General features: G+C 69.8%; 57 protein-coding genes and 1 pseudogene (1 of these 58 running past the window's edge). 27 read left to right on the top strand and 31 right to left on the bottom strand.

The window, feature by feature from the left end; all coding sequences use genetic code 11:
• From ACTWPT_RS15200 to ACTWPT_RS15190, 3 genes are all read left to right on the top strand, one after another.
• The coding region (locus tag ACTWPT_RS15200) for a glycoside hydrolase family 6 protein (protein ID WP_443177991.1) at positions 1-1,450 on the top strand (1,450 nt) is incomplete at its 5' end.
• A 471-nt stretch (positions 1,451-1,921) separates the two neighbouring features.
• Positions 1,922-2,647 carry a Mut7-C RNAse domain-containing protein gene (locus tag ACTWPT_RS15195; protein ID WP_443177990.1) on the top strand — a complete coding sequence of 242 codons (726 nt, stop codon included), beginning with the start codon at positions 1,922-1,924 and terminating at the stop codon, positions 2,645-2,647.
• 408 nt (positions 2,648-3,055) lie between these two features.
• Positions 3,056-3,517, top strand: a complete 462-nt coding sequence (locus ACTWPT_RS15190) for a hypothetical protein (RefSeq protein WP_443177989.1) — start codon at positions 3,056-3,058, stop codon at positions 3,515-3,517.
• A 145-nt stretch (positions 3,518-3,662) separates the two neighbouring features.
• On the opposite strand, the gene urtE is transcribed toward ACTWPT_RS15190, so the two are convergent.
• Genes urtE through urtA form a run of 5 tightly spaced genes read right to left on the bottom strand, consistent with a single transcriptional unit; the run spans position 3,663 to position 8,138 of the window.
• Positions 3,663-4,352: an urea ABC transporter ATP-binding subunit UrtE gene (gene urtE / locus ACTWPT_RS15185; protein WP_443177988.1), complete on the bottom strand. Its 690-nt coding sequence runs from the start codon at positions 4,350-4,352 to the stop codon at positions 3,663-3,665.
• Positions 4,330-5,079 carry an urea ABC transporter ATP-binding protein UrtD gene (urtD, locus tag ACTWPT_RS15180; RefSeq protein WP_443177987.1) on the bottom strand — a complete coding sequence of 250 codons (750 nt, stop codon included), beginning with the start codon at positions 5,077-5,079 and terminating at the stop codon, positions 4,330-4,332. The genes urtE and urtD overlap by 23 nt, the downstream gene beginning before the upstream one ends.
• Complete coding sequence (urtC, locus tag ACTWPT_RS15175) at positions 5,063-6,085, bottom strand: urea ABC transporter permease subunit UrtC (protein ID WP_443177986.1); 1,023 nt, start codon at positions 6,083-6,085, stop codon at positions 5,063-5,065. The genes urtD and urtC overlap by 17 nt, the downstream gene beginning before the upstream one ends.
• The gene (gene urtB / locus ACTWPT_RS15170) at positions 6,082-6,930 is read right to left on the bottom strand and encodes an urea ABC transporter permease subunit UrtB (protein ID WP_443178003.1); all 849 of its coding nucleotides are present in this window, start codon (positions 6,928-6,930) and stop codon (positions 6,082-6,084) included. The genes urtC and urtB overlap by 4 nt, the downstream gene beginning before the upstream one ends.
• Positions 6,930-8,138 (bottom strand): urea ABC transporter substrate-binding protein, encoded by a 1,209-nt coding sequence (gene urtA, locus ACTWPT_RS15165; RefSeq protein ID WP_443177985.1) that lies wholly within the window; start codon positions 8,136-8,138, stop codon positions 6,930-6,932. The genes urtB and urtA overlap by 1 nt, the downstream gene beginning before the upstream one ends.
• 198 nt (positions 8,139-8,336) lie before the next feature.
• On the opposite strand from urtA, the gene ACTWPT_RS15160 reads away from it, so the two are divergent.
• The 7 genes from ACTWPT_RS15160 to ACTWPT_RS15130 are packed head-to-tail and all read left to right on the top strand — an operon-like array spanning position 8,337 to position 13,588.
• The gene (locus ACTWPT_RS15160) at positions 8,337-8,639 is read left to right on the top strand and encodes an urease subunit gamma (protein WP_138710073.1); all 303 of its coding nucleotides are present in this window, start codon (positions 8,337-8,339) and stop codon (positions 8,637-8,639) included.
• Complete coding sequence (locus ACTWPT_RS15155; protein WP_443177984.1) at positions 8,636-8,947, top strand: urease subunit beta; 312 nt, start codon at positions 8,636-8,638, stop codon at positions 8,945-8,947. Before ACTWPT_RS15160 ends, ACTWPT_RS15155 begins: the two co-directional genes overlap by 4 nt.
• The gene (locus ACTWPT_RS15150) at positions 8,940-10,658 is read left to right on the top strand and encodes an urease subunit alpha (RefSeq protein ID WP_443177983.1); all 1,719 of its coding nucleotides are present in this window, start codon (positions 8,940-8,942) and stop codon (positions 10,656-10,658) included. The genes ACTWPT_RS15155 and ACTWPT_RS15150 overlap by 8 nt, the downstream gene beginning before the upstream one ends.
• A 27-nt stretch (positions 10,659-10,685) precedes the next feature.
• Entirely contained in the window at positions 10,686-11,588 is a 903-nt protein-coding gene (locus tag ACTWPT_RS15145; RefSeq protein WP_443177982.1) for an urease accessory protein UreF, read from the top strand.
• A 14-nt stretch (positions 11,589-11,602) separates the two neighbouring features.
• Entirely contained in the window at positions 11,603-12,277 is a 675-nt protein-coding gene (gene ureG / locus ACTWPT_RS15140; protein WP_443177981.1) for an urease accessory protein UreG, read from the top strand.
• Positions 12,277-13,110, top strand: coding sequence for an urease accessory protein UreD (locus ACTWPT_RS15135; protein WP_443177980.1), 834 nt, complete (start codon positions 12,277-12,279; stop codon positions 13,108-13,110). The genes ureG and ACTWPT_RS15135 overlap by 1 nt, the downstream gene beginning before the upstream one ends.
• 4 nt (positions 13,111-13,114) lie before the next feature.
• Complete coding sequence (locus tag ACTWPT_RS15130; protein ID WP_443177979.1) at positions 13,115-13,588, top strand: hypothetical protein; 474 nt, start codon at positions 13,115-13,117, stop codon at positions 13,586-13,588.
• 51 nt (positions 13,589-13,639) lie between these two features.
• On the opposite strand, the gene era is transcribed toward ACTWPT_RS15130, so the two are convergent.
• The 8 genes from era to ACTWPT_RS15090 all read right to left on the bottom strand — a co-directional run bounded on the left by era (position 13,640) and on the right by ACTWPT_RS15090 (position 19,691).
• A complete protein-coding gene (gene era, locus ACTWPT_RS15125) occupies positions 13,640-14,548 on the bottom strand; it encodes a GTPase Era (RefSeq protein WP_443177978.1) in 909 nt (302 codons plus the stop codon).
• Between the two features lie 18 nt (positions 14,549-14,566).
• Positions 14,567-15,037, bottom strand: a complete 471-nt coding sequence (locus ACTWPT_RS15120) for an NUDIX domain-containing protein (RefSeq protein WP_443177977.1) — start codon at positions 15,035-15,037, stop codon at positions 14,567-14,569.
• 7 nt (positions 15,038-15,044) lie between these two features.
• Positions 15,045-15,362 carry a cytidine deaminase gene (locus ACTWPT_RS15115; RefSeq protein WP_443177976.1) on the bottom strand — a complete coding sequence of 106 codons (318 nt, stop codon included), beginning with the start codon at positions 15,360-15,362 and terminating at the stop codon, positions 15,045-15,047.
• 10 nt (positions 15,363-15,372) lie between these two features.
• A complete protein-coding gene (locus ACTWPT_RS15110) occupies positions 15,373-16,005 on the bottom strand; it encodes a hypothetical protein (protein ID WP_443177975.1) in 633 nt (210 codons plus the stop codon).
• A 444-nt stretch (positions 16,006-16,449) separates the two neighbouring features.
• Complete coding sequence (locus tag ACTWPT_RS15105) at positions 16,450-17,745, bottom strand: hemolysin family protein (protein ID WP_443177974.1); 1,296 nt, start codon at positions 17,743-17,745, stop codon at positions 16,450-16,452.
• Positions 17,742-18,218 (bottom strand): rRNA maturation RNase YbeY, encoded by a 477-nt coding sequence (ybeY, locus tag ACTWPT_RS15100; protein ID WP_443177973.1) that lies wholly within the window; start codon positions 18,216-18,218, stop codon positions 17,742-17,744. The genes ACTWPT_RS15105 and ybeY overlap by 4 nt, the downstream gene beginning before the upstream one ends.
• On the bottom strand, positions 18,215-19,255 hold the full coding sequence (locus ACTWPT_RS15095) for a PhoH family protein (RefSeq protein ID WP_443177972.1): 1,041 nt from the start codon (positions 19,253-19,255) through the stop codon (positions 18,215-18,217). Before ACTWPT_RS15095 ends, ybeY begins: the two co-directional genes overlap by 4 nt.
• Before the next feature lie 91 nt (positions 19,256-19,346).
• Complete coding sequence (locus tag ACTWPT_RS15090) at positions 19,347-19,691, bottom strand: histidine triad nucleotide-binding protein (RefSeq protein WP_443177971.1); 345 nt, start codon at positions 19,689-19,691, stop codon at positions 19,347-19,349.
• A 279-nt stretch (positions 19,692-19,970) separates the two neighbouring features.
• Here ACTWPT_RS15090 and ACTWPT_RS15085 point away from each other — a divergent pair, with 279 nt between their 5' ends.
• A complete protein-coding gene (locus tag ACTWPT_RS15085; RefSeq protein ID WP_443178002.1) occupies positions 19,971-20,483 on the top strand; it encodes a SigE family RNA polymerase sigma factor in 513 nt (170 codons plus the stop codon).
• Positions 20,480-21,103: a hypothetical protein gene (locus ACTWPT_RS15080; RefSeq protein WP_443177970.1), complete on the top strand. Its 624-nt coding sequence runs from the start codon at positions 20,480-20,482 to the stop codon at positions 21,101-21,103. The genes ACTWPT_RS15085 and ACTWPT_RS15080 overlap by 4 nt, the downstream gene beginning before the upstream one ends.
• 39 nt (positions 21,104-21,142) lie before the next feature.
• On the opposite strand, the gene ACTWPT_RS15075 is transcribed toward ACTWPT_RS15080, so the two are convergent.
• Genes ACTWPT_RS15075 through hrcA form a run of 3 tightly spaced genes read right to left on the bottom strand, consistent with a single transcriptional unit; the run spans position 21,143 to position 24,029 of the window.
• Complete coding sequence (locus ACTWPT_RS15075) at positions 21,143-21,868, bottom strand: 16S rRNA (uracil(1498)-N(3))-methyltransferase (RefSeq protein WP_443177969.1); 726 nt, start codon at positions 21,866-21,868, stop codon at positions 21,143-21,145.
• Positions 21,865-23,004 carry a molecular chaperone DnaJ gene (gene dnaJ, locus ACTWPT_RS15070; protein ID WP_443177968.1) on the bottom strand — a complete coding sequence of 380 codons (1,140 nt, stop codon included), beginning with the start codon at positions 23,002-23,004 and terminating at the stop codon, positions 21,865-21,867. The genes ACTWPT_RS15075 and dnaJ overlap by 4 nt, the downstream gene beginning before the upstream one ends.
• Before the next feature lie 11 nt (positions 23,005-23,015).
• A complete protein-coding gene (hrcA, locus tag ACTWPT_RS15065; RefSeq protein ID WP_443177967.1) occupies positions 23,016-24,029 on the bottom strand; it encodes a heat-inducible transcriptional repressor HrcA in 1,014 nt (337 codons plus the stop codon).
• Positions 24,030-24,541: 512 nt separating this feature from the next.
• Between hrcA and ACTWPT_RS15060 the strand changes: the two genes are divergently transcribed.
• From ACTWPT_RS15060 to ACTWPT_RS15050, 3 genes are read left to right on the top strand one after another with little or no spacing between them, the layout of a single operon-like run.
• Positions 24,542-25,018, top strand: coding sequence for a hypothetical protein (locus ACTWPT_RS15060; protein ID WP_443177966.1), 477 nt, complete (start codon positions 24,542-24,544; stop codon positions 25,016-25,018).
• A 17-nt stretch (positions 25,019-25,035) separates the two neighbouring features.
• Complete coding sequence (locus ACTWPT_RS15055) at positions 25,036-25,842, top strand: DUF3097 domain-containing protein (protein WP_443177965.1); 807 nt, start codon at positions 25,036-25,038, stop codon at positions 25,840-25,842.
• Complete coding sequence (locus tag ACTWPT_RS15050) at positions 25,839-26,597, top strand: DUF4870 domain-containing protein (protein ID WP_443177964.1); 759 nt, start codon at positions 25,839-25,841, stop codon at positions 26,595-26,597. The genes ACTWPT_RS15055 and ACTWPT_RS15050 overlap by 4 nt, the downstream gene beginning before the upstream one ends.
• On the opposite strand, the gene hemW is transcribed toward ACTWPT_RS15050, so the two are convergent.
• Positions 26,594-27,814, bottom strand: a complete 1,221-nt coding sequence (gene hemW / locus ACTWPT_RS15045) for a radical SAM family heme chaperone HemW (protein ID WP_443177963.1) — start codon at positions 27,812-27,814, stop codon at positions 26,594-26,596. The two genes, ACTWPT_RS15050 and hemW, sit on opposite strands and share 4 nt — an antisense overlap.
• 459 nt (positions 27,815-28,273) lie before the next feature.
• On the opposite strand from hemW, the gene ACTWPT_RS15040 reads away from it, so the two are divergent.
• Positions 28,274-29,518, top strand: coding sequence for a glycoside hydrolase family 18 protein (locus ACTWPT_RS15040; RefSeq protein ID WP_443177962.1), 1,245 nt, complete (start codon positions 28,274-28,276; stop codon positions 29,516-29,518).
• A 22-nt stretch (positions 29,519-29,540) separates the two neighbouring features.
• On the opposite strand, the gene ACTWPT_RS15035 is transcribed toward ACTWPT_RS15040, so the two are convergent.
• On the bottom strand, positions 29,541-30,167 hold the full coding sequence (locus ACTWPT_RS15035) for an MOSC domain-containing protein (protein WP_443177961.1): 627 nt from the start codon (positions 30,165-30,167) through the stop codon (positions 29,541-29,543).
• A 41-nt stretch (positions 30,168-30,208) separates the two neighbouring features.
• Positions 30,209-30,517 (bottom strand): hypothetical protein, encoded by a 309-nt coding sequence (locus tag ACTWPT_RS15030; protein WP_443177960.1) that lies wholly within the window; start codon positions 30,515-30,517, stop codon positions 30,209-30,211.
• 131 nt (positions 30,518-30,648) lie between these two features.
• On the opposite strand from ACTWPT_RS15030, the gene ACTWPT_RS15025 reads away from it, so the two are divergent.
• Positions 30,649-30,861 carry a hypothetical protein gene (locus ACTWPT_RS15025; protein ID WP_443177959.1) on the top strand — a complete coding sequence of 71 codons (213 nt, stop codon included), beginning with the start codon at positions 30,649-30,651 and terminating at the stop codon, positions 30,859-30,861.
• 7 nt (positions 30,862-30,868) lie between these two features.
• On the opposite strand, the gene ACTWPT_RS15020 is transcribed toward ACTWPT_RS15025, so the two are convergent.
• Complete coding sequence (locus ACTWPT_RS15020; protein ID WP_443177958.1) at positions 30,869-31,360, bottom strand: GNAT family N-acetyltransferase; 492 nt, start codon at positions 31,358-31,360, stop codon at positions 30,869-30,871.
• A 59-nt stretch (positions 31,361-31,419) separates the two neighbouring features.
• Between ACTWPT_RS15020 and ACTWPT_RS15015 the strand changes: the two genes are divergently transcribed.
• Together ACTWPT_RS15015 and ACTWPT_RS15010 are read left to right on the top strand one after the other, a co-directional pair.
• On the top strand, positions 31,420-31,713 hold the full coding sequence (locus tag ACTWPT_RS15015) for a hypothetical protein (protein WP_443177957.1): 294 nt from the start codon (positions 31,420-31,422) through the stop codon (positions 31,711-31,713).
• Positions 31,710-32,126 carry an acyl-CoA thioesterase gene (locus tag ACTWPT_RS15010; protein ID WP_443177956.1) on the top strand — a complete coding sequence of 139 codons (417 nt, stop codon included), beginning with the start codon at positions 31,710-31,712 and terminating at the stop codon, positions 32,124-32,126. Before ACTWPT_RS15015 ends, ACTWPT_RS15010 begins: the two co-directional genes overlap by 4 nt.
• A 3-nt stretch (positions 32,127-32,129) precedes the next feature.
• Here ACTWPT_RS15010 and lepA read toward each other — a convergent pair whose 3' ends face one another.
• Positions 32,130-33,959 (bottom strand): translation elongation factor 4, encoded by a 1,830-nt coding sequence (gene lepA / locus ACTWPT_RS15005; RefSeq protein ID WP_443177955.1) that lies wholly within the window; start codon positions 33,957-33,959, stop codon positions 32,130-32,132.
• A 55-nt stretch (positions 33,960-34,014) separates the two neighbouring features.
• Here lepA and ACTWPT_RS15000 point away from each other — a divergent pair, with 55 nt between their 5' ends.
• The 6 genes from ACTWPT_RS15000 (at position 34,015) to ACTWPT_RS14975 (ending at position 42,743) form a co-directional block, all read left to right on the top strand.
• Complete coding sequence (locus tag ACTWPT_RS15000; RefSeq protein WP_443177954.1) at positions 34,015-35,001, top strand: hypothetical protein; 987 nt, start codon at positions 34,015-34,017, stop codon at positions 34,999-35,001.
• Positions 35,002-35,109: 108 nt separating this feature from the next.
• Positions 35,110-35,379 (top strand): 30S ribosomal protein S20, encoded by a 270-nt coding sequence (gene rpsT, locus ACTWPT_RS14995; protein ID WP_138667971.1) that lies wholly within the window; start codon positions 35,110-35,112, stop codon positions 35,377-35,379.
• 159 nt (positions 35,380-35,538) lie between these two features.
• On the top strand, positions 35,539-38,571 hold the full coding sequence (locus ACTWPT_RS14990; RefSeq protein ID WP_443177953.1) for an FtsX-like permease family protein: 3,033 nt from the start codon (positions 35,539-35,541) through the stop codon (positions 38,569-38,571).
• A complete protein-coding gene (locus ACTWPT_RS14985; RefSeq protein WP_443177952.1) occupies positions 38,568-41,141 on the top strand; it encodes an FtsX-like permease family protein in 2,574 nt (857 codons plus the stop codon). Before ACTWPT_RS14990 ends, ACTWPT_RS14985 begins: the two co-directional genes overlap by 4 nt.
• The gene (locus ACTWPT_RS14980; protein WP_443177951.1) at positions 41,138-42,058 is read left to right on the top strand and encodes an ABC transporter ATP-binding protein; all 921 of its coding nucleotides are present in this window, start codon (positions 41,138-41,140) and stop codon (positions 42,056-42,058) included. The genes ACTWPT_RS14985 and ACTWPT_RS14980 overlap by 4 nt, the downstream gene beginning before the upstream one ends.
• Complete coding sequence (locus ACTWPT_RS14975; protein ID WP_443177950.1) at positions 42,051-42,743, top strand: ABC transporter ATP-binding protein; 693 nt, start codon at positions 42,051-42,053, stop codon at positions 42,741-42,743. The genes ACTWPT_RS14980 and ACTWPT_RS14975 overlap by 8 nt, the downstream gene beginning before the upstream one ends.
• Positions 42,744-42,845: 102 nt before the next feature.
• Here the strand turns inward: ACTWPT_RS14975 and ACTWPT_RS14970 are convergent, their stop codons facing one another.
• A complete protein-coding gene (locus ACTWPT_RS14970) occupies positions 42,846-43,835 on the bottom strand; it encodes a quinone oxidoreductase family protein (protein ID WP_443177949.1) in 990 nt (329 codons plus the stop codon).
• A gap of 86 nt (positions 43,836-43,921) precedes the next feature.
• Between ACTWPT_RS14970 and ACTWPT_RS14965 the strand changes: the two genes are divergently transcribed.
• The gene (locus ACTWPT_RS14965) at positions 43,922-44,512 is read left to right on the top strand and encodes a CGNR zinc finger domain-containing protein (RefSeq protein WP_443177948.1); all 591 of its coding nucleotides are present in this window, start codon (positions 43,922-43,924) and stop codon (positions 44,510-44,512) included.
• Positions 44,513-44,554: 42 nt separating this feature from the next.
• On the opposite strand, the gene holA is transcribed toward ACTWPT_RS14965, so the two are convergent.
• The 3 genes and pseudogenes from holA to ACTWPT_RS14950 all read right to left on the bottom strand — a co-directional run.
• Positions 44,555-45,538, bottom strand: coding sequence for a DNA polymerase III subunit delta (holA, locus tag ACTWPT_RS14960; protein ID WP_443177947.1), 984 nt, complete (start codon positions 45,536-45,538; stop codon positions 44,555-44,557).
• Between the two features lie 110 nt (positions 45,539-45,648).
• The gene (locus tag ACTWPT_RS14955; RefSeq protein ID WP_443178001.1) at positions 45,649-45,882 is read right to left on the bottom strand and encodes a zinc-binding dehydrogenase; all 234 of its coding nucleotides are present in this window, start codon (positions 45,880-45,882) and stop codon (positions 45,649-45,651) included.
• Between the two features lie 5 nt (positions 45,883-45,887).
• Positions 45,888-46,220: pseudogene (locus ACTWPT_RS14950) on the bottom strand (zinc-binding dehydrogenase); the annotation flags it as partial.
• Between the two features lie 143 nt (positions 46,221-46,363).
• Between ACTWPT_RS14950 and ACTWPT_RS14945 the strand changes: the two are divergent.
• Positions 46,364-47,203: an alpha/beta fold hydrolase gene (locus tag ACTWPT_RS14945; protein ID WP_443177946.1), complete on the top strand. Its 840-nt coding sequence runs from the start codon at positions 46,364-46,366 to the stop codon at positions 47,201-47,203.
• A 305-nt stretch (positions 47,204-47,508) separates the two neighbouring features.
• Here ACTWPT_RS14945 and ACTWPT_RS14940 read toward each other — a convergent pair whose 3' ends face one another.
• From ACTWPT_RS14940 to ACTWPT_RS14915, 6 genes are all read right to left on the bottom strand, one after another.
• Positions 47,509-50,067 (bottom strand): ComEC/Rec2 family competence protein, encoded by a 2,559-nt coding sequence (locus ACTWPT_RS14940; RefSeq protein WP_443177945.1) that lies wholly within the window; start codon positions 50,065-50,067, stop codon positions 47,509-47,511.
• A gap of 196 nt (positions 50,068-50,263) precedes the next feature.
• Positions 50,264-50,806: a ComEA family DNA-binding protein gene (locus tag ACTWPT_RS14935; protein ID WP_443177944.1), complete on the bottom strand. Its 543-nt coding sequence runs from the start codon at positions 50,804-50,806 to the stop codon at positions 50,264-50,266.
• Between the two features lie 733 nt (positions 50,807-51,539).
• Positions 51,540-52,352 (bottom strand): DegV family protein, encoded by an 813-nt coding sequence (locus ACTWPT_RS14930; protein ID WP_443177943.1) that lies wholly within the window; start codon positions 52,350-52,352, stop codon positions 51,540-51,542.
• Positions 52,353-52,459: 107 nt separating this feature from the next.
• Positions 52,460-53,668, bottom strand: a complete 1,209-nt coding sequence (gene hutI / locus ACTWPT_RS14925) for an imidazolonepropionase (RefSeq protein ID WP_443177942.1) — start codon at positions 53,666-53,668, stop codon at positions 52,460-52,462.
• A gap of 523 nt (positions 53,669-54,191) precedes the next feature.
• The gene (gene hflX, locus ACTWPT_RS14920) at positions 54,192-55,595 is read right to left on the bottom strand and encodes a GTPase HflX (RefSeq protein ID WP_443177941.1); all 1,404 of its coding nucleotides are present in this window, start codon (positions 55,593-55,595) and stop codon (positions 54,192-54,194) included.
• 84 nt (positions 55,596-55,679) lie between these two features.
• Positions 55,680-56,269, bottom strand: the 3' portion of a protein-coding gene (locus tag ACTWPT_RS14915; RefSeq protein ID WP_443177940.1) for a DUF4097 family beta strand repeat-containing protein. It continues 103 nt past the right edge of the window; only the last 590 of its 693 coding nucleotides appear in the window; its start codon lies beyond the right edge, outside the window; it ends in the stop codon at positions 55,680-55,682.

Raw genomic sequence — 56,269 nt, 5'->3', positions numbered from 1 at the left:
GGCGGACACGGACGCGGCGTCGCCAGGTGCGACGGGTCCGGGTGGCGGGGCGCGCCATGGCGCCACAGACTTGGGCGCGACCGGCCCGGGAGAGGCGAGCCATGGCGCGACGGCCCCGGGACTGACGGGCACGGGTGCGGCGGGTCCCGGCGCGACGGGCCCAGGCCAGGCGATCTCAGGCGCGGCGGAGAGCGCGGCGACGCCCGCCGCAGTACGACGGAGAAGGCTGCTGGCGGCGGCGGCTGCGGTGGTCGTGGCGGTCGCCGGGACGTCGGCGGCACTCCTGTGGCGCGGTCAGGGCGGTGCGGTCGGCGTTCAGGACCAGAAGGGCCGCGGCGACGGCACGGCTCAGACTGGGAACGGCGATGGTGGTAGCAGTCACGCGACGACATCGACCGCGAGTACTACGGCGAGCGGAGGCGATCAGGCCGCCGCCCAGAACCCGCTCAGAGCCCAGGACAACGTACGCTTCTACGCCCCCGCCGAGCCGGCCGCCAGCCGCCAGGCCGACCAGTGGGCTGAGGACCGCCCGCTGGACGCCGAGCTCATGCGCAAGCTGGCCGCCGTTCCCTACGCCATTCGCCTGGGCGAGCCCGAGGTCAGAGCAAAGATCGACAACGTGATCTCGGGGGCAGAGCAGGCGGGCGGCGTCCCGGTGTTCCTGATCAACTACATGCCCGGTAGCGACTGCAAGCCCGCCACCCCGGCCGAGCTGGCCGCGTACCAGGAGTGGATCAAGGGCATAGCCGGCCAGATCGGGAGCGCCAAGGCCGTGGTGATCCTGGAGCCCGGCAGCCTGGTCAAGATCTCCGGCGCGAAGGACTGCGACCCGCAGGGCTCCCCCGACCAGCGGTACCAGGACCTCGGGAAGGCCGCTCAGACCCTCAAGGCCAACCCCGGCACGGCCGTCTACCTCGACGGCAGCCAAGATCTCTACCCGGGCAAAGAAATCATGGCCGAGCGCCTGATCGGGGCGGGCATCGACAAGGTGGACGGGTTCTTCCTCAACACGGCCGGCTACCAGCGCACGGCCAAGGCCGTCGCGTACGGCGAGAGCCTGTCGGCCTGCATCAGCATCCGGCTGGCCACCGGCGATAAGGCCTGCCCGTCCTACACCACGGTGGACCCGTCCACGATGCCGCACTTCGTCGTCGACACCGCCAGGAGCGGTCACGGATCATGGGCCCCGGCAGAGCACTACAAGGATCCGCAGACGTGGTGCAACCCTCCAGGCAGGGGCGTCGGTGACCGCCCCACCACGGCCACGGGCGAGGAACTGGTGGACGCCTACCTGTGGATCACCAAGGCGGGCGCGTCCAGCGGCCGGTGCCGGCGCGGCACCGATGGCGAGAAGGACCCGGCCCGCGGCGTGGTGGCGCCGGAGGCGGGCGAGTGGTGGGGCGAGATGGCGCTCGAAAGGGCGAAATTGGCCAATCCGCCGTTGCGCTGAGGTTACGTCCGTAAAGACATCCCGACGTTAAGCACAGCAGGGCCCATTCCTGGTGGCGCGCCGGTTGGCGTGGGCGCTGGCGACCCGGGGGATCACCTGCGCGCGTAGCCCGGCGGACTGCGCGCACCGAATGGGGGCAGCCGGTGCGGCTCCAGCGCAGTGAAAGTGCACTGCTGCGAGGGCAGGCGGGAGACGAAGCAGGCCGCCTGCTTGCACAACAGCACCACAACCAGTAGGGCGTCGGCCTGGGCTGGGGTGCGTGAGCCGCAGCTGCATCATCGAGGCAAGCCTTGCTGCTTAACGGTGGAGCACGAACAACCATCGCACACCTCCTGTAACTGCGACCTCACCCAACGCTTATGTTGCTGACTATTCTTGACCTTTTCCATACCGTTTTCGAATAAGAGGGTGGCGCTCGTCTCCCAAACACGAAGAACGGGGTCTCCACGCCATGAGGCAGATGAACACAGAATGGACAACGTGACCGCAAGCCTGCGCATCGCCCCAGAGCTGAGGATGTTCCTGCCCATGAGCCGCCGCCAGGAATGGCAGGAGGTGACCCCGGACGGCACGTCCACGCTGGGCCATCACGTGGAGTCTGTCGGCATCCCGCTGACCGAGGTGGGCCCGATGATCGTGAACGGCCGCGGAGTGTCCCCCTCCTACCAGCTCGCCTCCGGCGACGTGGCGGAGGTGCATCCCGTGCCCCGGCCACAACCCCTGCCCGAGGAGCCGCGTTTCCTGCTGGACGTGCACCTGGGCACGCTGGCGCGGCGGCTGCGCCTGCTCGGCATCGATGCCGCCTACCACAACGACATGGACGACCCGGCGCTCGTGGCGCAGGCCAACGAGGAGCGCCGGGTGCTGCTCACACAGGACCGCGGCCTGCTGCGCCGCCGCGCGCTGTGGTTGGGCGCGTACGTGCGCGGCTCCCGCCCCACCGACCAGCTACGCGACCTCCTCGAACGCTTCTCGCCGCCGCTGCGCCCGTGGACGCGCTGCACGGCCTGCAACGGCCGGCTGGAGCCGGTCGCCAAGCATGAGGTCGCGCCGCTTCTGGAGGCCGGGACGCGGCGCAACTACGACGTGTACGGCCGGTGCCGGGAATGCGGCCAGATCTACTGGCACGGCGCACACAGCGGCCGGCTGGAGGAAATCGTGCAGTCGGCACGTGCGTGGACTAATAGCGCATATTAGCGACTCTCCACACAAGTGGTAACGCAGCTTTCCCGATCTTCCGCTTCTAGAATGCACTTCGAGTTGATCTCAAAAATGGCTATCCACCAGCGCGTTCACCAGCAAAATCACCTTTAGCCCGTTACTCACATAATACGCCGTAACCGGTGTATGCTTGGCGACCAAGGGCACTCCAGAACAACTTTCACAGTTTGGCGTTAACGCACTTGAGCGCTAACGCCATCTTGGCGTACCCAAAAGCAGCCAGAATCCCCCAGTGCCCCTTATTGCCCGAACTTATTCTGATTAGGAGGTTTGCGCCATATGTCCGACAAATCGCCGCCCGCCGACGACGCCGGGCTCCCCTCACCGAGGCGGGGACACAGATGGAAGCAGGCGACCGCCGTCATTGCTACGGCCACGGCGCTGGTGGGCCTCGCCACCGCCGTGGTCTCTCTCACCCGGGTCAGCGCCGACAGCGACTCCCCCGCCATCACCATCACCGCACCGGAGACGGGAGCCGGCGCGACCGCCTCAGCCTGTCCCGTGGTCCGAGGCACGGCCAAGGTCACCGAGGGGCTGACCTTGATCGTCGCGGTACGTCGCACGACAGGCATGCCGCGCGCGAAAACGCAGTTCTACCGCGTCGACACCGTCCGCCCAACGGGGCAATGGAACGTGACGGTGTCCCTTGAAGCGGACGACCCCAAGTCGGCAGGCCAGTGGTATACGATCACGGCCTTCACCATGTCAGCCGCCTGGGCCAATTTCCTGGAAAAACTGGACGGCACCGCAGACGGCCCGTTGATGGTCGCGTCCACGATGCCGCCGCACGAAGGCGAGACACCTTCAATCGATGTTCAGCGGGAAGCCGGGCAGGGCTCCTGCTGAGTGCCGCCACTGTTTGCCTGGTCATGGAGGTCACCGCCACACCCAGGCAAACAGAGGTAGTGGTGAGGATAAACCACTCCTCTGTATAACCGTTCTTCTTCTTCCGCTGTTACCGACTGATTCTTCGTTGGAGTGGCGGGCGAGACTAGACCGCCAGTAGCCGGCGCACGTCGTCGCGCTGCAGTTCCTCGGCCTCCCCGGTACGTACGACATGCCCCGCGTCGAGGATGAGGAACCGGTCGGCCAGCCGCAGCGCGATGTCCAGGTACTGCTCGACGAGCAGCACGGCCATCCCGGAGGCGTGCAGTTGCTCGATGGCCGCCTCGATCTCGAGGATGATCGACGGCTGGATGCCCTCGGTCGGCTCGTCGAGGATGAGCATCCTCGGCCTGGTCACCAGCGCGCGGGCCATGGCGAGCTGTTGTTGCTGCCCGCCCGACAGGTGCCCAGCGCTGCGTTTGAGCATGGGCTTGAGCGCGGGGAAGAGGTCCAGCGCCTCGTCGATGGCCCGCTTGGGCTGCTTGGCGGCCTCCACGGTCACCAGCAGATTGCCCAGGACGGACAGCTGGGGGAAGCATTGGTGGCCCTGAGGGACGTACCCCATGCCGAGCCGCACCCGCTCGTGCGGCTTCAGCTTGGTGACGTCCCGCCCGTCGAACATGACGGTGCCCGCCGTCGCGGGCAGCACGCCCATGATGGTGTTGAGCAGGGTGGTCTTGCCGACGCCGTTGCGTCCCATGACGCACACGAGGCGGCCGGGATCGACCTCCAGAGAGACTCCGAACAGTACGCGTGCCCTCCCGTAACCTGCTTCAAGAGTGGTTACCGATAGCATCCTTGGGCCTCCTCCCCAGGTAGACCTCCTGAACCCGCGGGTCGGCGCTGACCTGCTCGACCGACCCCTCCACGAGGATCTTTCCCTCGTGCAGCACGGTCACCTTCGAGGCGTGCCGCCGCAGGAATTCCATGTCGTGCTCCACCACGATCACCGTGTGGTCGTCGGCGATCTCGGTGAGCAGTTTGCCGGTGCGCTCGCGTTCGTCGCTGGACATGCCGGCGACCGGCTCGTCCAGGAGCAGCAGCCGGGGCCGCTGCGCGAGCAGCATCCCGATCTCCAGCCACTGGCGCTGGCCGTGCGAGAGAACACCGGCTGAACGCTCGGCGAGCTCTTCGAGTCCCGTCCTGGCCAGGGCCTCCTCGACGGCGTCCGACACGCCTTTGCGGCGTCTGGCCAGCGACCACAGCGGCTTGCGGAAGCTGGCGGCCAGATCGAGGTTCTCGACCACGGTGAGCTCCTCGAACACGACCGAGGTCTGGAACGTGCGGCCGACGCCCAGCCGGACGATGTGGTGCTCCTTCTTGCCGACGAGGTCGTGGCCGCCGAACCGCACGGCGCCCGACGCGGGCTTCGTCAGGCCGGTGATCACGTCGATCAGGGTGGTCTTGCCGGCGCCGTTGGGGCCGATGAGGAAACGCAGCTCGCCGTCGGGCACGGTGAGGTCGACGCCGTCGAGCGCGCGGTAGCCGTCGAACACCACGTGCACGTCACGTAGCTCGAGCACTTCGCAACCTCCCCAGGATGCCCATGATCCCCTTCGGGGCGAACGTCATGACCAGGATGAACAGCGCGCCCTGCAGGTAGAGCCAGCCGTCGGCGAACTGCTCGCTGAACGCCGTCTTGGCGTAGCCCATGACCACGGCGCCGAGCACCGCCCCGGCCAGCGCGTGCCGCCCGCCGACCGCCACCGCGACGACCAGCTCCAGCGACGGCACCACGCCCAGCAGCGCGGGCGAGATGATGCCCACGACCGGCACGAACAACGCGCCCGCCAACCCCGCCATGCCGGCCGAGACGGCGAAGGTGACGGTCTTGACCAGGGCCGGGTCGTAGCCGAGGAACCGCACCCGGTCCTCGCCGTCCCTGACCGCGACGAGCAGCCGGCCGTACCTGCTGTTCACCAGCTGCCGGGTGGCGAGGTAGAGCACTCCCAGCACGCCGGCGACGACCAGATAGAGACCCCGCTGGGTGGAGTCCTGGGCGAGGTCCTGCCCGAACAGCTCGAAGAAGTTGGTCATGCCGTTGGTGCCGCCGGTCAGCCCCTGCTGGCCGACCAGCAGGATGACCAGCGCGGCGGCCAGCGCCTGGGTGAGGATCGCGAAGTACGCCCCGCGCACCCGCTGCCGGAACACCAGCGTGCCCAGGATCACCGCGAGCACCATCGGCCCGGCCACCGCCGTGCCGAGCGCGAACACGGGATTGGCGAAGGGAAGCCACAAAGCGGGCAGGTCCTCCACCCCGCTCCACACCATGAAGTCCGGCAGCCCGCCCTGCCCCGCCTCGGTGAGCTTGAGGTACATCGCCATCGAGTAGCCGCCGAGCCCGAAGAACACGCCCTGCCCCAGCGCGAGCATGCCGCCCTGGCCCCACGCCAGCCCGATCCCGAGCGCGACGATCGCGTAGCACAGGTACTTGGCGAGCAGCCCCAGCCGGAACGGCTCCAGCAGCAGCGGCGCCGCGACCAGCGCCACCACCGCGATGGCGGCGAACGGCAGGTTCCGTTTGATCATGTGAGCACCCTCGACCTGAGCACGAACATCCCCTGGGGCCGTACCTGTAGGAACGCGATGATGACCGCGAAGACGATCACCTTCGCCAGCGAGGCGTCCGACCAGAACTCGGCGTAGGAGTTCAGCAGTCCCAGCCCGACGGCCGCGAGCACCGCCCCACGCAGCTGCCCGAGCCCGCCCGCGACCACGACGAGGAACGCGTCGACGATGTAGTACGTGCCGAGCGCCGGCCCGACCGGCCCGATGAGCGTCAGCGCCACCCCGGCCACGCCCGCGAGGCCTGACCCGATGAAGAACGTCAGCATGTCCACCCGCCCGGCGTCGATCCCGCTGGTGGCGGCCAGCTGCCGGTTCTGCACCACGGCCTGCGTGCGCCGCCCCAAGCCGGTCCTGTTGAGGTAGACCCAGACCCCGACCACGCCAGTGATCGCAAGGGCCATGATGAACAGCCGGTTGTACGGCAGGATGCCCACCCCGCCCGCCAGCCACGAGGGGGCGGGCACCTGCACGTTCGGCGCCCCAAACAGGTCGCGGGCGAGCTGCTGCAGCACCAGGCTCACGCCCCAGGTGAGCAGCAGCGTGTCCAGCGGCCGGCCGTAGAAGTGCCTGATGGCGCCCCGCTCCAGGATCAGCCCCATGACCCCGGCCACCACGAACGCCGCCGGCAGCGCGAGCACCATGTCCTGCAGCAGGAACGCGGTGTACGCGCCCGCCATGATGAACTCGCCGTGGGCCATGTTGATCACACCCATCTGCCCGAACGTGAACGTCAGCCCGAGCGCGATGAGCAGGAGCACCGCCCCGATCGACAACCCGATCGGCAACTGGTTGACGAAAGCCGACATCAGGAGGCCGCCAGGCCGGACGCCCACGGGTAACCCTTGAGGTACGGGTCCGGCTTGATCGGCTTACCGGAGTCCCACACCTGCTTGATCAGGCCGTCGGGCTGGATGATGCCGATGCGGGCGGTCTTGTACATGTGCTGGTTCTCGCCGTCGATGGTGACCAGGCCTTCAGGGCGTTCGAGCGCGATGCCGGGCGCGGCCTTCTTGACGGCCTCGACCTCGGTCGTGCCGGCCTTCTTGACCGCCTCGGCCCACAGATAGACGGCGTTGTAGCCGGCCTCCATGGGGTCGCTGGTGACCTTGTTCGCCCCGTACTTGGCCTTGAACGCCTTGACGAAGGCCTCGTTGGCCGAGGTTTCCGTGGTCTGGTAGTAGTTCCAGGCGACCGGGTGGCCGACGATGTTGTCCACGCCGATGCCGGTGACCTCCTCCTCGGCGATGCTCACCGACAGCACCGGCATGGACTCCGAGGTCGCCCCGGCGCTCTTGAGCTGCTTGAAGAACGCGACGTTGCTGTCGCCGTTGAGGGTGTTGAACACCGCGTCCGGCTTGGCCTGCATGACCTTGTTGACGAGCGTGGAGTACTCGGTGTGGCCGAGCGGGGTGTACTCCTCGCCGAGGATCTCCATCCCGTTCGCGGCCGCGTACGCCTTGATGATCTTGTTGGCGGTACGCGGGAAAACGTAGTCGCTGCCGACCAGGAAGATCTTCTTCTTGCCCTGCTCCTTCAGGTAGTCCAGGCCGGGGATGATCTGCTGGTTGGTGGTGGCGCCGGTGTAGAAGATGTACGGCGAGCTCTCCAGGCCCTCGTACTGCACCGGATACCACAGCAGCGCCTTGTACCGTTCGAAGACCGGCAGCATGGCCTTCCTGCTGGCCGAGGTCCAGCCGCCGAAGACGGTGGCGACCTTGTCCTGCCTGATCAGCTTGGTGGCCTTCTCGGCGAACGTCGGCCAGTCGGAGGCTCCGTCCTCCGCCACAGGAACGAGCTTCTTGCCGAGCACGCCCCCAGCCTTGTTGATCTCCTCGATCGCGAGCAGCTCGGCGTCGCGCACAGTGACCTCGCTGATGGCCATCGTGCCGCTGAGCGAGTGCAGGAGACCGACCTTGATCTCGTTGGACTGAGCGGCGGGTTCGGCGTCGGATCCGCAGGCCGCGAGGGTGAAGAGGACGAGCGCGGAGACGACGATTGCGCGAGATGTGCGCACAGCGGTTCCTTCCTGCCGGGCGTTCCTGCCAGAAAGGTGACTCCGCGAGATTTCCCAGGTAGATCCCAGGCGTTAAGACGCCATTGCCGGGCGTTCACAAATGCACTTAATCCGATATGAGGGACTCATCCGCAGGGCGAAACCAACACGACATCACCCGGCAACAGTCAGGAAACGGCCGGTTCCTATGGTCCGGCCATGCGGCTTACCTCACACGAGCAGGAGCGGCTGCTCATCCACGTCGCCGCCGGGGTGGCGCGCGAGCGGCAGGCCAGAGGCCTGCGGCTCAACCATCCCGAGGCTACCGCCATCATCGCGTCCTTCCTCATGGAGGGCGCCAGGGACGGGCGCACCGTGGCCGACCTCATGGAGGCGGGACGTTCCGTGCTCGGCCGGGCCGACGTCATGGAGGGGGTGCCGGAGATGCTGGAGAGCGTGCAGATCGAGGCCACGTTCCCGGACGGCACGAAGCTGGTGACCGTGCACAGGCCGATCCCGTGATCCCCGGCGAGTACGTGCACCCCGACGGCTTCCTCGCGCTCAACCCCGGGCGAGAGCGGGTGACCCTGCGGGTGGTCAACACGGCGGACCGGCCGGTCCAGGTGGGCTCGCACTACCACTTCGCGGCCGCCAATCCGGGGCTGGACTTCGATAGGAAGGCGGCATGGGGGATGCGGCTGGACGTGCCTGCGGGCACCGCCATCAGGTTCGAGCCCGGCGTTGAGCGGGACGTGACGCTGGTGCCGCTGGCCGGCAACCGGGTGGTGCCGGGGCTGCGGCCGGAGTGGGCGGGGCCGCTCGATGACTGACGGAGCTCGGATCTCACGCGCCCGCTATGCGGCGCTCTACGGCCCCACCACCGGCGACCAGATCAGGCTGGCCGACACCGACCTGTTCATCGAGGTCACCGAGGACCTGTCGATGGGGCCCGCCGGTCCCGGCGACGAAGCTGTCTTCGGCGGCGGCAAGGTGATCCGCGAATCCATGGGACAGGCCAGGACCACCCGCGCCGAGGGCGCGGTCGACCTGGTCATCACCGGCGTCGTGATCCTCGACCACTGGGGCGTGGTCAAGGCCGACGTCGGCATCCGCGACGGCCGCATCCACGCCATCGGCAAGGCCGGCAACCCCGACACGATGGACGGCGTGGACCTGGTCATCGGGCCGTCCACGGAGGTGCTGGCGGGCAACGGCAAGATCCTCACTGCCGGGGCCGTCGACTCGCACGTCCACCTGATCTGCCCGCAGCTGCTCGACGAGGCCATCGGGTCCGGTGTCACCACGATCGTCGGGGGCGGCACCGGCCCCGTCGAGGGCACCAAGGCCACGACCGTCACCGGGGCCTGGTATCTCGGCCGGATGCTGGAGTCGCTGGACGCGTACCCGCTGAACTTCGCGCTGCTCGGCAAGGGCAACACGGTCAGCTCCGACGGGCTGGTCGAGCAGCTCAGGGCCGGGGCCTCGGGCTTCAAGCTGCACGAGGACTGGGGGACCACGCCGGCCGCCATCGACGCCTGCCTGAGCGTGGCGGACGCCTCCGGCGTGCAGGTGACGATCCACACCGACACGCTGAACGAGGCCGGGTTCGTCGAGTCGACGCTCAAGGCCATCGGCGATCGGATGATCCACGCGTACCACACCGAAGGGGCGGGCGGCGGGCACGCGCCCGACATCATCCGCGTCGCCGCCTACCCCAACGTGCTGCCCTCCTCCACCAACCCCACCAGGCCGCACACCGTCAACACGCTCGACGAGCACCTCGACATGCTGATGGTCTGCCACCACCTCAACCCGTCGATCCCGGAGGACCTGGCCTTCGCCGAGTCGCGCATCCGGCCGACGACGATGGCCGCCGAGGACGTGCTGCACGACATGGGCGCGATCTCGATGATCGGCTCGGACTCGCAAGCCATGGGGCGGATCGGGGAGACGATCATCCGTACGTGGCAGACTGCTCACGTGATGAAGGGGCGGCGCGGCTCGCTGGGCTCTGGACCGGCGGACAATCTACGAGCGCGCCGATATGTAGCGAAATATACGATATGTCCAGCTATCGCCCACGGGCTGGACGCCGAGGTCGGCTCCGTCGAACGCGGCAAGCTCGCCGACCTCGTCCTGTGGGACCCCGCCTTCTTCGGCGTCAAGCCGGACCTGGTGCTCAAGGGCGGCGTGGTGGCCTGGGCCCAGATGGGCGACGCCAACGCCTCCATCCCGACGCCGCAGCCGGTGCTGCCCCGGCCCATGTTCGGCGCCTCGCCGGTCACCGCCGCGGCCACCTCACTCCACTTCGTCGCGCCACTCGCCCTGGAGTCGGAGCTCGCCGACCGGCTGGCCGTGCGCCGGCGGCTGGTCCCGGTCGCGGACGTACGCCGGCGCGGCAAGTCCTCGATGCCCCTCAACGACGCTCTGCCGAGGATCGAGGTGGCGCCCGACACGTTCGAGGTCCGCATCGACGGCGACCTCATCGAGCCGGCCCCCGCCGCCAGCCTGCCCATGGCACAGCGTTACTTCCTGTTCTGACCAGCGAGATGTGATGTATACGATCTGATGAACCCGGCTCTGCTCCTGATCGCCGACTCCCGCCTGCCGGCCGGCGGCCACGCCCACTCGGGCGGCGCCGAACGCGCCATCGCCTCGGGGGCGGTGCACGACGTGCCGTCGCTGGCCCGCTTCCTTCGGGGGCGCCTGCACACGGCCGGCACGCTCGCCGCCGCCCTCACGGCCGCCGCCGCCCTCCAAGCCTCCTGTACGCCCACCCGCCCGGCCCCGGTCGGGGCCGGCACCGCAGCCGAGGCCGGGGCACATGCCGTGGCCGGGGCACATGCCGTGGCCGGGGCACACGGGGTGGCCGAGGGTCGGCACGTCACCGGAGGCCGGCACACCGTCGGAGCCGGGCGCGACGGTGTGGATGAGCCGCCTTGGGTGCGGGTCGACGACGGCGAGGGTGGCGGCGACGTGTCGCCCTGGGTGCGGCTCGATGACGAGGTGGACGCGCGGACCGCCTCCCCCGCCCAGCGGGACGCCTCCAGGACCCAGGGCAGGCTGCTCCTCCGGGTCGCCCGACGCGTGTGGCCGTCCGACGTGCTGGACGACCTGGCGCAGGCCGTTCCAAACCCGCACCACCCGATCGCGCTGGGCGTGGCGGCCCACGCGGCGGGGGCCACGCCCGAAGAGGCGGCCATGGCGGCGGCGTACCACGCGATCAGCGGCCCCGCCACGGCGGCGGTCCGGCTGCTGGGCCTGGACCCGGTCGCCGTGCACGCGCTGCTGGCCAACTTCACCCCCGATCTCACCGCCGTGGCCGCCCAAGGCCACTTGGCCGCCACGAACGCGCACCCGGCCCCCCACCTCGCCCCCCGCTGGGAGGCGTTGCCCGCGTACTCAGCACCAGCACTGGATCTCCTGGCTGAGCAGCACGCGCAGGCCGAGATCAGGCTGTTCGTCTCCTAAGGAAGGACCCTTACATGGGAGCCAATCACGACGACCATCACCACGCACCCGACGGCCGCGGCCGGGCGCTGCGGCTCGGCGTGGGCGGCCCGGTGGGCAGCGGCAAGACGGCCCTGGTGGCCGCGCTGTGCCGGACGCTGGGGCCGTCGCTGTCCCTGGGCGTGGTGACCAACGACATCTACACCACCGAGGACGCCGACTTCCTGCGCCGGGCCGGCGTGCTCGACGCCGAGCGCATCCTGGCCGTCGAGACCGGCTGCTGCCCGCACACCGCGATCCGCGACGACATCGCCGCGAACCTCGACGCCGTCGAGACCCTGGAGCACCGGTTCGGCCCGCTGGACCTGGTGATCGTGGAGAGCGGCGGCGACAACCTGACGGCGACGTTCAGCCGGGGGCTGGCGGACGAGCAGATCTTCGTGCTGGACGTCTCGGGTGGTGACAAGGTGCCCCGCAAGGGCGGTCCCGGGGTCACGACGGCGGACCTGCTGGTGATCAACAAGACCGACCTGGCCCCGATGGTAGGCGCCGATCTGGGGGTGATGGCCCGCGACGCGGCGAAGGTACGCGGGGAGCGGCCGGTGCTGTTCACGTCGATCAGGCAGGAACCCACTGCCGCCGCCGTCGCCGACTGGGTCTCCGAACGGGTGACGGCCTGGTCCCACGCCCACGCGTCCGCCGTCTCGTAATGCTTTCCCCACCCACCGGCACCACCGAGGCCGCCGCCGATCGAGCGCGAGCAGGACGTGGGCGGCGCCGGGCGATGCGGGCCAGTGCCGCCGTCGCGACCGTGCCGGCGGCGGACGGCCGGACAATGATCAGCCGGATGGCCTCGGATCCGCCGCTGACGCTGCGCCAGACCGGCCCGTGCACCGTCCACCTCGTCTCGACGGCGGCCGGGCCGCTCGGCGGCGACCGGCTGGCGCTGGACGTGGACGTCGCGCCCCGTACCACTCTGGAGCTGGGCTCGGTGGCGAGCACGCTGGTCCTGCCCGGCGAGGGCGAGTCCGAGATGCTGATCACCGCACGGGTGGGCGCGGGCGCGACCCTCCGCTTCACCCCCGAGCCGACGGTGCTCGCCGCAGGCTGCGAGCACCGCCTGATCGTACGGCTGGCGCTGGAGCCGGACGCGAGCGTCCTGTGGCGCGAGGAGATCGTCTTCGGCCGGTACGGCGAGGAGCCCGGCCGCTGCCACGCCCGTTTCGACGCCACCTGCGCCGGCCGCCCGCTGCTCAGGCAGGAGTTCACCGTCGGGGACCCGGCGCTCGACACCTCACCGGCCGTCTTCGGCGGGGCCCGCTGCGTCGGCACCACATTCCTTACGACGACCGCCAAGGAACCGCTCGTGGCCGACGGGATCGTGGTCCTACCCCTGGCGGCGTCAGGGACGCTGGTATCGGCTCTGGCCGGCGATGCGGTGGAGCTGCGTTCGCGCCTGGAATGGGGGGAAAAAGCGGCTTGCGCCGATGGTGATGACTCCGTTGCGTACGATGGCCGGACGGGCGGCCCCGGCATACAGTGATCGTGTGGCCGAAGACCTCAAGCCCGCACCGCCCGGCACCCGTCGCGGCCACGCGCTGGCCGTCGCCGTCGCCGGGGCGCTCCTGGTGTTCTGCGCGGTCCTGCCCTGGGCGGGCCTGGAGGCGAAGATCGGCCTGATCGGCGGCGGGGTGACCGCCGACGTGCGCGGCATCGACGACGCATTCGGCGTCTACGCGCTGGTGGCAGGGCTGGTGGCGCTGGTGTGCGGCCTGGCCGGGCTCCTCGCCCATCCGAGGCTCGCCGCCCTGGCCCTCATCCCTGGCGCGGTGGCCGTGCTGGCGGTGGTGATGTTCGTGACCGAGGGGAGCGGCGTGCAGGACCGGATCTCCATCGACCTGGGCCTGCTGTCGGTCGCACCGGTGATCAGATTCGGCTGGTTCGCGGCGCTGGCGTGCTCGCTCGGGGTCGTGGTGCTCTCGGTCCTGGCGTTGTTCCGCCGCGCGCGGGCCGATCGTTGACCGCGCCACAGACCCGCCGCGCGCGGGCCGATCGTTGACGCCCGCCCCCTGTCAGTCGTAGAAGCCCAGCCGCCGCAGCTGCTTGGGGTCGCGCTGCCAGTCCTTGAGCACGCTGATCCGCAGGTCCAGATAGACCCGCATGCCCAGCAGCGCCTCGATCTGCTTGCGGGCCGTGGTGCCCACCTCGCGCAGCCGCTCCCCCTTGTGCCCGATGACGATCGCCTTCTGCGACGGCCGCTCCACGAACAGGTGAGCGTAGATGTCCAGCAGGTCGTCACGCCCCTCGCGGGGCAGCATCTCGTCGACGACCACAGCGATGGAGTGCGGCAGCTCGTCGCGCACACCCTCCAGTGCGGCCTCCCTGATCAGCTCCCCGACCAGCACCTGTTCCGGCTCGTCGGTGAGCTGCCCGCCCTCGTAGAGCGGCGGCGACTCCGGCAGGTGCTCGATCAGCACGTCCCCCAGCACGTCGAGCTGGTCGCCCGCCTGCGCGGACACCGGCACGATCGCCGCGAACTCCGCCACCTGCGACACCGCCAGCAGCTGCTCGGCGACCCGTTCCTTGGACGCCAGGTCGCACTTGGTCACCACGGCCACGACCGGCGTCTTCTTCACCGCGGACAGCTTGTCGGCGATGAACCGGTCACCCTTGCCGATCGGCTCGTTCGCCGGCACACAGAAGCCGATCACGTCCACCTCGGTGAGCGTCGACAACACCAGGCTGTCGAGCCGCTCGCCGAGCAGCGTGCGCGGCCGGTGCAGGCCCGGCGTGTCCACGATGACGAGCTGGGCGTCGGGGCGGTGCACGATGCCCCTGATGGCCCGCCTGGTGGTCTGCGGCTTGGACGAGGTGATCGCGATCTTGGTCCCGACCAGGGCGTTCATCAGCGTGGACTTGCCGACGTTCGGCCTCCCCACGAAGCAGGCGAATCCGGCGCGATGGTTGTCTGGCGAAGTCACATTCTGCATTGTGTCCCATCAACGAGCGTGTTCACGCCACCAGGTGAACGCCTCGGGCGCCACCTGCGGCGTCCAGGGGGTTGTGCGGAGCTCGGCCAGCTCCTCCTCCGTCACCCACCGGTAGCCGGTGATCTCCACGCCGTCGGGCTCCGGGACGCCCGAGACCAGGGCGCAGCCGTAGCAGGCGTTGACGTAGCCGACCTGGTGGCCGTTCGGGTAGACGGTGCGGAACTCCGGGCCGCCGTACACGCCGATCAGTCCGCGTACCTCGATCTCGATGCCGAGCTCCTCGTGCAGCTCCCTGACCACGGCGTCCTGCGGGCGCTCGTCGGGGTCGATGCCGCCGCCCGGCGCCGCCCAGAGTCCGACGTCGCCGTGGCGGGCCACCAGCAGCCGGCCAGCGTCGTCGAACACGAACCCGGCCGCCGACGGCAGCATGAGCAACTCAGAGCCGATCTTCTCCCGCAACCTGGCCAGAAACGGCGACATCGGCATGTCAGCCCCGCAGCATGCCGTCGGGACCGGCCACGAGCAGCGACTTGACGCCCAGCTCCGCGGCCACGGCCGCGTCGTCGGGGCCCGGCTCGCCGTCGGTCACGAGCGCGACCGCCTCCAGGGAATGCGCGCCGCTGGAGATCGCCATGGCCACCGCCACCTGCACCGCCGACAGTGTGAGCGAGGCAAGGGCCACGTTGGTCGCCGAGTACGTGCGTCCGGTCTCATCGCGTACGGCTGCCCCTTCGGCGGTGCCGTTACGTGCCCTGGCCGCCCGCGCCAACGTGATGATCTTGTTGTCTTCAGGATCGAGAGTCACGCGCACTAGGTTATGCGCCGGCCATCGCCAAGGCCGCGGCGACCACCTTGCGGGTGCGGGCGCTGTCCACGTCGTTCATGCCGGTGTGGACCACCGACACGAGCGTGTCGCCCACCCGGGAGAGCACGACGTCGAGCGCGTACGGGTAGCCGTGCAACCGGCCCTGCAGCCGCGCCCCCACCGCCTCGTCACCGGCGCCCTCGACCGGCAGCTCGCTCAGCCGCAGGTCGGTGCCGGAGGAGGTGCGTACCGCCCGGCACGACTGCCGTGCCCTGGCCAGCGCGTCGAGGTGCTCTTCTGCCTCCTCGCCCGCGTACCTGGCCAGACCGACCCCGGCCTGCTCGCCCAGCCCGTCGCCCTGGTAGCTGACCGCCGCCTGGGCGGTCAGCGCGTGCGCGGGCGCACGCCCGCCGGCCGGCTCGAGCAGCGCCCGGCAGTTCGGGTCCGCGGGGCCGAACGGCATCCGCCACGCCTGCTCCGGCCGGGCCGTGAAACCGTCAGGCAGCCGCGGCTCCTTGCGGACCACCTCGCGCAGCTGGGCCATGGCGCTCGGGTCGATGAAGCTCTCCGCACCCTCGCCGCCGCATCCCGCCAGGATGCAAGCGAGCAGGCCGCAGGCGATGATCCCCTGTCTTCGTCTCATGATCCCCCCTGGCGCGAAGCATGCCCATCGACTAATGCGGCAATCCATCGGAGTTCCCAGCAACACGCAAAAAGGGTGCCCTCATCCGGTTTTCTGGATGAGAACACCCTTTACGCCGATCAGCGTCTCAGCCGGCTACCCGACCGGGACGCTGTCGTCCCCCTGGATCCATCCTCTCGCCGCGAACCCCACCCGGCGATCGGATGCTTCCCCTCTGACACCCACCGCACTGGATGTCGTGATTAGAGAGTGCCGGAGGTCGCTTGCAGAAGACTTGTAGAACGCTTGCCGCATCCATCCGCATTTGTCCCCCGGGCCGTCCCCACTCAGATCAGCCCACGTCACCACCGGTCCGTCCCTGTCCGGCACGTGCCCACCGCGCCTCTCAGGGGAGGAGGAGGTTGCGCCGACGGACGTCCGGACCGGCGGAGCGAAGGCGAAGGGCTAGTCGCGTTCGGCGGCGGCGGAGACCGCCTCATCCGCAGGAGGCGTGACGCGGCACACCACCACGGTGCTGATGCGGTTGCGGCGGCCCGCCAAGGTCTCCGCGGTCAGCGACAGGCCGGCCACCTCCGCGTGGGACCCGGCGATCGGCACCCGGCCGAGCGCGTGGGCCAGCAACCCTCCCACGGTCTCCACGTCGTCCACGTCGATCTCGACCTCGAACAGCTCGCCCAGCTCGTCGACCGGCATCCTGGCCGTCACCCGCAGGCCGCCACCGGGCACCCGCTCGACGCGTGGCGCCTCCTGGTCGTACTCGTCGGTGATCTCACCGACGATCTCCTCCAGCACGTCCTCGATCGTGACCAGGCCGGCGGTGCCGCCGTATTCGTCGATGACGATGGCGATGTGGATCTGCCTGGCCTGCATCTCGCGCATGAGCTGGTCGATGGGCTTGCTCTCGGGCACGTACGCGGCCGACCGCATGATCGACTCGACCGGCTCCTTGCCGCCGCCCTCGCCCGACTCGTGGATCTTGCGCGCGATGTCCTTGAGATAGGCGATGCCGACGACGTCGTCCTCGTTCTCGCCCACGACCGGCATGCGGGAGAAGCCGCTGCGCAGCGCCAGTGACAACGCCTGGCTGATGCTCTTGCCGCGCTCGATGTAGACCATGTCGGTGCGGGGCACCATGACCTCGCGAACCAGCGTGTCACCCAGCTCGAAGACCGAGTGGATCATCTCGCGCTCGTCGGGCTCGATCACCCGGCGCTCCTCCGCCAGGTCCACCAGGTCACGCAGCTCGGCCTCGGAGGTGAACGGGCCGTCGCGGAACCCCTTGCCGGGCGTCAACGCGTTACCCAGCAGGATCAGCAGCTTGGGAAGGGGACCGAAGATGCGCGTCAGGCCGTACACGATGGGGGCGCTGGCCAGCGCGACCGGCTCGGCGTGCTGGCGGCCCAGCGTACGGGGCATGACACCGACCACCACGTAGCTGACCACGATCATCACGGCCGCGGCCCACACGTAGGCCCAGCCCTGGTCGTGCATGATGTCGATGAACAGCAGCGTCGCGATGACCGTCGCGATCAGCTCGCAGCTCAGCCGCAGCAGCAGCAGCAGGTTGAGGTAACGCGGCGGGTCGGTCTCGATGGCCTGCAGCCGCACCGCGCCCCGCTTGCCGTCCCGCACGAACTCCTCGGCGCGCACCCTGGAGATGCGCGTCAGCGCCGTTTCCGCACTGGCGATCAAGCCACCGATGATCACCAGGCCGATGGCTAGCAGCAACCAGCCGTTCACCGCGGGTTGCGCACCTCCTGCCACGACTCCAGGAGCTGCGCCTGGAGCCCGAACATCTCCTTGTGCTCCTCCGGCTCCGCGTGGTCGTAGCCGAGCAGGTGCAGAATGCCGTGCGTGCACAGCAACTCGAGCTCGTCGACCGTGCTGTGCCCGGCCTCCTTCGCCTGCCTGGCGGCCACCTGCGGGCAGAGCACGACGTCCCCGAGGAGCGCGGGGTCCGTCGGACTGTCCGAGTCGCCACGCGCGCCGCCGCCGGGGCGCAGCTCGTCCATCGGGAAGGACAGCACGTCGGTCGGGCCGGGCTCGCCCATCCACTTCTCGTGCAGCTCGGTCATAGCGTGCTCGTCGACTACCACGATGGACAGCTCGGCGAGCGGGTTGATGCCCATCTCGCCGAGCACGTGAGCGGCCAGCGCGACGAGGCCCTCCTCGTCGACCCCGACGCCGGACTCGTTGTTGATCTCGATGCTCACGGTCGCCGCTTCCCCCGATGCTGGAACTGCTTCGGCTCCTGGGCGGCCACTGTGGCGTCATAGCGCCCGTAGGCGTCCACGATCTCGCTCACCAGCTTGTGGCGGACCACGTCGGCGCTGGTCAGCCGGGAGAAGTGGATGTCCTCGATGCCGTCCAGGATCTCCTGGACCACCCGCAGCCCGCTCACCGTGCCCGCCGGCAGGTCCACCTGCGTCACGTCACCGGTGACCACGATCTTGGAGTTGAAGCCCAGCCGGGTGAGGAACATCTTCATCTGCTCGGCCGAGGAGTTCTGCGCCTCGTCGAGGATGATAAATGCGTCATTAAGCGTACGGCCACGCATATATGCGAGCGGCGCGACCTCGATCGTGCCATTGGCCATCAGCTTGGGGATCGAGTCAGGGTCGAGCATGTCGTGCAGCGCGTCGTAGAGCGGCCGCAGGTAGGGGTCGATCTTCTCGTAGAGCGTGCCGGGCAGGAAGCCCAGCCGCTCCCCCGCCTCGACGGCGGGACGGGTGAGGATGATCCGGTTGACCCGCTTCTCCTGCAGCGCCCGCACGGCCTTGGCCATGGCGAGATAGGTCTTGCCGGTGCCGGCCGGGCCGATGCTGAACACGACCGTGTGCTGGTCGATGGCGTCGACGTAGCGCTTCTGGTTGACGGTCTTCGGCCTGATCGTGCGCCCGCGCGAGGACAGGATGTCCAGGGAGAGCACTTCGGCGGGGCGGTCGGAGGTCATGCGGAGCATGGCGATGCTGCGCTCGACCGCATCGGGGGTGAGCTCGCCGCCGCTGCGCAGCACCTCGACGAGCTCTTCGAAGAGCCGCACCACGGTGCCGCTCTCATCGGGGCTGCCGGTGACGGTGATCTCGTTGCCCCGTACGTGGATGTCGGCCCTGAAGGCACCCTCGATGACGCGTAGCAGCTCGTCGCGGGAGCCGAGGAGGCTGACCATCGGATATTCGTCCGGAATCAGCACCTTGGCTTGAGTGCGCGAGGGAGGTGCCGTTCGTCGGGATTCGTGTAGTTCGGACATGGGCAGGCCAGCGGCCTGATGCCTCCCGGTCTCTTTCGGTGTGCTTCTCCGCCCATGGTATCCGGGGCCCGGCGGATTGCTCTCCTCAATATCACCCTGGAGGCCAGGTCAGGTCGCGCCCGCCCAGGACGTGGGCGTGCACGTGGAAAATGGTCTGGCCGGCGCCCGGGCCGGTGTTGAAGACGACCCGGTAACCGCTGTCGGCCACGCCCTCCTGCACGGCCACCGCGTGGGCGGTCTTCAGCACGTCGTCGGCCAGCCCATCGTCCGCGTCGGCCAGCATCGCCGCGTTGGCGTGGTGTCCCTTGGGGATCACCAGCACGTGTGTGGGAGCCTGCGGATTGGTGTCGCGGAACGCCAGTGTCCTGCCGCTTTCGTAGATGATCTCGGCGGGAATCTCCTTGGCGACGATTTTGCAGAAGAGGCACTCGTTCACAGCAGCACCCTATCGAGCCCCCTCCCGTTAGCGAGTCCGTTGCGAATCGGTAATCGTCAGTGTCGTGCGTGAGAAGATCCGCGCGGTTAGGGTGTGTGTGCGACACTTCAGAACAAAAGACGATTCAGGGTCGGGCGAGCGCCACCTGGCGAGGACACGACTGGCGTAATGCACCCTAAGGAACCGGGGAAACCTCAAGAACCGGAAGAGCGTAAACCCTCTGGGAAGGCCGCGCGTCCCACTGATGTGACCACCGAAACCCTTCTGGCCGACAGGTCGATGGGGGCGGTGCCAGTCGGGTGGGATGCCGACGTGGCCGTTACCGCGCTGTACAGTGCGCATTTTCGGTCATTGGTGCGTCTCGCTGTGTTGCTCGTGCGCGACATAGCAACCGCTGAGGAGGTCGTGCAGGATGCGTTCGTCGCCATCCATGGCGCCTGGCGTAGGCTGCGTGACCCCGACAAAGCACTCGCCTACCTCCGTCAATCCGTCGTCAACCGGTCCCGTTCCGTGCTGCGTCACCGCGCGGTCGTCGAGAAGTACGCCCCCAAGGGCCTGCCGGACGCTCCGAGCGCCGAGAACGGCGCGATCGGCGAGCTGGAACGCTCCGCCGTCATCGAGGCGTTACGGGCCCTGCCGACCCGACAGAGAGAAGCACTGGTCCTGCGGTATTACGGTGATCTGTCCGAAGCTGAGATCGCCCACGCCATGGGCATCAGCAAGGGCGCGGTCAAGAGCCACACCGCACGTGGCATGGCCGCCTTGCGATCCGTCCTGGAGAAAATGTCATGACCCAGCCCCCCGACGAGCACGGCGACCTCCTGCGCCGTGCGCTCCGTGCGGAGGCGGACGCGGTCGTGCCCTCGCCGGACGGACTGGAGATCATCCGCGCCCGGATCGAGCGGCGCGGCGTACGTAACCTCTTCTGGTGGCGTGCGGGAGCGGCCGCCGCCAGTGCCGTGCTGGTGGCGGGGACGATCGTGATGGCCGTCCCCCAACTGCGCTCGAAGGTCATCTATGAGGGTCCCATCGGGGTGGTGAACGACGAGACGTCGTCCAAGGTCCCGTCCAACTCCTCCACCACACGCTCCCAGCAGCCGCCGCCCCCGGAGCCGACCGCCGACCGGAACCCTGTCGTGGTGCCCGAGGAGTCTCCGTCTCCGCGGCCGGCCAAGACGGCGAACTCGACCAGCAGGCCGTCACGGACCCCCAAGCCCACGTCCACGCCGTGCCCCTCCGAGCCGGAGACGGCCGAGGACTGCCCGACGGCCTCCCCCACGCCGACGCCATCGGACGTGGAATCGACTCCACTGCCTTCGGCGTGCCCGCCGGAGGAGTGCCCGCCCGACGAGACGACCAACGGGCCCACCGATCTGGCCAGCCCACTCCTGGACGCCTCTCAGACGCCCTGAGACGTCACCAGCCGTACCAGTACCGGTCGTCCTGAGTCGTCACCAGCGTCCGGTACGCGCGAGCAGCACGGCCGCCGCCGCCACCCCCGCCGTTGAGGTCCGCAGGACAGTGGGCCCGAGCAGCACGGGCACGGCCTTGGCCGCCTGGAACCTGGCCAGCTCCTCCTCCGAGACGCCCCCCTCTGGCCCCACGACCATCACGATGTCGCCCCCCGCGGGCAGCTCCACGCCGGACAGCGGCTCGGCCGCCTCCTCGTGCAACACCACCCCCAGTGCCGCGCCGGCCAGCAGCGCCTCGACCCCCGCGGTGGAAGCGAGCTCGGTCACCTCGGGCAAATGAAACCTGCGTGCCTGCTTGCCCGCCTCGCGGGCGGTGGAGCGCCACCGGGCGAGCCCTTTGGCGACCTTGTCGCCCTTCCACTGGGTGATGCTGCGGGCGGCCGCCCATGGCACGATCACATCCACGCCCGCCTCGGTCATCATCTCGACCGCCAGCTCGCCCCGGTCGCCCTTGGGCAGCCCCTGGACGACGACGAGCCGCGGCTGGGGCGCCTCGACCCGGTAGCGGGCCAGCACGTCGAGCCTGAGCGCGTCCTTGAGCACCTCGCGTACGACGCATTCGGCGACGGTGCCGGCTCCGTCGGTGAGGTCGACGCGCTCACCGGCCCGCAGGCGGCGCACAGAGGCCGCGTGCCGCCCCTCCGGGCCGCCGAGCGTCAGCTCGGGCCCGTCGAGCTCCTCCGAGAGGAAGACGGGTACGGTCACCGGCCGTTGAACGCGTCGCGCAGCCGCGAGAAGAAGCCCTGCTGCCCCGGCGCGAACTTGCCCGGCGGCCGCTCCTCGCCCCGCTGCTTGGCCAGCTCCTTCAGCAGGTCCTCCTGCGCGGTGTCGAGCCGGGTCGGGGTCTCGACGTTGACGTGGATCAGCAGGTCGCCCCTGGTGGACTCGTTGAGCCGCTGCACGCCGCGCCCGTACATGGTGATGACCTGGCCGGACTGGGTGCCGGGGCGGACGTCGATCTCCTCGGAGCCGTCGAGCGTCTCGACCACGAGGATGGTGCCGAGCGCGGCGGCCGTCATCGGGATCTGGACGGTGCAGTGGAGGTCGTCACCGCGCCGTTCGAAGATCTCGTGGGCCCGCTCGACGATCTCCAGGAACAGGTCTCCGGGCGGGCCGCCGCCGGGGCCGACCTCGCCCTCGCCGGCGAGCTGGATGTGGGTGCCGTCCTCGACGCCCGCGGGGATGCGGACCTTGATCGTACGGCGGGTCCGCACCCGGCCGTCGCCCGAGCACTCCTGGCAAGGGTGGCGGATGATGGTGCCGAAGCCGCCGCACTGCGGGCACGGCCGCGACGTCATGACCTGGCCCAGGAACGAGCGGGTGACCTGGGAGATCTCGCCGCGCCCGTTGCACATGTCGCACGTGTCGGGGTGCGTGCCCGGCGCGGCGCCGGCCCCGTGGCAGACCTCGCAGAGCACGGCCGTGTCGACGACCAGCTCGCGGGTGGTGCCGAACGCCGTCTCGCGCAGGTCGAGCTCGACGCGGATGGTGGCGTTGCGGCCCCTGCGTGCCCGCGAGCGCGGCCCGCGGGCACCGGCCGCCGTGCCGAAGAAGGCGTCCATGATGTCGCTGAAGGGGAAGCCCGCTCCGAAGCCCCCGGCGCCCGCGCCTGCTGCCGCGCCGGCGAAGGGGTCGCCGCCCAGGTCGTACATCTGGCGCTTGTTCGGGTCCGACAGCACCTCGTAGGCCTGCGTGATCTCCTTGAACCGCTCCTGGGTCTCAGGGTCGGGGTTCACGTCGGGGTGCAGCTCGCGCGCGAGCCGGCGATACGCCTTCTTGATCTCGTCCTGACTGGCGTCACGGCGCACCCCGAGGGTGGCGTAGTAGTCGCTGTTTGCCACTTATCGACCTCTTATGATGCAGCCAGGATCTGGCTGACGTAGCGAGCAACCGCACGCACGGCGCCCATCGTCACGGGATAGTCCATCCTGGTGGGCCCCAGCACACCGAGCCGAGCCAGTTGGTTGTCGCCAGAACCGTATCCGGTCGCGACGACGGATGTGCCGCGTAGGTAGGGGTTTTCCGAACCGATGCGAACGGTAAGCGCGGAGGGGATGTCCGAGGACGTCTCGCCGAGCAGCCGCATGAGCACGACCTGCTCCTCCAGCGCCTCGAGCACGTCACGCAGGCCGATGGAGAAGTCGGCGCCGGCCAGGTTGGCCGCTCCGGCGAACACGATCTTCTCGTCGTGGCGCTCCACCAGGGTCTCGAGCAGCACCGACAGGATCGTCGCCACCGCGGGCCGGTCCTCGACGGGCAGGCGCTCCGGCAGGTCGGCGACCAGCTCGGGCACGTTGCTCAGGCCACATCCGTCGAGGCAGGCGTTGAGCACCGCGCGCAGGTGCGCGATGCGGGTGTCCTCCACCACCTCGGGCAGCTCGATCACGCGCTGCTCAACGCGGCCGGTGTTGGTGATCAGCACGAGCATGACCCGCCGGTCGTTGAGCGGCACCAGCTCGACGTGCCGGACCGTCGAGCGCGTCAGCGTCGGGTATTGCACGACCGCCACCTGCCTGGTCAGCTGCGCGAGCAGCCGCACCGTGCGGGTGACCACGTCGTCGAGGTCCACCGCGCCGGCAAGGAACGTCTCGATCGCCCTGCGCTCGGCACCCGACAGCGGCTTGATCTGCGAGAGCCGGTCGACGAACAGGCGGTATCCCTTGTCCGTCGGCACGCGTCCCGCGCTGGTGTGCGGCTGCGTGATGTAGCCCTCCTCCTCCAGCGCGGCCATGTCGTTCCTGACCGTCGCGGGGGAGACCTTCAGGTTGTGGCGCTCGGCCAGCGCCTTGGAGCCCACCGGTTCGTTGGTGGACACGTAGTCTTCGACAATGGCGCGGAGCACTGCCAATTTCCGATCGTCGAGCACGTGCTCACCTCCTGCCCTTTGCTTCCAGGAACGAAGTGTCTAGCACTCTGTGTTCCCGAGTGCCAAGTGTACGGCTCTCGCCCACAAGGTGCGATAACACCGCCTCCCATCCTGTTGCTAGCGGCTTACAAGCGACAGGGCCCACACTTGCCGACATGTCGGACAATTCTCAACCCCCGTCGTACGGACCGCCTCCAGGGCAGGACCCCTACCACGGCCAGCCACAATCACCGCAGCCCGGCTACGGACCTCAGCCCGGCTCTCAGCCCGGCTACGGACCTCAGCCTGGCTCTCAGCCCGGCTACGGGCAGCCGCCGCAGTACGGCGCGCCCCCACCACCGCCACAGCAGTACGGGAGCCCGCCGGCCCAGTACGGCCCACCGCCTCAGTACGGACAATACGGCCAACAGCCCCAATTCCCCCCACAAATCGATCGCAAAGCCATAAAGCCCAGCCTGTGGTGGGTCGCGGCGGCCTGGGGCCTGGCTGTGGTCTGCGGGATCGTCGGCGTCGTGATCTTCGTCGGCGGGGTGCTCGGCAGCGTGGGCGACCTGGCCCCGACCAAGACGTTCTCGTCGGGCGAGAGCATCACGGTGACCGTCGACCCGGCCGACAAGCCGGCCGTCTACGTGGCCACCAACTCGCGGATCAACTATGAGTGCGAGATCTCCGGCGGTTCCGGCCAGGCCAAGCTCGCCGAGACCAGCGGCAGCCAGACGCTCACCGTCGGCAGCGTGACCTGGGAGCAGATCCTCGTGATCAACGCGCCGAGCAAGGGCGACTACAAGCTGACCTGCACCAACCAGGAGACGGCGAACGTCAAGTACGGCGTGGGCAAGCCGGTGACCTCCGCCGCGGGCGGGATCGTCGGCGGTGCCGCCGCGCTCTTCCTGATCCCCGGCGCGGGAATCCTCGTCGCGATCGTCGCCACCATCGTTGTCCTGATGCGCCGAAGCTCTGCGCGCAAGCGCCTTGCGGTCGGCGGGTGATTTGCTACGGTCCCCGTGTGTACGAGGGCGATGTGCTGGCGGGCAATTGGCGGCGGCCGGGCAAGGGCAAGATCCCCAAGGTGCCCGCCGAGCAGGACCTCGTCGTGGAGGACGCCGACAGCGGCTTCTGCGGCGCGGTGGTGGCCTGCGACAAGGAGGCCGTTACGCTGGAGGACCGGTTCGGCAAGCGGCGGCTGTTCCCGCTGGCGCCGGCCGCGTTCCTGCTGGACGGCAAGCCCGTGACCCTCGTGCGGCCCACGGCCGCTCCCGCCGGACCCAGGCGCAGCGCCTCGGGCTCCATCGCCGTGGAGGGGCTGCGGGCCCGGGTGGCCAGGGAGAGCCGGATCTACGTGGAAGGCGTGCACGACGCCGCCCTCGTCGAGAAGATCTGGGGCCATGACCTGCGCGTCGAGGGGGTCGTGGTCGAATACCTGGAGGGCGTGAACGATCTGCCGGCCATCGTGGCCGAGTTCGACCCCGGGCCGGGACGCAAGCTGGGTGTGCTGGTCGACCATCTCGTGCCCGGCTCCAAGGAGAGCAGGATCGCCGCCGAGATCACTTCGCCGGACGTGCTCGTGGTGGGGCATCCGTTCGTCGACATCTGGCAGGCGGTCAAGCCGTCGGTGCTGCGCATTCCGGCCTGGCCGGACGTGCCGCGGGGCGTGCCGTGGAAGGAAGGCGTGATCGCGGCCCTGGGCTGGCGTTTGGAGCCCGCGGACGCGTGGCGGCGCATTCTCGGCGCCGTCTCGACCTATACCGACCTGGAGCCGGAGTTGCTCGGCCGGGTCGAGGAACTGATCGACTTCGTTACGGAGGCACCATGAGCCAGGACCCGTCGCAACCGCCGCCGCCCGACGACGACGCCACCCGACGGGTGTCCCCTTCGGACATCCCGCAGGACCAGGGCTCCGGCCCACAACAACCGGGCTATGGGTACGGCCAGCAGCCCGGCTCCCAGCCTGGCTACGGCTATGGCCAGCAGCCCAGTTCCGAGCCAGGTTACGGCTATGGACAGCAGCCCAGCTCGCAGCCGGGATATGGCCAGTCGCCGGGCCACGGCCAACCGCCGAACTACGGCCAACCGCCGAACTACGGCCAACCGCCCGCCTATGGGCAGCAGCCGCCCGGCTACGGTCAGCCGCAGTCCGGCGGCTACGGACCCCAGCCGGGTTACGGGCCCACGTCTCAACAACCGCCCGGCCACGGCTACGCCCAGGCCCCCGGCGAGCCGTACATCCCCGGCAGGTTCGGCCCCCGTCCCGGCACCGACGACACCACGATGGCCATGCTGGCGCACCTGCTCGGCCTGCTCGCCTCCTGGCTCGGCCCGCTGATCATCTACCTGATGAAGAAGGACGAGTCCCCCTACGTCAGGGACCAGGCGGCCGAGGCGCTCAACTTCCAGATCACGATGTTCATCGGCTATGTCATCTCGGGCATCCTGGTGATCGTCTTCATCGGCGCCCTCCTGCTGCCGGTGGTCTGGATCCTGTCCCTGATCTTCCACATCCAGGCCGCCATGGCGACGAACAAGGGCCAGAACTACCGCTACCCGTTCGCCATCCGCCTGATCAGCTAAACGAGCAGGTCCCTGATGAGGGCGTCGGCCAGCAGGCGCCCTCGTTGAGTGAGCACCATCAGGCCCAACTTGAACGGTTCGGGCTCGAGCAGCCCGCGTGCCAGCGCCCCGGCCACGACCGTACGCGCGCCCGGTGCGACCTCGGCGAGCGGGTAGCCGGACGCCAGCCGCAGCTCCAGCATGAGCCGCTCGGCGGCGCGGGCTTCGTCGTCGAGCACCTCGCGGGCGTGCGCGGGCGAGGTGTGCGCGGCCAGCCGCTGGGCGTAGGCGGCCGGGTGCTTGACGTTCCACCAGCGGGTGCCGCCGACGTGGCTGTGCGCGCCTGGACCGGCCGCCCACCAGTCGCCGCCGGTCCAGTAGAGCAGGTTGTGCCGGCAGCGCGCCTCGTCGGACGTGGCCCAATTGGACACCTCGTACCAGCGGAAGCCGGCCTCGGCCAGCATCTGGTCGGCGATCAGGTAGCGGTCGGCGGCCACGTCGTCGTCGGGCATCGGCAGCTCGCCGCGCCTGATCCTGGCGGCGAGCCTGGTGCCCTCCTCGACGATCAGCGAGTACGCCGACACGTGGTCGGGCCTTGCCTCGATCGCCGCGGCCAGGGAGGCCCGCCAGTCGTCGTCGGACTCGCCGGGCGTGCTGTAGATCAGATCCAGGTTGACGTGCTCGAACCCGGCCTCCCTCGCCTCCCGCACGGCCGCGGCCGCCCGGCCCGGCGTGTGCCTGCGGTCGAGGACCTGGAGCACGTGCTCGCGCGCGCTCTGCATGCCGAAGCTGATCCGGTTGAACCCGCCGTGGCGGAGCTTCTCCAGTGAGGATGGGTCCACGGACTCGGGGTTGGCCTCCGTGGTGACCTCGGCCCCTGGCCGCAGCCCGAACTCGGAGTCGATCGCGGCCAGGATCCTGGCCAGGTCCTCGGGAGGCAGCAGGGTGGGCGTGCCACCGCCGAAGAACACGGTCTCGACCGGCAGCTCCGCATCGCCCAGGACGCGGCGCGCGAAACGCACCTCCTCGACGGCAGTGTCCGCGTAGTCCCGGTGGGAGGCGCCCGGTCCCAGCTCGGCGGCGGTGTAGGTGTTGAAGTCGCAGTAGCCGCAGCGGGTCACGCAGAACGGCACGTGGACGTAGAAGCCGAACGGACGCTCGCCGAGGCCGCTCAGGGCGCTCTCGGGCAGCTCGCCCGAGGTGGGCGCGGGATCGCCGTCAGGCAGGGTGGATGGCACGTACTCCAGTTTGCCGGGCCGTTAAGAGTGCTCCAAGCCGATCACAGGTTGCGACTAAGAGTAATCGGACGGTAATGTTCTGTCACAGCCGGGTGCCTGACTGGCGCCCGGTTCCCGCCCCCGATTGGTGCCCACACCAACGGGATAGCGTCCGGCGGGGCGGTGGCCCAAGAGCCGCACTCCCTCCAGGAATGCGGAGCCAGGCCCCGACAACGCGGTTCTCAGCCACGGTCCGCCCGGCTCGCCGGACGGACGCGGCATCGGCTTCCACCGGATCGCATCCCGGCCTGGGCCGGCAGGCGACGAGGCTACGCCGATGTCCGTTTTACTCAGGTAAACACAGCGAGCCGAAGACGCTTCCGGGAGACGCTCGTTGACGCCCTGGCGTGAGCGCTCTACGATCGCCTCAACTTATTAGGAAAGTTTCCTATAAGTTGAGGCGCTTCCGGGAGACGCTCGGTGAACAAGGTCCTGATCACGCTCTCGCTCTTGCTGGGGCTCTCGGCGGTCTCCGTGCCCGCCGAGGCCCAAACCGGTTTCAAGCGGGTCGCGTACTTCATCCAATGGGGCATCTACGGCCGCAACTACCACGTCAAGGACGTGGACGCCACGGGCGCGGCGGCCAAGCTCACACACCTCAACTACGCGTTCGGGTTCGTCAACGCCGAGGGCGCCTGCTACTCGGCCGACCCATGGGCCGACTGGCAGCGGCCGGTGCCGGCCGAGCAGAGCGTGGACGGCGTGGCCGACGCGCCGGGACAGGCCGTGAACGGCAACCTGAACCAGCTCCGCAAGCTCAAGGCCAAGCACCCGGGGCTCAAGGCGCTGATCTCGCTGGGCGGCTGGACCGGCTCGAAGCACTTCTCCGACGCCGTGCTCACCGCCGAGTCGCGCGCCAAGCTGGCGCGCTCCTGCATCGACCTGTGGCTGCGCGGCGACCTGCCGGGGCTGGAGCCGGGTGCGGGGGCCGGCGTGTTCGACGGGATCGACCTGGACTGGGAGTGGCCGGGCTCGTCCGGGGCCGAGGGGAACGTCATCCGTCCCGAGGACAAGCAGAACTTCACGTTGTTCGTGCAGGAGCTGCGCTCGCAGCTCAAGGCCTACTCGAGCGGCGCGCAACTCACCGCCTTCCTGCCGGCCGCCGCCGCCAAGATCGACGCCGGCTTCGAGGTACGGCGCGTCTTCAGCCAGCTCGACTTCGCCACCATCCAGGGATACGACCTGCACGGCACCTGGGAGCCGCAGACCGGGCACAACGGCAACCTGTTCACCGACCGGCGGGATCCGAACCCGGTGAAGTACAGCGTCGACCAGACCGTCCGCGACTACCTTTCCCGTGGGGCGCCCGCACGCAAGATCGTGGTCGGGGTGCCCGCCTACGGCCAGGGCTGGACCGGCGTCACCGGAGGCGGCGACGGCCTCTACAAGCCCGCCACCGGACCCGCTCCCGGCAAGTGGGCCCCGGGCAGCGAGGACTACAAGGACCTGGTGAACAAGCCGGGCAAGCGTTACCGGGACCTGCGCACCGGGGCGATGTGGCTCTACGACGGGAACGAGTTCTGGTCGTACGACGATCCGGCGATGATGCTGCAGAAGGCGGCCTACATCCGGCTCAAGGGGCTGGGCGGGTCGATGATGTGGTCGATCGACCAGGACGACGCACGCGCCTCCCTCACGTCGGCGTTGTACACGGTCCTGCGCTGAGAAACCCTGGCCGGGTAGGGCTCTACCCGGCCAGCACCTTTTCCGCCATCTCGTCCCATCGGCTGTCATGTCCGGGAACGGCAAGGATGCGGCGCAGCGCGTCCTTGTCCCCGTGGCGGGCCCGGAACCAGTCGGCCACCGTCACCCCGACCTCGGGACGCGAGACGACCTCCACCTCGTCGCCGGTGCCCAGCTCGCCGAGCTGGACCACCCTCAGGTAGGCCCCGGGCCGCACCGCGTCGGTGAAGCGCTTGACCCAGCCGGGCTCGTCCATCCAGTTGCGGAACACCACGCACGGCACCCGGGGCCCGGTCACCTCGAGCTCGGCGCTGCCCACCCGCCACCGCTCGCCGACCATGGCCCCGTTGACGTCGAGGCCGGAGGTGGTGAGGTTTTCTCCGAATCGCCCGTCACGCACCTCCCGCCCCAGCTCGGCCTCCCACCAGTCGTAGTCCTCTCTGGCGTAGGAATAGACGGCATGGTCGGGCGATCCGTGGTGCACTTTGTCGGCCCGCTCGTCGCCGGACAGCCCGTTGGCGAGGACCTCGACCCGGTGCGTGACGGCCCGCTTGTCGATGGCCGTGCGCCCCATCTTCCCGGCCCATTCAGCCTCAACCGTTGTGCCCACGTTGACAGAGAGAATGCGCATAACAGGACGGTAACCGAGGGGCACTTCGATCGGCGAACCCTTTACCGGCCACCCAGCTCGCCCCAGTTGAGCTGCGACTCGGCGTCGAATCCGGCCAGCTGTAACAACGTCTCCAGCGCCGCCTGCCTGGTCTCCTCTATCGAGTCACCCCGCTCGCCGAAGCACTCGGCCGCCACGTCCAGCAGTGCCGTGACCACCTCGGCGTCCGGATAGGGCACGTCGACCAGCACGGTGCCGTCGTCCCCCTCCGCTCCGGCCGCGTCCAGATGCCTCCTCAGCAGCCGCCGGGTCTCCTCTGCCACAGCGACCCCCAGCGCCGCGGCACGCTCGAATCGCTCAGAAGCAATCATGTCACCCTCCAGTCGCACAGGTGTTCGGGAACAAACGGTAGTCGGCGCCACCGACAGAAGCCCGGCCGTCGCGCGGGCGAACAGGCGGACTATGTACGCTCGGACGGCGTACGACTTCGATCATCCGCGTTGTGGACCTCACGGTCGAAGTCGGCGGCAACCCCGTGTTGCGCGGGATGAGCCTGACCGTGGCCGCCGGCGGGATCGTGGCTGTGGTCGGCCGAGGCCTGCCCGCCGCGATCGCGCGGGCGTATTCGCCGCCTGAGCCGGACGCGCTGCTGGCGGCCCAAGCGGTGGCAGGTGTGGCGGTGCTGGCGGGTTATGTGTGGCGAGCCGGGCGCTGAAGCCGGCTCAGGCGACGTACACGTCGCTCGGCACTCCCCCGTACGGAATCGTGCGGTCCTTCCGCATGCCCGCACGCTCCGCCACCCTCCGTGACGGCACGTTCGTGTCGCGGATCACCGCCACCACCGTTCCGAGGCCCTTCCCGACCCGTAGCGCCGCCTCGACGAGCTCCAGCGCGTAGCCGTGCCCCCACGCGGACGGCCAGAACCGGTAGTAAAGGTTGAGCACCTCGTCCCCGTCGACGACGGCGCGGCGCAAACCGCCGAAGCCGATCACCTCCGGCTCCCCGAGCAGCCGCACCGCCCAATACCCGAGCCCGCGCTCGTCCCAGTCGGCGAGCCACAGATCCAGCATGGCCCGGCTGGATTCCAGATCAGGGGAGGGCCCGGAGGGGTTGTACACGTTCGTACGCGGATCGGAGTGAAGCTCGTGCACGGCCGCCAGGTCGTCGGCTGTGACGCGAGACAGCAGCATTCGCGCCGTTTGCACCACTTCCATGCTTTCAGAGTAGCCGTTAGGATCGGTGGGCAATCACTACCGATCGATTGGCGATGAGGATGGACGTACCTAAGATCCAGTCCGCGCTGCGGCTCATCGCGCGCGGGCTGGAGGAGTTGGCGGGTGCGCTCGGTGACCAGGACGCGGGCGAGGACGAGCGGACGGCCCGGGTCATCCGGGAGTGGGGGCGCCGTGGACTCACCCAGAAGGAGGCGTCGGAGCTGTTCCAGCGGCACGGGTTCGCCCCTCAGACCACGGGGGGCTGGGCGCGCGGTGAGTGGGTGGAGCTCGGTGACGACGGGCTGCGCTACCTCACCGCCAAATCCCACACCTGGCTGGAGGAGCGGTCATGACCTTCTCGGTGCGCATCGCCGTACGCGGCTACGAGCTCGACACGCAGGGCCACGTCAACGGTGCCGTCTACCACCAGTACGGCGACCATGCCCGCTGGGAGTGCCTGCGCGCCGCCGGCATCTCGATCGACGACCTGCTGACCAGCGGCATCGGCCCCGTCACCCTGGAGAACACCATCCGCTACCACCGGGAGCTGCGCGGCGGCGACGAGGTGGACGTGACGTGCGCGTTCGAGTGGAGCGACGGAAGGACGTTCCTGGTCAGGCAGGAGTTCAGGCGCGCGGACGGCGTCCTGGCCGCCGAGATGACCGGCGTCGGCGCGCTGATGGACCTCCAAGCCCGCCGGCTGCTCGCCGACCCCAGGTCACGCTGGCGCGCGCTCGCGCGCACACCGGAGATCCTGGGGCTCTGAACGTTACTTCTTGGCCTTGTCGGTGCTGGAGTCGGTGGACAGCGCGGCGACGAAGGCCTCCTGGGGCACCTCGACCCGGCCGACCATCTTCATCCGCTTCTTGCCTTCCTTCTGCTTCTCCAGCAGCTTGCGCTTACGGGAGATGTCTCCGCCGTAGCACTTGGCGAGGACGTCCTTGCGGATGGCGCGGATGTTCTCGCGGGCGATGACCCTGGCCCCGATGGCGGCCTGGATCGGCACCTCGAACTGCTGCCGCGGGATCAGCTCACGCAGCTTCTTCGCCATGTCGACGCCATATCCGTACGCCTTGTCCTTGTGGACGATCGCACTGAAGGCGTCCACGGGCTCGCCCTGCAGCAGGATGTCGACCTTGACCAGGTCGGACTCCTGCTCCCCCGCCGGCTCGTAGTCGAGCGAGGCGTAGCCGCGGGTGCGCGACTTGAGCTGGTCGAAGAAGTCGAAGATGATCTCGCCGAGCGGCAGCGTGTAGCGGATCTCGACCCGGTCCTCCGACAGGTAGTCCATGCCGAGCAGCTGCCCGCGCCGCCCCTGGCAGATCTCCATGATCGCGCCGATGAACTCGGAGGGCGCCAGGATGGTGGACTTCGTCACCGGCTCGAAGACCTGCGCGATCTTGCCGCCGGACGGGAACTCCGACGGGTTGGTGACCGTGAGCTCCTTGCCGTCCTCCATGACCACGCGGTAGACGACGTTGGGCGCGGTCGAGATCAGCGACAGCCCGAACTCGCGCTCCAGCCGCTCGCGCACGATCTCCATGTGGAGCAGTCCGAGGAAGCCGACGCGGAAACCGAACCCCAGCGCGGCAGAGGTCTCCGGCTCGTAGACGAGCGCGGCGTCGTTGAGCTGGAGCTTGTCGAGCGCCTCGCGCAGCTCGGGGTATTCGTCGCCGTCGATCGGATAAAGCCCGGAGAACACCATCGGCTTCGGGTGCTCGTAGCCGGCCAGCATCTCACCGGCCGGCTTGACCGCGGAGGTGACCGTGTCACCCACGCGCGACTGGCGCACGTCCTTCACGCCGGTGATGAGGTAGCCCACCTCGCCGACGCCGAGGCCCCGGTCGGAGACCTTGGGCTCGGGCGAGATGACGCCGATCTCCAGCGTCTCGTGGGTGGCCATGGTGGACATCATCAGGATGCGCTCGCGCTTGCCGAGGTGCCCGTCGATGACCCGGACGTAGGTGACCACGCCACGGTAGGTGTCGTAGACCGAGTCGAAGATCAGCGCCCGGGCGGCCGTGTCGGCGTTGCCGACCGGCGCCGGGACCGTCTGGACCACGTGGTCGAGCAGCTCGCGCACACCTTCGCCGGTCTTGCCCGACACCCTGAGCACATCAGACGGATCGCAGCCGATCAGCCCGGCCAGCTCCTCGGCGAACTTCTCCGGCTGCGCCGCGGGCAGGTCGATCTTGTTGAGGACCGGGATGATGTGCAGGTCGGCGTTCATGGCCAGGTAGAGGTTGGCCAGCGTCTGCGCCTCGATGCCCTGGGCCGCGTCGACCAGCAGGACCGCGCCCTCGCACGCCTGCAGCGAACGGGACACCTCGTAGGTGAAGTCGACGTGCCCCGGAGTGTCGATCATGTTGAGCACGTGGCCGTCCCACGGCAGCCGGACGGCCTGCGACTTGATCGTGATGCCGCGCTCGCGCTCGATGTCCATCCTGTCGAGGTATTGCGCGCGCATGGAGCGTTCGTCGACCACGCCGGTGATCTGCAGCATCCGGTCGGCAAGGGTCGACTTGCCGTGGTCGATGTGCGCGATGATGCAGAAGTTGCGGATCAACGCGGGGTCGGTCTGGCCAGGCTGAGTGCGCACCGAAGTCCGTTTCGACAGGGTTGAGGTCAAGCGTCTTTCATGGTGACATGCCCGGGTGATTGCCCGAACCGTCATCCGCCGCGGCCTGCGCCTGCTCGCGCTTGCCTTGGCCGTCGTGGTCGCGCTGGCCGCCCTCCTCGCCGCCGCGCTCCGTCTTCAGTTTACCGGTGCCCCGGCGGCCTGGGCGAAGAGCACTGGCAACGACGCCCTCTGGCTGGGCCACATGTGGGTGGACGGCCGCCGCACGGAGCCCGACGTCGAGCAGTTAGCGGTACGGTTACGCGCCACCGGCATCAAGGACGTGTACGTCCACTCCGGCCCTTTCGAATGGGACGGCAGCCTGAAACCGTCTAAATACCCCAGCGCAGCAAATTTCGTGAAGTGGATGCATAAGCACCTTCCGGCCGTCCGTGTCTCCGCCTGGCTAGGCCAGAGCGTCAAGAACGGCCTCGACCTCGACGACCCCAAGTCCCGCGAGAACGTCCTGGCCGGCGTCGCCGCCATCATGGAACAGGGCTACGACGGCATCCACTACAACTTCGAGCCCATCGGCGACGACGACAGCGAGTTCCTGGACCTGCTGGAACGCACCAGGCAGCACACAAAGCTCCTGTCCACGTCGGTCCCGCAGATCGAGCCGTACCCGGGCATGCGTCTGACCGCCAGAGCGATCCTGAGCCACGACAAATACTGGTCACCCGGCTACTTCCAGCAGGTCGTGAGCCGGGTGGATCAGGTGGCCGTCATGACCTACGACTCCTTCACGCCTCTTCAATCCCTCTACGGCGGCTACGCGGCCCGCCAGGCGGAGCTGGCCTTGGACCTGGTGCCCGACGACAAGCTGCTGCTCATCGGCGCCCCGGCCTACCACGACCACGGGCTGGCGTGGGCAGACACGGCCGAGAGCGTCGCGATGGCCGCGGAGGGCGCTAGGCTGGCACTAACCGAGCACGGGCGGCGCGAGCGCTTCGGCCTCGCCCTCTACGTGGACTTCGCCGCCACGGAAGAGGACTGGCGAGAGTACACGACACGCTGGCGTTGATTTGGGCAGGCCCCCGAGTTATTGGTATCCTGTTCAACTGCGTGTGGCGCGCCCTCTCTCGAGCCCGCGCGCCCCATCCATCACCCAGACCTTCACCGAGGCTTCTTCGTGGCGAACATCAAGTCCCAGATCAAGCGCAACAAGCAGAACGAGAAGGCTCGTCTGCGCAACAAGGCAGTCAAATCCTCTCTGAAGACGGCTGTCCGCAAGTTCCGCGAGGCCGCCGAGCAGGGCGACGTCGCGCAGGCTGCGGCGCTGCAGAAGGCCGCCGCCCGTCAGCTGGACAAGGCCGTCAGCAAGGGCGTCATCCACAAGAACCAGGCCGCCAACCGCAAGTCGGCGATCGCCAAGCAGGCCGCGGCGCTGGCCGCCAAGTAAGACCTGGCTGATAGAGACGCCGCACCCGGTTAAGGGTGCGGCGTTCTTGATTTGTGTGCGCTTTTGTCACAGTTTCGATATCACGTGGGCATACCGGGTCCGTCACCGTTGCGGTGATCGCCTTCCGGTCCTCTGTTCAGGGCGCCTTCAATGGGACCCATGCGGGGGCCATTGATCGTCAAGAGGGCGTTCAGCGAGCCATTGCTCCTCCTGGCCGCATTCGGGTCGATCCTGCTGGCGACCACCACATTGGTCGCGTTGACCATGTATGCCTCGTCCATCGCCGACGCCGGCGTCCGCAGGACGATGGAGACGGCCTCGTACCGCCAGACGGCGGCCACCGTCGGCGCCCAGATCACCGCCGAGACCTTTCCCGCCTACGACCGGGCGGTACGTGACGAGCTCGCCCGCGCCTACGCCGCGGTCCCGGCCATCACCACCAGCTTCCGCTCCGATTCGTACGTCATGCCGGGCCAGGACGGCAAGGAACAGCCCGAGCTGCTCAGGTTCGGCAGCTACGACGGGCTCGACCGGCACGCCGAGCTGATCTCCGGCGGCTGGCCGCGCGCCGGCGGATCGACGATCGAGGCGGCGATCTCGCTGCCGGCGTCCTCGGCCACCGGATTCGAGGTCGGCAGGGAGATCGTCACGAAGGGCCGGCTCGACCCGCGCCCGGTCACGGTCCGCATCGTCGGCGTCTTCCAGCTTCGCGACCCATCGGACGAGCGCTGGGCCGGCGAGCAGTTACTGAGCAGGGGCGTCGAGCGCGGCGACTTCACCACCTACGGGCCGCTGATGGTGGCGCGGGAGACGTTCGTGGCACGCTTCGCCACCAACGTCAGGACCATCTGGACGGCGGAGCCCGACCTGTCCGCGCTGACGCCCGAGCGGCTGCGCCCGATGGCGGACGCGGTGAACCAGGTGGGCGAGCGGCTGACGGCGGCCGGCTGCGTGAGCTGCGTGGTGGCCAGTCGCCTGCCGGAGGTCCTCGCCCAGCTCAGCACCGCGTCGCTGGTGGCCCGCTCGACCATGCTGATCCCAGTGCTGCAGCTGCTGTTGCTGGCCGGGTACGCGCTGATGCTCACCGCACGGCTGCTGGCCGACCACCGCCGCATGGAGGTGGCGCTGCTGCGCTCGCGCGGCGCGGGCACGATCCGACTGGCCGCGCTGGCCGGGGGCGAGGCGCTGTTGGTGGCGCTGCCATGCGCGGTCGTCGCGCCGTTCCTCGGCCCGCTGCTGCTCTCGCTGGTCAACCAGCTGCCGTGGATCAGGGCCTCGGGAGTGCGTCTCGCGCCGGCGGCCGACCTCGGAACGTTCCTCGTGTCGCTCGGCGTGGCTCTGGCGTCGGCCGTGCTGCTGATGCTGCCGGCTCTGGCGGGTGCCCGGCGCACGTACGTGGAGGAGCTGTCGGCGCGCGGCCGCGGCGGCGTGCGCGGGCTGATCGAGCGGGCGGGCGCGGACTTGGGGCTCCTCGGGGTGGCCGCGCTGGCGATCTGGCAGCTGCAGCGCTACGGCGCGCCGGTCACCGCGACGGCGGCGGGCGGGCTCGGCATCGACCCGCTCATCATCTCAGGGCCCGCGCTGGCGCTGCTCGCGGGCGGCATGCTGGGGCTGCGGCTGGTGCCGCGCGCGTCGAGGCTGGCTGAGCGGCTGACCGCCCGGCGGCCCACGCTCGCCCCGGCGCTGGGGGCATGGCAGGTCAGCAGGCGGCCGCTCAGCTACGGCGGTCCCGCGCTGCTGCTCACCATGGCGATCGCGATCGGCGTCCTGTCCATGACCACCGCCGCCACCTGGCGAGCCTCGCAACTCGACCAGGCCCGCCACCAGGCCGGCGCCGACCTGCGGCTGTCGGGGCCGCCGGACGGGCCGGAGCTGGGGTCGCTCGGGCGGGGCACGACGTTCAGCGCGCTGCCCGGCGTCACTGCGGCCGCCCCCGCCTTTCGCGGGCAGACCGAGGTGAGCAGCGAGAGCGCGCTGCTGCTCGGGCTCGACGCGGCCGAGCTCGGTGAGCTGTTCCAGCTACGCCCCGACCTGTCGGCGCAGACGGTCGCGGAGCTGTCCCGGGCCCTCGTCGGAGAACAGGCGGGCAGGCTGGACCTTCCCGGGCAGCCTCGCACGCTCGTCGTGCGGGTCGAGACGGACGCCGAGGTGCCCGCGCGGCTGGTGTTGTCCGACGCGCTGGGCGTGTGGCGCGACCTCCCGCTCGGCGTGCTGCGAAAGGGCGAGAACCGGATCGACCTCGATCTGCGGTCGCTGGCCGGGCGGTCCGGGAAGATCACGTATCCGTTGTCGCTGCGCGGCCTCGTCGCGAGCTCGCCGGCCGAGCTGAGGCTGGGCGGGCTGAGCGTGGACGGCCGGGACGTGGCGGTGACCCCGCCTTCCGGCGATGTGCCCGGCGTGGCCGCCTTCGGGCCGCTGCGTAACCTCGGTCCGCTGCCCGTGGTGCTCACCGCCGACCTGGCCGCCACGCTCAAGATGAGGGCCGGGCAGGCCGGGCGGATCAATATCGCCGGCCGGGTCCTGCCGATCAAGGTGGTGGGTGTCGTGGCGAGCATGCCGACCGCAGCGGCCGGGCAGAAGGCCGTCCTCGCCGACTTGGGGACGCTGCAGGCGCACGAGCTGGCCGCTGCGCAGCCGCCCAGGCCCGTCACCGAGTGGTGGCTCGCCGCCGGCGACACCGCACCGGCTCGTGCGGCGCTTCGCAAGAGCCCTGAATGGGACGTGACCGCGGTCGATCAGCGTGAGCTGGCCGCCACGCTGCGGGACGACCCGCTCGCCAGCGGGCTGCAAGGGGCGCTGATGCTGGGGTTCGCCGCGGCGCTGGGGTTCGCGACGCTCGGATTCCTGGTCAACGCGGCGGTCGCGGCGCGGGAGCGGAGGGCGGAGTTCGCCGTCCTGCGGGCGCTCGGGACCAGTTCCCGGCAGGTGCTCGGGCTGCTGACGATGGAGCAGGCGTTCGTCATCGGGCTGTCGCTGGCGGCCGGCACCGGACTCGCCGTGGCCGTCGGGACGCTGGTGGTGCCGCACATCGTGCTGACCGGGCAGGCGTCGGCGGTGACGCCGGGCGTGCTGCTCGACATCCCGTGGGCGGCCACGGCCGCGATGCTGGTGCTGATGGCCGGGGTGCTGTTCGCGATCGTCGCCGGGCTGTCACGGCGCCTTCGGCGCGGGCAAGTCTTGGAGGAGCGGTGAGGATCCCACTCCCGGCCCGGACGCACGCGGGCACGCTGGCCGTACTCGTCGCGCTGACGGCGGTCGCCTGCCTGCTGCTCGCCGGGCTGCCCCGGGCCACGCAGGCGGCGTTCGACCAGGCGCTGCGCCGGTCGCTGACCACCGCTCCCGCCGTGCAGACCGACCTGACGGTGGCCTCGGAGCCGCGTTCGCGCGATGAGGATCTGCACCAACGAGCCCAGTTCGAAGCTCGCGACCGTCACTGGCGCCAGACCCTCCCCGCGAAGCTGCGACCGCTGGTCACGTCCTCCGGTCACATGAACGCCAAGACCTCCCGCACACCCCTCACGGGCACCGGCGGGGGGACGTACATCAACCTCGGCTGGCTGTCCGACGCCGACCGGCGGGTGGATTGGGTGCAGGGCCGGGCGCCCGGCGCGCCGTCCACGACGCGGTACGAGGGCGAGACGATCCCGCTGGTCGAGGTCGGCGTCGTGGAGGAGGCGCTGCGGGAGCTGGACCTCCGGGTCGGCCAGTCCAAGATGCTGGGCGAGAGCGACTACGTCGCCATTAAGATCGTCGGTCTCTTCAAGGCCAAGAACCCGGGCGACCGCTACTGGAGCCACAACAACGACATCCTGCACGTCGCCAAGCGGCGGCCACCGGGCGGGATGGACGACGAGCTCCACCTCACGACGCTGACATCCGACGCGGGACTGACGGCGCTCAGCGGCGAGGCCCGCCACCTGACCTACCGTTGGGTCCTTCCCCTCGACGGCCGGGCCGCGAGCGCGCTGGACGAGCCGGACATCGACGCGGCGGTCGCCGAGCTGGGGCGGCTGGTGGCCGTCCAGGACCTGACCACCAGCCCGCACCGCCTGGACACCGGGCTGCCCAAGCTGCTCGGCGACTACAGCGCGGCGCTGGCCGCCGCCCAGACCGTGATCTACCTGGCGCTCGGGGGCCTGCTCGCGGTCGCGCTCGGCGTGATCGTGCTGGGCGTGCAGTCGCTGACCGATCGGATGGAGCACACGCTGGCGCTCGCGCGGGCGCGGGGCGGGTCGCTGCGGCAGGTGGCGGGCGCCGGGGCGGCGATGACCGCGCTCGCCGTGGTACCCGCGGCCCTGGCCGGGTACGCCCTGTCCTTCCTCGTGCCCGGGCCGGTGCTCCCCGTCGTGCACGTGGGCCCGGCTGTCGTGGTGGTCACGGCGGTGGCGTTCGCGGCGGTGCGGGTGTCGCTAGCCCATCGCACGCCCCTGCACGAACGGCGCGACGACGTGGTCGCCGCCCGGCCGTCCGCCCGGCGGATCACGCTGGAGGTGCTGGTCGTGGGTCTGGCGCTGACGGGGGCGTACCTGCTGCGCGCGCGAGGGCTGTCCCAAGACCCGCTCCTGTTGTTCGTGCCGGTCGCGCTGACGCTCGCGGCCGCGCTCATCACGTTGCGCTGCTATCCGTACCCGCTGCGGCTGTTCGTCCGGCTGGCCGCACGCGGCCGTGCCGCCGTGCCGTTCCTGGGGCTCACCCGGGCGGCCAGGGCACGCTCGGCCAGCGGGCTGCCGGTGCTGATCCTGCTGCCGGCGCTGGCGGTGTCCGTTTTCGCGACGGTGATCTCCAGCGGGATCGCGAGCACGCAGGTGCGGGCGTCCTGGCAGCAGGTAGGCGCGCCGATCAAGGTGACGTCGGTCGGGGAGATCCCCGCCTCCGTCATCGAGAAGGTGCGCGCCATGGACGGTGTGGAGCAGATGGTGGTCGCGCAGACGGGGCAGGTACAGCTCGCGGACGCCCCTGAGTGGGCCGCGGCCATCGCGGTGGACGTGGCGCAGTGGCGGCGGCTCGTCGAAGGCACGCCCATCAGCTTGCCGCCGCTGTCCGGCGGCACGTCCGCGCTGGTCTCGCCCGATCTGCGGGGCAGAGGTACGTTCGAGGTCGGATGGTTGTCGCGACCGCGGGTGACCCCCCAAGGCGTGATCGACTCGGTCCCCGGGTTCTGGTCCAGCGGGAAGTTCATCGTCATGTCCCCGAGCGCGTTGCCGCGGCTCGAGGTGAACACGTTGCTGATCAAGGGCGACGCCTCGCCGGCCGAGCTGGCGCGGCTGGTACCGGCGGCGACCGTGGATTCGCAGGAGCGGGCGCTGGCCGCCATCCGGGAGGACCCGCTCACCGGCGCGGTCCGCTCCACGCTGGCCGTGGCGACGGTGGCGCTGGGACTCTACGCGCTGGTGGCCGTCGTCCTGTCACTGGTCGTCGGGGCCGCCGACCGGGCCAGGGCGGTGTCGTTCCTGCGTACGCTCGGGCTGTCGGATCGGCAGGCGCGGCGGTTGACCGTGCTGGAGGTGCTTCCCATGGTTCTCGTGACCGCGCTGGTGGGGCTCGGTCTGGGGCTTGGGCTGCCGACCGCGCTCGGGCCCGGTGTGGACCTGTCCGCGTACGCCGGAGATCTGCCCGTCCATGACTACACGCCCGACCTGCTCACGCCTGGTGCGCTGGCGGCGGGGCTGATCGTCGCCGCCGCGCTGGGGGCGTACGCGCATACCGCCATGGGCCGCCGCCGCAGCCTCGGCGCCGTACTCCGAGTGGGAGATTCGTCATGAACCCGACCCTGTCCGAGCTTGAAGCCAGGGCCGCGCAGAAGACGGCCGCGTTCGGCGGGGACGCGCACATCGTGTGCGACAACCTCGTACGCATCTACAAGACCGAGGGCGTCGAGGTCGTCGCGTTGCAAGGCCTGGACCTCGTGATCGACAAGGGTGAGCTGGTCGCCATCGTCGGCGCGTCGGGATCGGGCAAGTCGACATTGCTCAACGTCCTGTCCGGGCTGGACGTGCCGACGGCCGGGGTGGCCAGGGTGGGGGGTATGGACCTGCTGTCGATGAGCCCACGCGACCGCCTGCGATACCGGCGTTCCGTCGTCGGTTTCATCTGGCAGCAGACGGCACGCAACTTGCTGCCCTATCTGAACGCCCGGGAGAACGTCGAGCTGCCGATGAAGCTGGCCGGCGCCGCTCGGAGGGGGCGGGCAATGGAGCTGCTGGAGCTGCTGGGCGTGGCCTCCTGCGCAAACCGGAAAGTTCCCGAAATGTCGGGCGGCGAGCAGCAGCGTGTGGCCATCGCCGTCGCCCTCGCCAACTCCCCGCAGCTCGTCCTGGCCGACGAACCGACGGGCGAGCTGGACAGCGAGACGTCGGAGCAGGTGTTCGCCGCGCTGCGGACGGCCAACAGGGAGCTGGGCGTGACCGTGGTCATCGTGACGCACGATCCGCTGGTGTCGGAGCAGGTGGACCGGACCGTGGGCATTCGCGACGGGCGTACCAGCAGCGAGACGCTGCGGCGCGAGAGCGCCGAGGGGCAGATCATCGCCGAGGAGTACGCCGTGCTCGACCGGGTGGGGCGGCTCCAGCTCCCGCGCGACTTCATGAGCGCACTCAACATGGAACGCCGCGTGCGCCTGGAGCTCGAATCCGACCACATCGGCGTCTGGCCGTCGCGAGAGGAACCGTCAAGTGACTGATTCGCCCCTGGTCGTGGTGGAAGGGCTGCGCAAGGTCTACCGGACCGGGCCCAAGGAGGTCGTGGCACTGCGCGACGTGTCGTTCTCGATCTTCCCCGGAGAACTGGTCGCCGTCAGGGGCCGCTCCGGCTCGGGCAAGACCACGCTTCTCAACCAGATCGGCGGACTCGACCGCCCGGACGCGGGCCGGGTGATCGTGTCGGGGCACGACGTCACGGCGATGTCCGAGGAGGCGCTGCTGGAGCTGCGCAGGGATGTGGTGGGTTTCGTGTTCCAGTCGTTCGGTCTGATCCCCGTCCTGTCTGCGGCGGAGAACGTCGGGGTGCCGATGCGGCTCGTACGGATGCCGGCAGAGGAACGCGAGGCCCGGATCCGCATGCTGCTCGCCCTGGTGGGGCTGGAACCGCACGCCAACCAGCGGCCGTACGAGCTGTCGGGCGGGCAGCGGCAGCGGGTGGCGATCGCCAGGTCGCTGGCGAACCGGCCGCGCCTGCTCGTGGCCGACGAGCCGACGGGGCAGCTGGACTCGCAGACCGGGCGGCAGATCATGGAGCTGCTGCGCGCCCTCGTACGCAGCGAAGGCGTCACCGCGCTGGTCACCACCCACGACCCCAGCCTGATCACGCTGGCCGACCGGGTGCTGGAGATCAGCGACGGCGTGGTCAACGAGGCGGCACTGACCTAACCCCTTAGCGGGCGACGGCGAACCCCGGCCACCTCCATTGGGCACGCCCACGTGCCGTCCGGGAAGTGCACACGGCGCGCGCGGCCCGCCGAGGGCGAGGGCTCACCCGGTCTCGGCGATCGTGAGGACGTTCTTGCCACGGCTGTCACGCCGTTCGAGCCGCTCGTGGGCCTGGCTGGCCTGATCCATCGGGAAGACCGCCTCCACCGGAACCCGGTACGACCCCGACGCCACCCGGCCGGCGATCTCCCGCAGGTCGTCGCGGGGATCGTAGCCGTGCTGCAGCAGATTAGTGAGCTGAAAGCCGAGAATGGCGGCGTTCTTGGGATAGAAGTCACGGGTGTCGATGATGCTCGGTTCCAACGCGACGTTGGCCAGAGCGACGACGCGCCCGGCATAGGCGGCCTGGCGCAGGCTGTGCGCGAACGTAGGCCCGCCCACCGCGTCCAGGACGACGTCCGCGCCGCGCCCGCCGGTCAGCCGCATGACCTCGGCCACCGCCGCTTCCGCGGGGTGGTCGGAGGTGTCGACGGTCTCGTGCGCGCCGAAGCCCGCCGCCCACGCGGCCTTGCCGGCCGAGCCCGCTACCGCTATCACCCGCGCGCCCAGTTGCGCGGCGATCTGCACGGCCGCGCTGCCGACCCCGCTGGCTGCGGCTTGAACGACCACCGTCTCGCCGGCCTCCACCCTGGCCAGGCGCCGCACGCAGTACCAAGCGGTCAGCCAGGCCGTGGGCAGCGCCGCGGCCTCGATCATGCTGATGTCCTTCGGCAGGACGGCCACCCGATCCGCGGGCACGGCGGCGAACTCCGCATACAGGCCGCTGCCCAGCGCCATGACCTGCTGCCCCACCTCGATGCCGTGCACGCCGTCGCCCACGGCGGCCACCGTGCCCGCCGCCTCCAGTCCGGGGATCAGCGGCGGGCGTCCGGCCCGATGGTAGGAACCCGAACGGATGAGGGCGTCCGCCCGGTTCACCCCCGCTGCCGCGATTCGTACCAGCACCTCGCCCGGCCCGGCGTCGGGGACCGGGACCTCCACAAGACGCAACACCTCGGGTCCGCCGAATTCGTCGATCCGCACCGCGCGCATGCCGCACTCGCCCTCTCTGGACACTAGTTGAATAGGTGTCATCATGTATACCTGTTCAACAGGTGTCAACCCAGTAGGATCGGAGCATGACCCGCCCGCCTGCCGCCTCCCTGATGGCGTTCCCCTTCATCGGCGGCCGCCCCTGTCTTGACTTCGTCGCCACGCTCGGCAAGCGGCACGCCGTTCCCGTCGAAAGGCTGCCGAACCCCGCCGCACTCGGCCGCTGGATTCACGAGGCCGGACTCAGCCCGGATGTCCCCCAGGCCACCATCGAGCACCTGACGGACGCCCTGGGCCTGCGTGAGGCGATCTACCAGCTGTTGCGCGCCGCGATCGCCGGGCGTCCTGTCGACCCTGCCGACGTCGCGCTCACCAACGCGGTGGCCGCAAATCCCGACCTCGCCCCGCAGCTCTCCGTCAGCGGCGACTTGCCGTCCATCAGCCGGCAGAGCGCCGACGTGACGCCCGCCGCCTTGGCGACCGTGGCCCGCGACGCGGTGCTGTTGCTCGGCGGCCCGCTGCTGGAGCGGGTCAAAGAGTGCGAGAATCCAGACTGCTCGCTGCTGTTCCTTGATGACTCACAGGCACGGCGACGCCGCTGGTGCTCAATGGACCGGTGCGGGAACCTGGCCAAGATCGCCGGCTACCGCTCCCGTACCCGTGCGCGTCCCGAGTGAGGCCGCCCCCAACCTCCGGCACACCTCCGGCACAGCGGCGCACTACCTCCCAGTGCGGCTGGCCACGATTACCTGCACCGTATGCTCCAGCGCGTACGCCGGATCCGCTCCCCCGCCCTTGACCTGCTCGTCCGCGGCGGCCACCGCCTGGATGGCCCTCGACAAGCCTTCGGGCCCCCATCCGTTGAGCTGCCGCTTCACCCGATCCACCTTCCACGGTGGCATCCCGACATGGCTCGCCAACTGCCCGCCCCGGAGATTGCGCGGCGCACTCCCCACCTTGGCGAGCGACCTCAGTCCTCCGGCCAAGGCGCTCACCAGCAGCACCGGAGCGACGCCGGTGCCGAGCGCCCACCGCAGTTGCTCCAGAGCGTCGCCCAGCCGCCCCTCGACCGCCGAGTCGGCCACGTTGAACCCGGTGACCTCGGCCCGCCCCTTGTGATAGCGCGCCACGGCCGCCGCGCTGATCGTCTTGTCCTCGGTGTCGAACATCAGCTGGCTGCACGCCGCCGCCAGCTCCCGCAGATCGTTGCCGACGGCATCGAGCAACGCCTGCGCCGCGTCACTGGAGATACCTCGCCCGGCCCGCTTGAACTCGCCTTTGACGAAATCCAGCCGCTCCCCCGTCTTGGTGACCTTGTTGATCATGATCACCGCGGCCTTGACCTTCTTCACCCCGTCGACCAGCGCCTTGCCCTTCACCCCGCCCGGGTGCACCAGCACGAGCGCGGTGTCGTCGGACGGCTGCTTGACATAGGTCACGACCTCGTTGATCACTTCCTTGGGCAGATCCTGAGCCGACCGGATCACCACCACCGAACGATCGCCGAAGAGCGACGGCGAGGTCAGCTGCATCAGCTCCCCGGCCGTCATCTTGCTCCCTACGAGGTCGTGCACCTCGACGTCCGGATCAGCGGCCCGCGCCGCCGCGACGACGCCGCTCACCGCCCGCTCGGCCAGCAACTCCTCATCGCCGAGGACCAAGGTCACAGGTGCTGGATCGCTTCCCGCCATGCCTGGCAGCATGCCACGCCCCACCGACAACCTGGTACTCGGCGATGAGGAGCTGCACTGGCCAGGGGTAGCACGTCGACATCGGCAAAGGTCACCTTCGAGTGAGGCGGAGCGAGCAAACTTCAGATTCGTTCGACTTCGAGCACGAGCTTGCCAGTGGTACGGCCGGACTCGATGCGGCGGTGTGCCTGTGCGGCCTGCTCCAGCCTGTGCGGCCTGCTCCAGCCGTAGCGACTCGACCTGCATGCGAAGCTCCCCCGCTCGCGACCGCGGATACAGCCCGATGCAGCACTCGACCTGCCTCTGCGGGGAAAGCGGCTAGGTTGAACCCGGAGATCGTCTTGTTGGTGAACCACAGTTCGTGGGCCGAGAGCCCGACGTCCTCGGCGCCGGAGGCGTTGCCCATCACCACCAGCCGGCGCATCGGCGCGAGCAGGTCCGGGCTGCTCCGTCGTGCCGTACCGCCGACCATGTCCACCACGACGTCGAACCGACTGGCCTTGGCCATCTGCTCGCGTAGGACCACCTCGTCGTAGCCGAACGCCTTGGCTGTCTCGATCTTGGCGGGACTGCCCACGGTGCCCACCAGGCGGCCCGCGCCCAGCAACCGGGCGGCCTGGCTGCCCACGCCTCCAGCGGCGGCGTGCACGAGCACGTTTTCCCCTGGTTCGATGCGGGCTACCCGGTCGAGCATGAGGAGCGCGGTGGTGCTGTTGGAGGGCAGCGCCGCCGGGATGCCCAGCCCCAGGTCGTAGCCGTCCAACAGGGCCACCAGGTCGGCGGAGGCGGCGCGATAATCGGTTGCCTCGGCGGGAGGTCGCTGACAGGGTCTTCGCCATGCCTGCCTTCTCCGCACCCGATGGGACCGACCTCGCCTACCACGTGTTCGGCGCGGGCACCCCGGTGATCTGCCTGCCGGGCGGGCCAATGCAGGACTCCGTTTATCTGGGTGAACTCGGCGGCTTGTCGGCGCATCGGCAGTTGATCATGCTGGATCCTCGGGGTACTGGGCAGTCCGCGATACCGGAGGACACCGGCTCCTATCGTTGTGATCGGCAGGTCGATGATGTCGAGGCGCTGCGAGAGCACCTCGGTCTTGATCGGCTTGACCTGCTCGGGCACTCCGCCGGCACGAATCTCGCGGTGCTCTATGCCGCCCGGCATCCGGAACGCGTCGGCAAGCTGGCTCTGATCACTCCGAGCCCGTTTGGCGTCGGCATCACGGTCACCGCGGAGTCCCGCCTGGAAATCGCGCGGCTCCGCAAGAGCGAACCGTGGTTCGCAGACGCCTTCGCGGCCCTTGAAGCCATCATGGCCGGTAACGTCACCGACAACAGTCGGCAGGCAATCGACCCCTTCTACTACGGCCGATGGGATGCGGAGGCACAGGCCTACCAGGCGGCCCAGGACGGCCATCAGAACCTCGAAGCCGCCGCTGCCTTCCGCACCGAGGGCGCATTCGATCCGGAAGCCACGCGTGCGGCACTCGCCGCATTCGATGCGCCGGTGCTATTGCTTGCCGGAGAAGTCGACCTGAACAGCCCTCCGAGCGCCGTGGCCGAGTTCGCCGCGCTGTTCCCGAACGCTGAGTTCGTCGTTCAGCCGGAAGTCGGCCACTTCCCATGGGTTGATGACGCCGGCCGGTTCGCGGCGACGACCGCGACGTTCTTCGAATGAAGCTCGCCGCCGATTGAGCCTCCATCCCCGGGCTTCCCCCGAGATCTGAACCATCGGGCGGCCCTGCTTCTACGCCAGTCCCGCGACATCCACGTAATACTCCTCGGAGTGCGTACTAAGGCCCAGGGGCCAACAAACTACGGTCGCCGCGCTACGCACACGACCCCGCCCACGCACACGGCCCCAGCCCCGGCCCCGGCACACGGTCCATGGGCTAGGTCCTACGGGTCCCGGGCTGCGCACTACGGTCCGTGGGCGACGTCCTACGGCCCGCGGGCGACGTCCTACGGCCCGCGGGCGACGTCCTACGGCCCGCGGGCGACCACCGCCAGCCCGCCATCGCGCTCGACGACCGCCAGATCTCCCGACTGGTCAGTGCGGTAGGTGGTCGCGCCGAGCCGCCGCAGGAGAGCGAGCGTGGACGGGGCCGGGTGACCGTAGTCGTTGCCGGCGCCCACGCTGATCAGCGCCGCTCGTACCCCCAGAGAAGCCAGGAAGGCCGGCGACTGCCGGTTGGATCCGTGATGCGGGGTCTTGAGAATGTCGGCCCGTGCACGAACGCGACGCAGCAGCTCGTCCTGGGCCTCCGTCTCCAGATCACCGCCGAGCAGTGCCGACCCAGCACGCCACCGCACGTGGAGCACCACGCTGGCGTTGTTGATCGCACTGCCCTCCCCTTGCCCGTGCATCTCGCCCGTCGCGGGATCGGGAGCCAGCACGCTCAGCTCCGAAGGTCCGAACCGCCAGCGGCTCCCCGGCGCAGCCGTCCATTCGGGTATCCGGCGCTGCGCCAGGATGGCGGACACGTGCGCGACGGCTCTGGCCTCCATGCGATGGGGGCTGACGATCACGGCCCCCACCCGCCGGTTCCTGAGAACCCCCGCGAGCCCGTCCACGTGATCGGCATGCGGATGGGTGAGGACGAGCAGCGGTACGTCGTCAACGCCGACCCTGCGCAGGCACCGGTCCATGGCGACCGGATCGGGCCCGGTGTCGACGACGACGCCCCGGTCTGGCCCCGCGGCGATGAGCAGCCCATCGCCCTGCCCGACGTCGCACATCACCATCAGCCAGCCTTGGGGCGGCCATGGCCCGACGATGGGGCGTACCACCAGGACGGCCACGAGCGCGGCACCGGCGACCGTCAGCGCCATGGCCCGCCAGGCCCGGCGGCGCAGGATGGGGACCGCGATCGCCACCGCAAGCCCGAGCAGGCCGAGCCCCAGGAGGCCACTGGGCCACGGCACCGTGGCGAAGGGCATGCCTACGGCCCAGCCGGCGACTGCGATGATCCAGCCGACGGCGTATCCGGCCGGAACGACCAGGACACGCGCGGCATCGAGCCATAGCGGCGCCACGAGTGCGGCGCCGAAACCGAGCAGGGTCGCGGGCGCCACTGCCGGCGCCACCAGCAGGTTGGCGAACACCGCCACGGGCGTCAGCTGACCCGACATCAGGACGAGCACGGGCGTCACGGCCACCTGAGCGGCCGCCGGCACGGCCACCGCCTCAGCCAGCCAGCGCGGAAGCCGATGCGGCCGGGTGGCGTCGCCGCCTTGGGCCTCCTCGCCAGATGACAGGCGGTCGCGCCAGCGTGGAGCGAGGATGAGGATGCCCGCGGTCGCCGCGACCGAGAGGGCGAAGCCGTACGAGCGCGCCAATTCGGGTGCGAACAACATCAGCAGCAGAACCGTGGCCGACAATGCCGCGAAGCCATCCCGCGCGCGTCCCGTGCCCAGGGCTACCACGGCCACCAGGCCCATGAGCAGGGCCCGCAGGACGCTCGGCGACGGGCGGGCCACGACGGCGAACGCGAGCATCGCGATGGCGGCGAAGCCCGCCCTCATCGGCAGGGAAAGACCGATCAAGCGGGAGATCGCCACGGCGGCGCCGGCGACGATGGCCAAATTGGCACCGCTCACCGCGTGGAGATGGTTCATCCCGGACTCCCTGAGGTCCGACGCCACTTGGGGGTCCATGCGGGAGACGTCGCCCACGACCAGACCGGGGAGCAGGCCTCGCTGGTCAGGGGGCAGGATGTCGGCGGCGGCGCGCAGGCCGGATCTCAGGCTGCCCGCGACCGTCTGGACCTGGGACGGTGGCGTCAGGACTCGTGGCGGACCGCGCACCAGGAGGATGGCTGCCACCAAATCGCCAGGGGTCGGTTTCGCCAGACGACCGGCGACTTCGAGATGCTGACTCGGGAGCAGGCCGCTCCATTCGCGCCCGCTGGCGAAGACGGTGATGGGGACGCTGACGGCTTGCCTGTTTGCGCCGATCTGAATGATCTCGAGGGTGGCCGGGACCACGTAACTGTCCTGATTGAAGCGGCCGCCTTGGGAGGCTCGGCGTTTGGGGTCGTCGATCAGAGCGATCCGGGCGGTGATGGACGAGCCCTTCGCCGCCAGTTCGGCCGCCGGCCCCGTGGTGAGCGCCTGGATCCGGAAGGCGACCGACGCCGAGACCGCCGCCGCGCAGATGAGCGTGGCCAGGGCGACGTTGCGCCAAATGCGGCGCTCCGCCGCCCCAAGCGCAGGCGCCCGGAGCTCCGCCGCCCCGAGCGCAGGCGCCCGGAGGCCCGGCGGCCGGAGGGCAGGCGTCCGCACTCCAGGCCTGACGCGTAGCCATGGCCACCCATTCGGGCCGGGCACGTGCCACGCACGCGGCCCGGTAGACGCGCGGGTACGCCATGCCACGACGCAGGCGGCCAGGACTGCGGACACCGCCACGATCATGCCTGCGACAGCGGCGCACCCGAGGAGGACCAGGGCGCTGGCCCAGGCGGCCAGCGCGGGGAGTGTGAGCGGCCAGGCGTGTCTGCGCTCGTCGAGGTCCGTGTCGGCGTCCGGCGTTCCGGCACCCATGAGTTGCCTCACCATCCCGCCGGCCGGTGCCAATGCACCACGCTCACCATCGGCTCCGCGCCCGCCGGAGTCGGCGCGGAACCCGGGCTCAGCGCGAGACCCGGACTCAGCGCGAGACCCGGACTCAGCGCGAGACTGTCGCTCCCTGAGATGGGCATCGGTTCGGCGCGTGTCCGGCGGTCCGTGATGCGCCATGTCAGACACGAACCTTCGGCTTGATCTCGTCGAATTTGCGTGGACCTATGCCATTCACCTCGCGCAGCTGCTCCACGCTGGTGAATCCGCCGTGGCTGTCGCGGAACTCCGTGATGCGGGCGGCGAGGACCTCTCCCACGCCCGGGAGTTGTTCGAGCTGCTCGATCGTGGCGGAGTTGAGGTCGAGGATGGCCGCGGCCGGATCTGCGGCGGGAGAACCGGGAGCGGCTGCGCCTGCAGGGGCGCCTACCATGATCTGCTCGCCGTCTATCAAGCGTCTGGCGAGGTTGAGCGAGCCGGTGGAGGCGCCACGGGCCGCCCCTCCGGCCGCCGTCACCGCGTCCGCCACCCGGGCGCCCGCTGGGAGCAGGTAGACGCCCGGTTTGCGGATCTTGCCGGTGATGTGCACGGTCACCTTCGAGGTGGGGGACGGCGTCGAGGGCGCAGCCGGGGTGAGAGGCGGTAGCGGCTCCGGTGTGGGCTGAGCTCGCCAGACGAAGAAGGCGGCGACGGCTACCGCGAGGGCGCCCACGGCGAGCAGCACCCGAAGTCCCGGCTTGCCTGGGTCGAGGGCAGGGGCCTGCGAGGCTAGGGACGCGCGAAAGGCCTGGAAGGAGGGTGGCAGGGACGGTAGGGGGATCGAACCGCTGTTGCGTCCAGGTCGTAGTGGTAGCCGGCCATCATCGCGGCTCGGTGATGCCAGGGCCGGGCCGCTGTTGCTACTCCCTGGTGGCAGGGCCGAGCCGGTGTCGTTGCGTGGCGGTTTCTGCGTGGGGACGCCGTGGCGAGGTGATGGTGGTGCGGGAAGCGGGCCGCCGTTGTGGCGGGGCTGATCAAGCGTGGCGGAGCTCTCGTTGACTCCTGCCCGGTGCGGGAGTGCGGCGGTCTCGCCCCATCCGCTCTCCTCCCCGACGTCCGGTGGGTAGCCGGGCCTCTCCCAAGGCGTCGGCTCCTCGATCCGGGTTTCGAGCGCTTGAGACACGGCGCCGGTGCCGCCGGCGCTCTGCCTTGCCGCGGCGCGCTCACCGTCGCCGCCGGTGCGCCGAGGGAGGAGCCGGCGGGGGCGGCGGGCAGGGGTCATGATCGACCGTAGCCGGGACTCGGCTATGGCGCGCTCTGCGGTCGGATCAGGCGTTCGCACGCCAGACAACGTAGGGCCCTAGCGGCCGCTGTGAAGGCCCGAGCGGCGTTCTGGGGACAGCGGAGGTATCGGTGTGGGGCTGTGGATAGAGGGGCGACAGAGGCGCTCTTGAGGCCGCCGCGTGCCCATCAGGCAGCTAGGCGTCGCAGGGCGCGACGGTCAGGCCCAACATTCCTGGGCCCACGTGGGCGCCGATCGCCAGGCCGACCTCCACCACTCGCAGGTGCACCAGGCCGGGCACTCGTTTCGGCAGACGTTCGGCGAGGGCTTCGGCCCGGGGTCTTGCCGCCAGATGCTGGACCGCCACCTCCACCGGGCCCGTACCGGCCGCCTGCACCGCCAGGTCCTCCAGGCGGCCGATGGCGCGCGTCGGCGTGCGGACCTTCTCCAGCAGGGAGATCTGGCCGCTCACGATGTGCAGGAGGGGTTTGATCATGAGGGCGGAGCCGAGCACGGACGCGGCGGTGCCGATGCGGCCACCGCGCCGCAGGTATTCGAGCGTGTCGACATAGAAGAACGTCCGCGTGGCCTCGGCACAGCGGCGGGCCGCGGAGGTCACCGCCTCCAGCGACGCGCCCTCCGCGGCGGCGCGCGCCGCGGCAAGGACCGGGTAGCCGAGGCCCATCGCGATCGAACGGCTGTCGATCACTTCCACGGGTACGGGGGCGTCCCGCGCGGCTAACCTGGCCGATTCCACGGTGCCCGACATTTCGCCGGATAGGTGGATGGAGACCACCGCTGTGGCGCCGGCCGCGGCCAGAGAGGAGTAGCAAGCGGCGAAGCGGGCCGGGGAAGGGCGGGAGGTGACGGCGGAGGCCAGGTCTCCGAGGGAGTCCGCGGCAGCCCGTGCCCCTGGGTTCGCGCCGCACGGGTCCGCACGATCCGGCGTCCCGGCACCGTAAGAGCCCTCATCGTATGGAGTGCCCTTCACGATCACCTGCAGCGGCACGACCGTGACACCTGGCACCGCAGGCAGGTATGCAGATGAGTCCGTGATAACGGCAACCGTGCGCGACATATGCCGAGATTAGCCAGTCGGCCGGTCCCGTGAAGCGGTTACTGGACCGGCGTCCCGCCCCGCCACACCCGGCGCGGCTTGAGACCGAAGGACCAGGCGAAGGCACCCTCGTGGTCGGCGTCCCACTGCACGATGTCCGCCAGCCGCCCCGGCGCCAGGACGCCGCGGTCGGGAGCGCCCAGGACGGTGGCGCCACCGAGGGTGGCGGCGCGGAGCGCGTCGTTGACGCTCATCCCGAACGCCGAAACCGCCATGGCGATCACCAGCGACATCGACGTGATGCCGCAGTAGCCGGGGTTGTGGTCGCTGCCGAGCGCGATCTGCACGCCGTGCTTGATCATCTGGCGGACCGGCGGCAGGTGGCCGCGCTGGAGTGCCGTGGCGGGGCAGACGACCGCGGGCACGCCGTAGCGGGACATGATCGCGATGTCCTCGTCCGACATGTGGTGCAGGCAGTCGGCGGAGGCGCAGCCGAGCTCGGCGGCCAGCTGGACGGCGCCGCGGCGGCTGAAGAGGCCTGCGTGGATGCGCGGCAGCAGACCGACGTTGCGGCCGGAGGCGAGGACCCAGCGGGATTCCTCGGTGGTGAAGTGGCCCTCGTCGCAGTAGACGTCGACGCTGTCGGCGCCGGCAGCGGCCGCGTCGGCGCACCAGGCGCCAACGGCCTCGACGTATTCGCGCTGGCGGCCGAAGTATTCGGGTGGTACGACGTGCGCCGCGAGGAACGTGACGTGCACGCGCGGCATCATCGGCTCCTTCTCCAGCTCGCGCAGGAGCCGCACGTCGGCCAGCTCGCCGTCGCGCGTGAGGTGGTAGCCGGTCTTGGCCTCGACGGTGGTGGTGCCGCTGAGCAGCCAGCCGCGCAGCCGCTCGCGTACGCCGTTGCACAGCGTCCACGGGTCGGTGCCGCGGGTCACGGTGACGGTGGAGCCCACGCCGCCGCCCGCCGCGGTGATCGAGGCGGCGCTGGAGCCGCCGGTGCGGATGGCGAGCTCGGCGTAGCGGTTGCCGGCGTAGACGGGATGCGTGTGGGCGTCGATGAGGCCGGGAGTGACCAGCGCGCCGCCGAGGTTTTCGACGTGGTCGACGTCGACGATGTCGTCGACGACCCCGGGCACACTCTGCGGCAGGTCGGGGGCTCGCCCGACCCACGCGATGCGGTCGTTGTGCACGAGAATGGCCGCGTTGCTGAGGACCTCGTTGCCGGTCCAGAGGCGGCCGATGTTGGTCAGGAGCCGAACGGTCACCGCATCACCGCCCTGCGTGAGCCCCCGCGCGGGCGCAGAGCCCAGCGCACGGCCCTTGCCGCGCCCACTGAGTCCGCTCCGGGTCCGGACGACATGGGGGGTCTCCTGCTCTCATCCGCGTCGAGTTGTGCGGTGACCGTATCGCCGGGGTCATGATCCGGCGATTTCGGTTCAGTTACGTTATTTCACATGTTGGGCTGGTGTACAGGGTTATTCGGAAGAAAGACCACAGATCCCAACCGCCACCCAGCCCCGCCTCGTACGCCTGGCCCCCGCTGACGACTTCGACACCATGAGTCATCATCTGAAACCCAGAACCCACACCCTAAAAGCTAGAAGACCTACGTTAGGTCTGGCCAATCCTAGCAATAGCCGGGGTTCGGGGACCACTGTCGCTTTTAGGCAGCTCTGCGCGCTTTGCGGCCAGAGCTGCCCAACCGTGCCGTGATGAGCCGCCGACGGCATCACCCGTGCCGAGCGGCCCCACCGTACCGCAGCACGGCGGGCCCGCCCACCGGAATCGTCAAAAGACGCGTTCGACCGGTTTGCCCGCCCGCTCCAGCTCCTGGAACAGGCTGGGCAGCACGCGGGCGTGCAGAATCGTGCCGTCCTCCACGTGGTCCACGGAGAGCACCTCGCCCTCCTTGTGGGCCCGCGAGATCAGGTCGCCCCGCTCGTACGGCACCAGCAGGTGCACCTCCAGGTCCAGCCTGGGGAGCTCGCGCTCGATGAGCGCGATCAGCTCGGGGATGCCCTTGCCCGTCCGCGCCGACACCACGATGCTGTCCCGCTCACGCCGCAGCACTCGATCGATCACGTCGGGATCGGCCGCGTCGGCCTTGTTGATCACGACGATCTCGCGGATGTCCCGGGCGCCGTCGATGTCGGCGAGCACCTCGCGCACCGCCGCCAGCTGCCCCTCGGGGTCGGTATGCGAGCCGTCGACCACGTGGAGGATCAGGTCGGCCTCGGCGACCTCCTCCAGCGTCGAGCGGAAAGCCTCGACCAGCTGGTGCGGCAGGTGGCGTACGAAGCCGACGGTGTCGGCGATCGTGAACAGCCTGCCCTCGGGCGTGCGCGCCCGGCGCACGGTCGGGTCGAGGGTGGCGAACAGCGCGTCCTCCACCAGGACGCCCGCGCCGGTGATCCGGTTGAGCAGCGAGGACTTGCCGGCGTTGGTGTAACCCGCGATGGCCACGGCCGGGACCTCGCGCCGCTGGCGCTGGTGACGCATGGTGTCGCGGGCGGTGGACATGCCGCCGATCTGCCGGCGCAGCTTCGCCATCCGCTCGCGGATGCGGCGGCGGTCCAGCTCGATCTTGGTCTCACCGGGGCCGCGGCCGCCGATGCCGACGCCGCCGGCGGCCCGGCCGCCGACCTGCCTGGACAGGTTGCCACCCCAGCCGCGCAGGCGAGGCAGCAGGTATTGGAGTTGGGCAAGCTCGACCTGCGCCTTGCCCTCGCGGCTCTTGGCGTGCTGGGCGAAGATGTCGAGGATCAGCGCCGTACGGTCGATCACCTTGACCTTGACCGTCTCCTCGAGCTGGCGGAGCTGACCGGGGGTCAGCTCGCCGTCGCAGATCACTGTGTCGGCGCCGTGGGATTCGACCACGTCGCGTAGCTCCAGTGCCTTGCCGGAGCCGATGTATGTGGCCGGGTCGGGCTTCTGCCGACGCTGGATGAGCCCGTCGAGCACCAGCGACCCTGCCGTTTCCGCCAGGAGCTTGAGTTCGAGCAGGGAGTTGTCCGCGTCCTCCGCGGTGCCCGAGGTCCAGACGCCGACGAGGACGACCCGCTCGAGTCGTAGCTGCCGGTATTCGACTTCGGAAATGTCCTGAAGTTCAGTGGACAGACCTGCCACACGGCGGAGCGCCTGGCGCTCCTCGAGGTCGAAATCGCCGGTCTCGAGCGTGATGTTTTCGTGCATTCGTGTCATCTCTATGAGGGAACGTCTGGACACCTCGGTGTCTTCCCACGATGGTGGCAGACATCCCCAAGGTAAGCATCTGAGTTATGCGGGCACCACGCTGACGTTGCCGGAGCCCGCGCTCAAGGAGATCTTGTTGGGTGAGGAGGCGTCGTCCTTGACCGAGACGGTCACGTCGCCGGATCCCGTGTCGGTCTTCACGTCGTAAGCCCCGTCGGGAACGTTGAGCACGACGTCTCCCGATCCGGCCTTCAGCTGTGCGCTGGTGGGCGCCGTCGTGTACTTGAGCTCGATGTTCCCCGACCCTGCTTCGGCGACCACCGCCTTGCCCGCCAGGTCCGAGCCGTCCACGTCGCCGGAGCCGAGGTGCACGTCGATGCCCCCGGTCAGGGCCCTGAGCGTGATGTTGCCCGAGCCGCTGTCGAGGTCGACCGCCAGCCCCTTCGGGACCTCGATCTCGTAGTCGACGCTGCAACTGCCCCAGTTCGACGGGCAGTCATACGTCACGAACAGGGCACCATCCTCGACCTTGTGCTCGGGCTTGGGCTTGTCGTCGCCGCGCCAGCGGAGCTTCTCGACGACCCGCACGGCCGCGCCGTCGGTCTCCGTGATGACGGTGTCGCCGGAGTGGCTTTGCAGCTGCAGCTTGGTGACCTTGTCCGTCACCTCGTAGG

This window comes from Nonomuraea sp. 3N208 (genome assembly GCF_052245935.1).
Taxonomy (GTDB): domain Bacteria; phylum Actinomycetota; class Actinomycetes; order Streptosporangiales; family Streptosporangiaceae; genus Nonomuraea.
Note: the sequence above shows the minus strand (reverse complement) of the source record. Positions and strands in the feature narration are given on the sequence as shown.

Bases quoted from the DNA above. Each gene is read 5' to 3' on its own strand.
- ACTWPT_RS15080 (WP_443177970.1), top strand. From the start codon at position 20,480: ATGACCCAGCCCCCCGACGAGCACGGCGACCTCCTGCGCCGTGCGCTC.
- urtC (WP_443177986.1), bottom strand. From the start codon at position 6,085: ATGATCAAACGGAACCTGCCGTTCGCCGCCATCGCGGTGGTGGCGCTG.
- ACTWPT_RS15010 (WP_443177956.1), top strand. From the start codon at position 31,710: ATGACCTTCTCGGTGCGCATCGCCGTACGCGGCTACGAGCTCGACACG.
- ureG (WP_443177981.1), top strand. From the start codon at position 11,603: ATGGGAGCCAATCACGACGACCATCACCACGCACCCGACGGCCGCGGC.
- holA (WP_443177947.1), bottom strand. From the start codon at position 45,538: ATGCTGCCAGGCATGGCGGGAAGCGATCCAGCACCTGTGACCTTGGTC.
- ACTWPT_RS15120 (WP_443177977.1), bottom strand. From the start codon at position 15,037: ATGTCGCCGTTTCTGGCCAGGTTGCGGGAGAAGATCGGCTCTGAGTTG.
- urtE (WP_443177988.1), bottom strand. From the start codon at position 4,352: ATGCTATCGGTAACCACTCTTGAAGCAGGTTACGGGAGGGCACGCGTA.
- ACTWPT_RS14945 (WP_443177946.1), top strand. From the start codon at position 46,364: ATGCCTGCCTTCTCCGCACCCGATGGGACCGACCTCGCCTACCACGTG.
- ACTWPT_RS15095 (WP_443177972.1), bottom strand. From the start codon at position 19,255: ATGTCCGAACTACACGAATCCCGACGAACGGCACCTCCCTCGCGCACT.
- ACTWPT_RS15135 (WP_443177980.1), top strand. From the start codon at position 12,277: ATGCTTTCCCCACCCACCGGCACCACCGAGGCCGCCGCCGATCGAGCG.
- ACTWPT_RS15030 (WP_443177960.1), bottom strand. From the start codon at position 30,517: ATGATTGCTTCTGAGCGATTCGAGCGTGCCGCGGCGCTGGGGGTCGCT.
- ACTWPT_RS15150 (WP_443177983.1), top strand. From the start codon at position 8,940: ATGACTGACGGAGCTCGGATCTCACGCGCCCGCTATGCGGCGCTCTAC.
- ACTWPT_RS15160 (WP_138710073.1), top strand. From the start codon at position 8,337: ATGCGGCTTACCTCACACGAGCAGGAGCGGCTGCTCATCCACGTCGCC.
- ACTWPT_RS15020 (WP_443177958.1), bottom strand. From the start codon at position 31,360: ATGGAAGTGGTGCAAACGGCGCGAATGCTGCTGTCTCGCGTCACAGCC.
- ACTWPT_RS14940 (WP_443177945.1), bottom strand. From the start codon at position 50,067: ATGGGTGCCGGAACGCCGGACGCCGACACGGACCTCGACGAGCGCAGA.
- ACTWPT_RS15015 (WP_443177957.1), top strand. From the start codon at position 31,420: ATGGACGTACCTAAGATCCAGTCCGCGCTGCGGCTCATCGCGCGCGGG.
- urtB (WP_443178003.1), bottom strand. From the start codon at position 6,930: ATGTCGGCTTTCGTCAACCAGTTGCCGATCGGGTTGTCGATCGGGGCG.
- ACTWPT_RS14965 (WP_443177948.1), top strand. From the start codon at position 43,922: ATGACCCGCCCGCCTGCCGCCTCCCTGATGGCGTTCCCCTTCATCGGC.
- ACTWPT_RS15035 (WP_443177961.1), bottom strand. From the start codon at position 30,167: ATGCGCATTCTCTCTGTCAACGTGGGCACAACGGTTGAGGCTGAATGG.
- ACTWPT_RS15195 (WP_443177990.1), top strand. From the start codon at position 1,922: ATGGACAACGTGACCGCAAGCCTGCGCATCGCCCCAGAGCTGAGGATG.
- ACTWPT_RS15050 (WP_443177964.1), top strand. From the start codon at position 25,839: ATGAGCCAGGACCCGTCGCAACCGCCGCCGCCCGACGACGACGCCACC.
- ACTWPT_RS15085 (WP_443178002.1), top strand. From the start codon at position 19,971: ATGGGGGCGGTGCCAGTCGGGTGGGATGCCGACGTGGCCGTTACCGCG.
- ACTWPT_RS14970 (WP_443177949.1), bottom strand. From the start codon at position 43,835: ATGCGCGCGGTGCGGATCGACGAATTCGGCGGACCCGAGGTGTTGCGT.
- ACTWPT_RS14990 (WP_443177953.1), top strand. From the start codon at position 35,539: ATGCGGGGGCCATTGATCGTCAAGAGGGCGTTCAGCGAGCCATTGCTC.
- ACTWPT_RS15110 (WP_443177975.1), bottom strand. From the start codon at position 16,005: ATGAGACGAAGACAGGGGATCATCGCCTGCGGCCTGCTCGCTTGCATC.
- hflX (WP_443177941.1), bottom strand. From the start codon at position 55,595: ATGCACGAAAACATCACGCTCGAGACCGGCGATTTCGACCTCGAGGAG.
- ACTWPT_RS15145 (WP_443177982.1), top strand. From the start codon at position 10,686: ATGAACCCGGCTCTGCTCCTGATCGCCGACTCCCGCCTGCCGGCCGGC.
- ACTWPT_RS14980 (WP_443177951.1), top strand. From the start codon at position 41,138: ATGAACCCGACCCTGTCCGAGCTTGAAGCCAGGGCCGCGCAGAAGACG.